The 54649-nt window shown below is 68.9% G+C and carries 55 protein-coding genes; 31 read left to right on the top strand and 24 right to left on the bottom strand.

Annotation, left to right across the window (positions count from 1 at the left end; all coding sequences use genetic code 11):
- Positions 1–703 precede the first annotated feature (703 nt).
- Positions 704–1204 carry a hypothetical protein gene (locus ACFWP0_RS25935; protein WP_377847076.1) on the top strand — a complete coding sequence of 167 codons (501 nt, stop codon included), beginning with the start codon at positions 704–706 and terminating at the stop codon, positions 1202–1204.
- 252 nt (positions 1205–1456) lie between these two features.
- Here ACFWP0_RS25935 and ACFWP0_RS25940 read toward each other — a convergent pair whose 3' ends face one another.
- Complete coding sequence (locus tag ACFWP0_RS25940) at positions 1457–1753, bottom strand: hypothetical protein (RefSeq protein ID WP_377847078.1); 297 nt, start codon at positions 1751–1753, stop codon at positions 1457–1459.
- Complete coding sequence (locus ACFWP0_RS25945; RefSeq protein WP_377847080.1) at positions 1753–2385, bottom strand: LysE family translocator; 633 nt, start codon at positions 2383–2385, stop codon at positions 1753–1755. The genes ACFWP0_RS25940 and ACFWP0_RS25945 overlap by 1 nt, the downstream gene beginning before the upstream one ends.
- Before the next feature lie 155 nt (positions 2386–2540).
- Between ACFWP0_RS25945 and ACFWP0_RS25950 the strand changes: the two genes are divergently transcribed.
- Entirely contained in the window at positions 2541–3368 is an 828-nt protein-coding gene (locus ACFWP0_RS25950; RefSeq protein WP_377847081.1) for a DUF72 domain-containing protein, read from the top strand.
- Positions 3369–3386: 18 nt separating this feature from the next.
- Here the strand turns inward: ACFWP0_RS25950 and gorA are convergent, their stop codons facing one another.
- Complete coding sequence (gorA, locus tag ACFWP0_RS25955) at positions 3387–4745, bottom strand: glutathione-disulfide reductase (protein ID WP_377847083.1); 1359 nt, start codon at positions 4743–4745, stop codon at positions 3387–3389.
- Positions 4746–4918: 173 nt separating this feature from the next.
- Between gorA and ACFWP0_RS25960 the strand changes: the two genes are divergently transcribed.
- Complete coding sequence (locus ACFWP0_RS25960) at positions 4919–5542, top strand: LysE family translocator (protein ID WP_377847085.1); 624 nt, start codon at positions 4919–4921, stop codon at positions 5540–5542.
- A gap of 6 nt (positions 5543–5548) precedes the next feature.
- Here ACFWP0_RS25960 and aceE read toward each other — a convergent pair whose 3' ends face one another.
- The 3 genes from aceE to nirK form a co-directional block, all read right to left on the bottom strand.
- Complete coding sequence (gene aceE / locus ACFWP0_RS25965; RefSeq protein ID WP_377847087.1) at positions 5549–8212, bottom strand: pyruvate dehydrogenase (acetyl-transferring), homodimeric type; 2664 nt, start codon at positions 8210–8212, stop codon at positions 5549–5551.
- 156 nt (positions 8213–8368) lie between these two features.
- Positions 8369–8695: a c-type cytochrome gene (locus ACFWP0_RS25970; protein WP_377847089.1), complete on the bottom strand. Its 327-nt coding sequence runs from the start codon at positions 8693–8695 to the stop codon at positions 8369–8371.
- A gap of 68 nt (positions 8696–8763) precedes the next feature.
- Entirely contained in the window at positions 8764–9846 is a 1083-nt protein-coding gene (gene nirK / locus ACFWP0_RS25975; RefSeq protein WP_377847091.1) for a copper-containing nitrite reductase, read from the bottom strand.
- A 190-nt stretch (positions 9847–10036) separates the two neighbouring features.
- On the opposite strand from nirK, the gene ACFWP0_RS25980 reads away from it, so the two are divergent.
- Complete coding sequence (locus ACFWP0_RS25980; protein ID WP_377847092.1) at positions 10037–10816, top strand: Crp/Fnr family transcriptional regulator; 780 nt, start codon at positions 10037–10039, stop codon at positions 10814–10816.
- Between the two features lie 28 nt (positions 10817–10844).
- On the opposite strand, the gene ACFWP0_RS25985 is transcribed toward ACFWP0_RS25980, so the two are convergent.
- Complete coding sequence (locus ACFWP0_RS25985; protein ID WP_377847094.1) at positions 10845–11699, bottom strand: formylglycine-generating enzyme family protein; 855 nt, start codon at positions 11697–11699, stop codon at positions 10845–10847.
- A 111-nt stretch (positions 11700–11810) separates the two neighbouring features.
- Positions 11811–14096, bottom strand: coding sequence for a nitric-oxide reductase large subunit (locus ACFWP0_RS25990; protein ID WP_377847096.1), 2286 nt, complete (start codon positions 14094–14096; stop codon positions 11811–11813).
- A 240-nt stretch (positions 14097–14336) separates the two neighbouring features.
- Between ACFWP0_RS25990 and ACFWP0_RS25995 the strand changes: the two genes are divergently transcribed.
- A complete protein-coding gene (locus tag ACFWP0_RS25995; RefSeq protein WP_377847098.1) occupies positions 14337–14795 on the top strand; it encodes a MarR family winged helix-turn-helix transcriptional regulator in 459 nt (152 codons plus the stop codon).
- Positions 14792–15496, top strand: coding sequence for an aspartate/glutamate racemase family protein (locus ACFWP0_RS26000; RefSeq protein WP_377847100.1), 705 nt, complete (start codon positions 14792–14794; stop codon positions 15494–15496). The genes ACFWP0_RS25995 and ACFWP0_RS26000 overlap by 4 nt, the downstream gene beginning before the upstream one ends.
- 12 nt (positions 15497–15508) lie before the next feature.
- On the opposite strand, the gene ACFWP0_RS26005 is transcribed toward ACFWP0_RS26000, so the two are convergent.
- Positions 15509–16219 carry a Crp/Fnr family transcriptional regulator gene (locus ACFWP0_RS26005; RefSeq protein ID WP_377847102.1) on the bottom strand — a complete coding sequence of 237 codons (711 nt, stop codon included), beginning with the start codon at positions 16217–16219 and terminating at the stop codon, positions 15509–15511.
- 160 nt (positions 16220–16379) lie between these two features.
- Between ACFWP0_RS26005 and ACFWP0_RS26010 the strand changes: the two genes are divergently transcribed.
- Together ACFWP0_RS26010 and ACFWP0_RS26015 are read left to right on the top strand one after the other, a co-directional pair.
- Complete coding sequence (locus ACFWP0_RS26010; protein ID WP_377847104.1) at positions 16380–18035, top strand: acyl-CoA synthetase; 1656 nt, start codon at positions 16380–16382, stop codon at positions 18033–18035.
- 37 nt (positions 18036–18072) lie between these two features.
- Entirely contained in the window at positions 18073–19842 is a 1770-nt protein-coding gene (locus ACFWP0_RS26015; RefSeq protein ID WP_377847105.1) for an acyl-CoA dehydrogenase, read from the top strand.
- A 42-nt stretch (positions 19843–19884) separates the two neighbouring features.
- Here the strand turns inward: ACFWP0_RS26015 and ACFWP0_RS26020 are convergent, their stop codons facing one another.
- Positions 19885–21081: an MFS transporter gene (locus tag ACFWP0_RS26020; protein ID WP_377847107.1), complete on the bottom strand. Its 1197-nt coding sequence runs from the start codon at positions 21079–21081 to the stop codon at positions 19885–19887.
- Between the two features lie 153 nt (positions 21082–21234).
- Here ACFWP0_RS26020 and ACFWP0_RS26025 point away from each other — a divergent pair, with 153 nt between their 5' ends.
- Positions 21235–21687: a winged helix-turn-helix transcriptional regulator gene (locus ACFWP0_RS26025; protein WP_377847109.1), complete on the top strand. Its 453-nt coding sequence runs from the start codon at positions 21235–21237 to the stop codon at positions 21685–21687.
- On the opposite strand, the gene ACFWP0_RS26030 is transcribed toward ACFWP0_RS26025, so the two are convergent.
- The 4 genes from ACFWP0_RS26030 to ACFWP0_RS26045 form a co-directional block, all read right to left on the bottom strand.
- On the bottom strand, positions 21684–22661 hold the full coding sequence (locus ACFWP0_RS26030) for a pyridoxamine 5'-phosphate oxidase family protein (protein ID WP_377847110.1): 978 nt from the start codon (positions 22659–22661) through the stop codon (positions 21684–21686). The two genes, ACFWP0_RS26025 and ACFWP0_RS26030, sit on opposite strands and share 4 nt — an antisense overlap.
- A gap of 31 nt (positions 22662–22692) precedes the next feature.
- Positions 22693–23322 carry a glutathione S-transferase family protein gene (locus ACFWP0_RS26035; protein ID WP_377847112.1) on the bottom strand — a complete coding sequence of 210 codons (630 nt, stop codon included), beginning with the start codon at positions 23320–23322 and terminating at the stop codon, positions 22693–22695.
- Positions 23323–23427: 105 nt separating this feature from the next.
- Positions 23428–24333, bottom strand: a complete 906-nt coding sequence (locus ACFWP0_RS26040) for a LysR family transcriptional regulator (RefSeq protein WP_377847114.1) — start codon at positions 24331–24333, stop codon at positions 23428–23430.
- Between the two features lie 101 nt (positions 24334–24434).
- The gene (locus ACFWP0_RS26045) at positions 24435–25319 is read right to left on the bottom strand and encodes a LysR substrate-binding domain-containing protein (RefSeq protein ID WP_377847116.1); all 885 of its coding nucleotides are present in this window, start codon (positions 25317–25319) and stop codon (positions 24435–24437) included.
- 124 nt (positions 25320–25443) lie between these two features.
- Between ACFWP0_RS26045 and ACFWP0_RS26050 the strand changes: the two genes are divergently transcribed.
- The gene (locus ACFWP0_RS26050; protein WP_377847118.1) at positions 25444–26118 is read left to right on the top strand and encodes a flavodoxin family protein; all 675 of its coding nucleotides are present in this window, start codon (positions 25444–25446) and stop codon (positions 26116–26118) included.
- Here ACFWP0_RS26050 and ACFWP0_RS26055 read toward each other — a convergent pair.
- From ACFWP0_RS26055 to ACFWP0_RS26085, 7 genes are all read right to left on the bottom strand, one after another.
- Positions 26058–26870 (bottom strand): AraC family transcriptional regulator, encoded by an 813-nt coding sequence (locus ACFWP0_RS26055; RefSeq protein WP_377847120.1) that lies wholly within the window; start codon positions 26868–26870, stop codon positions 26058–26060. The two genes, ACFWP0_RS26050 and ACFWP0_RS26055, sit on opposite strands and share 61 nt — an antisense overlap.
- Positions 26770–27858, bottom strand: coding sequence for a proline dehydrogenase family protein (locus tag ACFWP0_RS26060; RefSeq protein WP_377847121.1), 1089 nt, complete (start codon positions 27856–27858; stop codon positions 26770–26772). Before ACFWP0_RS26060 ends, ACFWP0_RS26055 begins: the two co-directional genes overlap by 101 nt.
- 75 nt (positions 27859–27933) lie before the next feature.
- A complete protein-coding gene (locus ACFWP0_RS26065) occupies positions 27934–28848 on the bottom strand; it encodes a DMT family transporter (protein ID WP_377847123.1) in 915 nt (304 codons plus the stop codon).
- A 154-nt stretch (positions 28849–29002) separates the two neighbouring features.
- A complete protein-coding gene (locus ACFWP0_RS26070; protein WP_377847125.1) occupies positions 29003–30250 on the bottom strand; it encodes a D-amino acid dehydrogenase in 1248 nt (415 codons plus the stop codon).
- Between the two features lie 106 nt (positions 30251–30356).
- Positions 30357–30794: an Rrf2 family transcriptional regulator gene (locus tag ACFWP0_RS26075; protein ID WP_377847127.1), complete on the bottom strand. Its 438-nt coding sequence runs from the start codon at positions 30792–30794 to the stop codon at positions 30357–30359.
- A 58-nt stretch (positions 30795–30852) separates the two neighbouring features.
- Positions 30853–32070 (bottom strand): NO-inducible flavohemoprotein, encoded by a 1218-nt coding sequence (hmpA, locus tag ACFWP0_RS26080; RefSeq protein WP_377847129.1) that lies wholly within the window; start codon positions 32068–32070, stop codon positions 30853–30855.
- 89 nt (positions 32071–32159) lie between these two features.
- Positions 32160–32753, bottom strand: coding sequence for a 4'-phosphopantetheinyl transferase family protein (locus ACFWP0_RS26085; protein WP_377847131.1), 594 nt, complete (start codon positions 32751–32753; stop codon positions 32160–32162).
- A 182-nt stretch (positions 32754–32935) separates the two neighbouring features.
- Here ACFWP0_RS26085 and ACFWP0_RS26090 point away from each other — a divergent pair, with 182 nt between their 5' ends.
- The 19 genes from ACFWP0_RS26090 (at position 32936) to ACFWP0_RS26180 (ending at position 48795) form a co-directional block, all read left to right on the top strand.
- The gene (locus ACFWP0_RS26090; protein ID WP_377847132.1) at positions 32936–33658 is read left to right on the top strand and encodes a beta-ketoacyl synthase chain length factor; all 723 of its coding nucleotides are present in this window, start codon (positions 32936–32938) and stop codon (positions 33656–33658) included.
- Positions 33655–34503 carry a lysophospholipid acyltransferase family protein gene (locus ACFWP0_RS26095; protein ID WP_377847134.1) on the top strand — a complete coding sequence of 283 codons (849 nt, stop codon included), beginning with the start codon at positions 33655–33657 and terminating at the stop codon, positions 34501–34503. The genes ACFWP0_RS26090 and ACFWP0_RS26095 overlap by 4 nt, the downstream gene beginning before the upstream one ends.
- Complete coding sequence (locus tag ACFWP0_RS26100; RefSeq protein ID WP_377847136.1) at positions 34500–34760, top strand: phosphopantetheine-binding protein; 261 nt, start codon at positions 34500–34502, stop codon at positions 34758–34760. Before ACFWP0_RS26095 ends, ACFWP0_RS26100 begins: the two co-directional genes overlap by 4 nt.
- Positions 34761–34776: 16 nt before the next feature.
- A complete protein-coding gene (locus ACFWP0_RS26105; RefSeq protein WP_377847138.1) occupies positions 34777–35031 on the top strand; it encodes an acyl carrier protein in 255 nt (84 codons plus the stop codon).
- The gene (locus ACFWP0_RS26110; protein ID WP_377847140.1) at positions 35028–35576 is read left to right on the top strand and encodes a hypothetical protein; all 549 of its coding nucleotides are present in this window, start codon (positions 35028–35030) and stop codon (positions 35574–35576) included. Before ACFWP0_RS26105 ends, ACFWP0_RS26110 begins: the two co-directional genes overlap by 4 nt.
- A gap of 3 nt (positions 35577–35579) precedes the next feature.
- Positions 35580–37277 (top strand): AMP-binding protein, encoded by a 1698-nt coding sequence (locus ACFWP0_RS26115; protein ID WP_377847142.1) that lies wholly within the window; start codon positions 35580–35582, stop codon positions 37275–37277.
- Positions 37264–38016 carry a glycosyltransferase family 2 protein gene (locus ACFWP0_RS26120; protein ID WP_377847144.1) on the top strand — a complete coding sequence of 251 codons (753 nt, stop codon included), beginning with the start codon at positions 37264–37266 and terminating at the stop codon, positions 38014–38016. The genes ACFWP0_RS26115 and ACFWP0_RS26120 overlap by 14 nt, the downstream gene beginning before the upstream one ends.
- On the top strand, positions 38013–38936 hold the full coding sequence (locus ACFWP0_RS26125) for a glycosyl transferase (RefSeq protein WP_377847145.1): 924 nt from the start codon (positions 38013–38015) through the stop codon (positions 38934–38936). The genes ACFWP0_RS26120 and ACFWP0_RS26125 overlap by 4 nt, the downstream gene beginning before the upstream one ends.
- Positions 38929–39372, top strand: coding sequence for an acyl-CoA thioesterase (locus tag ACFWP0_RS26130; RefSeq protein ID WP_377847147.1), 444 nt, complete (start codon positions 38929–38931; stop codon positions 39370–39372). The genes ACFWP0_RS26125 and ACFWP0_RS26130 overlap by 8 nt, the downstream gene beginning before the upstream one ends.
- Positions 39369–39995: an outer membrane lipoprotein carrier protein LolA gene (locus tag ACFWP0_RS26135; RefSeq protein ID WP_377847149.1), complete on the top strand. Its 627-nt coding sequence runs from the start codon at positions 39369–39371 to the stop codon at positions 39993–39995. Before ACFWP0_RS26130 ends, ACFWP0_RS26135 begins: the two co-directional genes overlap by 4 nt.
- On the top strand, positions 39979–42306 hold the full coding sequence (locus ACFWP0_RS26140; protein ID WP_377847150.1) for an MMPL family transporter: 2328 nt from the start codon (positions 39979–39981) through the stop codon (positions 42304–42306). The genes ACFWP0_RS26135 and ACFWP0_RS26140 overlap by 17 nt, the downstream gene beginning before the upstream one ends.
- A 42-nt stretch (positions 42307–42348) precedes the next feature.
- Entirely contained in the window at positions 42349–43596 is a 1248-nt protein-coding gene (locus tag ACFWP0_RS26145) for an NAD(P)/FAD-dependent oxidoreductase (protein ID WP_377847151.1), read from the top strand.
- Between the two features lie 8 nt (positions 43597–43604).
- Complete coding sequence (locus tag ACFWP0_RS26150) at positions 43605–44162, top strand: DUF3261 domain-containing protein (RefSeq protein ID WP_377847153.1); 558 nt, start codon at positions 43605–43607, stop codon at positions 44160–44162.
- On the top strand, positions 44159–45358 hold the full coding sequence (locus ACFWP0_RS26155; protein ID WP_377847155.1) for a beta-ketoacyl-ACP synthase: 1200 nt from the start codon (positions 44159–44161) through the stop codon (positions 45356–45358). The genes ACFWP0_RS26150 and ACFWP0_RS26155 overlap by 4 nt, the downstream gene beginning before the upstream one ends.
- Positions 45355–45810 (top strand): 3-hydroxylacyl-ACP dehydratase, encoded by a 456-nt coding sequence (locus ACFWP0_RS26160; RefSeq protein WP_377847157.1) that lies wholly within the window; start codon positions 45355–45357, stop codon positions 45808–45810. Before ACFWP0_RS26155 ends, ACFWP0_RS26160 begins: the two co-directional genes overlap by 4 nt.
- A complete protein-coding gene (gene fabG, locus ACFWP0_RS26165; protein ID WP_377847159.1) occupies positions 45807–46538 on the top strand; it encodes a 3-oxoacyl-ACP reductase FabG in 732 nt (243 codons plus the stop codon). The genes ACFWP0_RS26160 and fabG overlap by 4 nt, the downstream gene beginning before the upstream one ends.
- On the top strand, positions 46538–47764 hold the full coding sequence (locus tag ACFWP0_RS26170; protein WP_377847161.1) for a beta-ketoacyl-ACP synthase: 1227 nt from the start codon (positions 46538–46540) through the stop codon (positions 47762–47764). The genes fabG and ACFWP0_RS26170 overlap by 1 nt, the downstream gene beginning before the upstream one ends.
- A gap of 49 nt (positions 47765–47813) precedes the next feature.
- Positions 47814–48254: an excinuclease gene (locus ACFWP0_RS26175; protein ID WP_377847163.1), complete on the top strand. Its 441-nt coding sequence runs from the start codon at positions 47814–47816 to the stop codon at positions 48252–48254.
- Positions 48255–48333: 79 nt separating this feature from the next.
- A complete protein-coding gene (locus ACFWP0_RS26180; RefSeq protein WP_377847165.1) occupies positions 48334–48795 on the top strand; it encodes a GatB/YqeY domain-containing protein in 462 nt (153 codons plus the stop codon).
- Between the two features lie 105 nt (positions 48796–48900).
- Here ACFWP0_RS26180 and dinB read toward each other — a convergent pair whose 3' ends face one another.
- A complete protein-coding gene (gene dinB / locus ACFWP0_RS26185; RefSeq protein WP_377847166.1) occupies positions 48901–49998 on the bottom strand; it encodes a DNA polymerase IV in 1098 nt (365 codons plus the stop codon).
- 75 nt (positions 49999–50073) lie between these two features.
- Here dinB and ACFWP0_RS26190 point away from each other — a divergent pair, with 75 nt between their 5' ends.
- Entirely contained in the window at positions 50074–50496 is a 423-nt protein-coding gene (locus ACFWP0_RS26190) for a PaaI family thioesterase (RefSeq protein ID WP_377847168.1), read from the top strand.
- Positions 50497–50507: 11 nt separating this feature from the next.
- Here ACFWP0_RS26190 and ACFWP0_RS26195 read toward each other — a convergent pair whose 3' ends face one another.
- Positions 50508–50963 carry a BPTD_2524 family lipoprotein gene (locus ACFWP0_RS26195; protein WP_377847170.1) on the bottom strand — a complete coding sequence of 152 codons (456 nt, stop codon included), beginning with the start codon at positions 50961–50963 and terminating at the stop codon, positions 50508–50510.
- 151 nt (positions 50964–51114) lie between these two features.
- Here ACFWP0_RS26195 and ACFWP0_RS26200 point away from each other — a divergent pair, with 151 nt between their 5' ends.
- Positions 51115–53034: a prolyl oligopeptidase family serine peptidase gene (locus tag ACFWP0_RS26200; protein ID WP_377847172.1), complete on the top strand. Its 1920-nt coding sequence runs from the start codon at positions 51115–51117 to the stop codon at positions 53032–53034.
- Here ACFWP0_RS26200 and ACFWP0_RS26205 read toward each other — a convergent pair.
- Positions 53024–54253, bottom strand: coding sequence for a GGDEF domain-containing protein (locus ACFWP0_RS26205; RefSeq protein ID WP_377847173.1), 1230 nt, complete (start codon positions 54251–54253; stop codon positions 53024–53026). The genes ACFWP0_RS26200 and ACFWP0_RS26205 overlap by 11 nt on opposite strands.
- Between the last annotated feature and the right edge of the window lie 396 nt (positions 54254–54649).

Consider the following 54649-nt stretch of genomic DNA (forward strand, 5'->3'; position numbering starts at 1 on the left):
GACTGCCCCCTCGTCATCTTCGTTGTCGCCTTCGGCGACTGCCTTCAGATTCCCTCGGGCGCATGGAGGTTGCTCGCAGCCCCACCGCCCGCGCCGCCGGGCTACGAGTGTCTGGGTTTGCTGCGCTGTTAGACCTGTGGTCAGGGCGGGGAATCCGCGGGGTCGCCGAAATGCAGCCGCGCGGGCGGCAGCATTCGGCATAGGGGCGTTGGGTCGTTGGTGCGGTGGTCGCTTGCGCGAATGCGTCTGTTGGCTTGCTAATGGCGCCGCAGTCCCGGGGGAGGGGCGGTGATGGGCGGCGCGCGGCGGCGAACCGCTTGCGCATGCAGGCCTATACGCGCGCGCCGCCCATCGGGCACTGGGGTTGAAATGGCGATGGGTGCCGCTGGAATTCTCTGCCGCTGTCTGACTCGTGCGGCATGGTCTTCAGAAAGTTGGGCGGATGGATCAGCATTGGCGTCGCCGATGAAAAATCAGACTTATTCGATATCTTCGATGCCGGGAAATGACCAAAATGGCTGGCTAAGTCCAGACGGCATCTGGATACTCCAACCGCCGCGACGGGGGGCGTGAATATCCGCTATGCGCTATCCACCACCCGTTTCCGTTTGCGGCGCAAAACCACCCTTTCGGAGAGAAGATAGGGCTTCGCACGCAGTCGATCTCGTGGCTGCACGTGGCGAGGCGCCTACGCTTTAGAAGCATGGATCAAGATATCGGGTATTTGCAGTATCTGAACAACGGCGCTAAAGATTCGTACCGGCTGTCTTGGACAGCCTACGTCATCCCTACCCTTTTCGTCTTGTTCTGCTGGTCGTTCACCGCCGCGATCTACGATTGGAAGCCCTGGGCGGGGGTCGCTTTCTTCGTGTTCTGGCTGTTCGTATGGATCGGCGGATTTCTCTCACGCCGGGCGGTCAAGCTCTATCTGAATGACCAAGGCATCTGGGTAAGCGTCGGAATCCTCCCGTGGACCAAGGGCACGAACGGCGTGCACTGGCGCGACGTGGACAGCGCCTACTTTCTCCCCGGCTTTTTCGCCTGGGCGTTCAAATCCTATCGTATTTGGGTCGACCATCGCTTCACCAAGACCCGCGAGATCAGCCTAGGTTCAGTCGCGAACGGCAACAGGTTCGTCGAAGCGATCAATCGCCGCTTGATGGAGCGCCAGCGTTCCGAAGCCCCAGACGCCATGGAAAGATAAGCCCACGCACCGGTGTCTGACACCCGCGTGCACCGGTGTCTGACACCCGCGTGAGACACACGTCCACCTGCCCCGGCGCCTCAGGGGTGTCAGACACCCAGACCCCAGACAAGCTTCAGCGCGCGTGCACCGGTGTCTGACACCCGCGTGAGACGCACGTCCACCTGCCCCGGCGCCTCAGGGGTGTCAGACACCCAGACCCCAGACAAGCGTCAGCGCAACGACACAAGACGAAGCACCAGTCCAAGGACATCAATCCACCAACCCGCCCAACACCAACAACGTCATAAGCAACCAAAACAAGAACCCAATCACAGACCGCCGCAGCAACGCTTTAACCGCCGCCCACAGAAACATCAACCCCAGCGCCAGCAAGACAAGATTGAATATCGACGGACTCATCCCCATCGCGCCCGCAAGCCCGGAATAGAAATCCCCCAAGGCGCTCCCCAAGCCGCCCAGCAGCCATTTGATCCCCGCGACAATCGCGCGCAAGCCTTCGCCGAGCATGCCGCCCAGCGAGGCAAAGAAACCGTCCTGGCTCTGCATCAGCGGCGGGTATCCACAAGCATGCGCACCGCCAGGCCGGCCAGCACCGTGCCCATCAGCCAGCGCTGCAGCACCATCCACAGAGGACGGCCCGCCAGGAAGCCGGCGATCGAGCCCGCCATGATGGCGATGAGCGCGTTCACCGACAGGCTGATCACCACCTGCGTCATGCCCAGCGCCAGCGACTGCGTGAACACGCTGCCGTGGTCGGGCTGGATGAACTGCGGCAGCAGCGACACATACATGACGGCGATCTTGGGATTCAGCAGATTGGTCACCAGCCCCATCGTGAACAGTTGGCGCGGGCTGCTCTTGGGCAGGTCGTGCACCTGGAACGGCGAACGGCCGCCGGGACGGATCGCCTGCCACGCCATATACAGCAGGTACAGGGCGCCGCCCACGCGCAGCGCGTCATAGGCGTAGGGAACGGCCATGAGCAGGGCCGTGATGCCGAACGCCGCGCAGGCCACATAGAAAATGAACCCCACCGCCACCCCGCCCAGCGAAATCAGGCCCGCCTGCGGGCCCTGCGAGATGGAGCGCGACACCAGGTAGATCATGTTGGGCCCGGGCGTGAGCACCATGCCCAGCGCAACCAGGGCGAACGTCAGCAAATGAGTCAGGTCGGGCATGATGAGCCGGCGGGCGCCGGAAGGTAGTCGGATTGTGAATGCACACCTTATCCCAAAACTGTACCGGAACAGGGGATTTTTCTTGCCGGGGTTTACCGGCGAGTGGCGCGGGCGATACAGTGGTCCCCTACCCTGGTCTGCCTGGAGGACTCCACATGCCGCAACGCCATCCGTCCCCTGGGGACCGGCCCGCCGCCATCCGGGTCGGCATTGGAGGCTGGACCTACGCGCCCTGGCGCGGCGTCTTCTACCCCGAAGGGCTGGCGCACGCGCGGGAGCTGGAATACGCCAGCCGGCAGCTCACCGCCATCGAGATCAACGGCACCTACTACAGCACCCAGAAGCCGGCCACCTTCGCCAAGTGGCGGGACGAAACGCCCGAGGATTTCGTTTTTTCGCTGAAGGCGTCGCGCTATGCGACCAACCGCCGCGAACTGGCGGGCGCGAAGGACTCGATCGAGCGATTCCTGCACAGCGGCATCGCCGAGCTGGGTCCCAAGCTCGGGCCCATCGTCTGGCAGTTCGCGCCCACCAAGGTCTTCAGCGCCGAAGACTTCGGCGCCTTCCTGGCGCTCTTGCCGGACAAGCTGGACGGCCTGCCGCTGCGGCATGCGCTGGATGTGCGCCATCCCAGTTTCGCCTGCGACGAATACATCGAGCTGGCCCGCCGGCACCGCGCCGCGACCGTCTATACCGATAGCGAAGACTACCCGTCGATCGCCGACAAAACAGCGGACTTCGTCTATGCGCGGCTGATGCGCGCCAGCGCCGCGTTCAAGGCGGGCTATGCGCCCAAGGCGCTGGATGCCTGGGCCGACCGCCTGCGCGCCTGGGCGCGCGGCGCCGATCCGGCCGACCTGCCCCGCGTCGGGCAGCGGACGCCCGCCGCCGCGGCGCGGCCGCAGGACGTCTATGCGTACTTCATCAATGGGGCGAAAGAGCGCGCGCCGGCCGCGGCGCGCGCCATGATCGAACGCCTGTAGCGTCCGATCCCCGGCGCCTTACTGCGCGACGGGCGTGCGCAGCGTCACGAACTCTTCAGCGGCCGTCGGGTGGATGCCGATGGTGTCGTCGAACACCTGCTTGGTCGCGCCGGCCTTCAGCGCCACCGCGATGCCCTGCAGGATCTCGCCCGCGTCCGGACCGACCATGTGCACGCCCAGCACGCGGTCGGTCTTGGCGTCCACGACAAGCTTCATCAGGGTCTTTTCCTGCGACTCGGTCAGCGTCAGCTTCATGGGCCGGAAGCGGCTTTCGAACAGCTTGACCTCGTGGCCGGCCTCGCGCGCCTCTTCGGTCGTCATGCCGACGGTGCCGATGTTCGGCAGGCTGAACACCGCGGTGGGAATCAGCTTGTAGTCCACCTTGCGGTATTCCTCGGGACGGAACAGGCGGCGCGCCACCGCCATGCCTTCGGCCAGCGCGACGGGCGTGAGCGGCACGCGGCCGATCACGTCGCCGATGGCCAGGATGGACGGCTCGGCCGTGCGGTATTCGTCGTCCACCTCGATGAAGCCGTCTTTCTTGAGCTTGACGCCGGTGTTCTCAAGGCCCAGGTTGTCCAGCATCGGACGGCGGCCGGTGGCGTTGAACACGCAGTCGGTCTCGACGATCGAGCCGTCCTGCAGCGTGGCGGCCAGCGAGCCGTCCGGCTGCTTGTCGATGCGGGTGACGACGGTATGGAAACGCAGGTCCATGCCTTTCTTGACCAGCTCGTCGCGCAGGTGTTCGCGCACGCTCTGATCGAAGCCGCGCAGAAACAGCGGGCCGCGATACGACAGGACGGTCTGCGCGCCCATGCCATTGAAGATGGAAGCGAACTCGACGGCGATGTAGCCGCCGCCCACCACCAGCACGCGGCGCGGCAGGGCCTTCAGGAAGAAGGCCTCGTTGGAGGTGATGGCGTGTTCCTTGCCCGGAATGTCCGGCGACTGGGGCCAGCCGCCCGTCGCGACCAGGATGTTGGCGGCGGTGTGGGTCTTGCCGTTGATCTCGACCGTGTGCGGGTCCACGATGCGGGCGTGGCCTTCCAGCAGCGTGACGCCGCTATTGACCAGCAGGTTGCGGTAGATGCCGTTCAGGCGCTCGATCTCGCGGTTCTTGTTGGCGATCAGCGTGGGCCAGTCGAACTTCGGCTGCCCGGCGGTCCAGCCGAAGCCGTGGGCCTGCTCGAAGTCCTCGCTGTAGTGGGCGCCGTAGACCAGCAGTTTCTTGGGCACGCAGCCCACGTTGACGCAGGTGCCGCCCAGGTAGCGGCTTTCCGCCACCGCGACGCGCGCGCCGAAGCCTGCCGCGAAACGGGCCGCGCGCACGCCGCCGGAGCCTGCGCCGATCACAAACAGATCAAAATCGAATGCCATGTTGTTTCCTTCGCGCGGCCCTGCGGCCCCGCGTTCACTGTCCGGGAAGCTGTATTTAACACCACCCGGCGGCGGCCGCCGCACCGCCCTGGTTTGCAGGCGGCGAGGGTTGCGATACAGTGGCCGCAGGCTGGCGGCGACGCGCCGCCGCCCCCTACCCTGGAGTTCGACCCATGTCGCTGGAAACCTGGCTGGCCTTCCTGGGCGCCTCGGCCCTGCTCGTGATGTTGCCCGGCCCCACCATCCTGACCGTCATCAGCTATTCCATCACGCACGGCAAGGGCGCCCGGCTGCCCCTGGTGCTGGCCGTGGCGCTGGGCGACTCCACCGCCCTGGTGCTGTCGCTGCTGGGGCTCGGCGCGCTGCTCGCGGCGTCGGCATTCTGGTTCACGGTGGTCAAGACCGCAGGCGGCCTGTATCTGCTGTACCTGGGCTACAAGCTGCTGCGCGCCGGCGTATCGCCGGCCACCCTGCCCCAGGCGACCGCCGCCGGGTCGCGCTGGAGGCTGTTCGCCAACACCTACCTGGTCACCGCGCTGAACCCCAAGGGCATGATCTTCTTCGTCGCCTTCCTGCCGCAGTTCATCGACCCGGCGGGCGACGTGACGCGGCAGCTCTGGATGCTGTCGGCCACTTTCGTCGCCTGCGCCGGCATCAACGCCACCGCCTACGCGGTGTTCGCGGGCTCGGCCCGGCGCATGCTGGCCTCGCCCCGGGCGCAGCGCGGCTTCAACCTGGGCGGCGGCGCCATGCTGTCCGCCGCCGGGATCTGGGCCATGCTGGCGCGCCGGGTCTAGCGCGGCTCAAGGCAGGGCCGCGGACACCGCCTCCGGGTCGATGCCGTAGCGCCGGATGGCCTCGGCCGCCCGGTCGGACGGGATCAGGCCGTCGTCCGCCAGGGCCTTCAGGGCCGCCAGCGCAATGTGATGGCGGTCCACCTCGAAGAACGCCCGCAGGGTCTGGCGCGTATCCGAACGGCCGAAGCCGTCCGTGCCCAGCGTCACATAGCGCCGCCCCGCCACGAACGGGCGGATCTGCTCAGCCACCGTCTTCATGTAGTCGGTGGCGGCCACGATAGGCCCCGCGCTTGACGCCAGGCGGGTTTCGGCAAAGCCGCGCCGGGCCGGCTCCAGCGGATGCAGCCGGCTCCAGCGCTCGGCCTCCTGGCCGTCGCGGCGCAGCTCCGTATAGCTGGTGACGCTCCAGACATCGGCGCACACGCCGAAGTCCTGCAGCAGCAGGCCGGCCGCCGCCAGCGTCTCGCTCAGGATGGCGCCGCTGCCCAGCAATTGCACCCGCAGCGGGCCGGGCGCGCCTTCCCGCAGGCGATACATGCCGCGGACGATGCCCTCTTCGGCGCCGTCCGGCATGGGCGGATGCGCGGTCTTCTCGTTGATCAGGGTCAGGTAGTAGAAGACGTCTTCTTCGTCCTGGCACATGCGGCGCATGCCGTCCTGCACGATCACCGCGATCTCGTAGGCGTAGGCCGGGTCGTACGCCACGCACGAGGGGATGACGGAGGCCAGCACATGGCTGTGCCCGTCGTCATGCTGTAGGCCTTCGCCTTCCAGCGTGGTGCGCCCCGAGGTCGCGCCCAGCAGGAAACCGCGCGCGCGGATGTCGCCGGCCGCCCAGGCCAGGTCGCCCACGCGCTGAAAGCCGAACATCGAATAGAAGATGTAGAACGGAATGGTGGCCACGCCGTGCGTGCTGTGGGCGGTGGCCGCGGCGATCCACGAGGACATGGCGCCGGACTCGTTGATGCCTTCCTGCATGATCTGGCCCTGCCGGTCTTCGCGGTAGACGCTCAGCTGGTCGGCATCCTGCGGCGTGTAGAGCTGCCCCACGTGCGAATAGATGCCCACCTGCCGGAACATGCCGTCCATGCCGAAGGTGCGCGACTCGTCCGGCACGATGGGCACGACGCGCCGGCCGACGGCCGGGTCCTTCAGCAACTGCGACAGCACCCGCACGAACGCCATGGTGGTGGAGAACTCGCGCCCGTCGCTGCCCCTCAGATGGGCGGCGAAGGCGTCCAGCGGCGGCACGGCCAGCGGGCCGGGGCCGGCAGGACGGCGCGGAAGGTGGCCGCCCGCCCGCGCGATGGCGGCGTCGAAATACGCTTGCTCGGCGCTGCCGGGCGCGGGCTTGATGTAGGGGATCTGCTCCAGCTGCTCGTCCGGCACGGCAATGGCAAAGCGGTCGCGGAAGGCGCGCACCGCCGGGTCGCCCATCTTCTTTTGCTGGTGGTTGGTGTTGGCGGCCTCGCCCGCCGCGCCCATGCCGTAGCCCTTGACCGTCTTGGCCAGGATGACGGTGGGCTGGCCCGCGTGCGACACGGCCGCGGCATAGGCCGCGTAGACCTTGGCCGGATCGTGCCCGCCCCGGTTCAGCGCGCCGATCTCGTCGTCGCTCAGGTGCGCCACGCGCTCCAGCAGCACCGGGTCCGCGCCGAAGAAATGCTCGCGCACATAGGCGCCGCCCCGCGCCTTGTAGACCTGGTACTCGCCGTCCACGCACTGCATCATGCGCCGGCGCAGGCGCCCGTCGTGGTCCCGCGCCAGCAGCGCGTCCCAGCCGGCGCCCCAGATCACCTTGATCACGTTCCAGCCCGCGCCGCGGTACACGCTCTCCAGTTCCTGGATGATCTTGGCGTTGCCGCGCACCGGGCCGTCCAGGCGCTGCAGATTGCAGTTGACCACGAAGATCAGGTTGTCCAGCTTCTCGCGCCCGGCCATCGCCACCGCGGCCAGCGTCTCGGGCTGGTCCTGCTCGCCGTCGCCCAGGAAGCCCCACACCTTGCGGCCTTGCGCGGGGATCAGTTCGCGGTCTTCCAGATAGCGCATGTAGCGCGCCTGATAGGCGGCCATGAGCGGACCCAGCCCCATCGACACCGTGGGGAACTGCCAGAAGCCGGGCATGGTGCGCGGGTGCGGATAGGACGCCAGGCCGCCCCCGCCGATCTCGCGGCGGAAGCGGTCCAGCTCGGCTTCCGAGATGCGGCCTTCCAGATAGGCGCGCGCATAGATGCCCGGCGCCGAATGCCCCTGGATGTAGAGCATGTCGCCCAGGAAACCGGGCGAGGCGGCGCGGAAGAAATGCCGGAAGCCGGTTTCGTACAGCGTCGTGGCCGATGCGTAGGTGGCGATATGCCCGCCCACGCCGGAGGTCTTGCCCGCGCGCAGCACCATGGCCATGGCGTTCCAGCGCAGGTAGGCGTCCAGCCGCAGCTCGATGCCCATGTCGCCGGGGAACGCGCCCTGCGCCGCCGGCCCGATCGTGTTGACGTAGGGCGTGGCGCCCGGGGCGACATAGCGCCCGTTGGCGGCGCGGTCCTGGTTGATCAGCTGGTCCAGCAGGTAGTGCGCGCGCGGCAGGCCGGCGTGGGCCTGCACGGCCTGCATGGCCTCCAGCCACTCCTGGGTTTCCTGCGGGTCGGCGTCGGTCGGGTCGATCGGGGTATCCATGGGCGTCCTCCTTTGGGGTGTGCAGGCGGCGCTCGGGCGATCTGCGTCGGCGCCATCGTTTCACATCGTGAATTGCAATTGCATCATGTGCAATTGCAATCGTATGGAGGATTCTGAACAATTGCAAGTGCAACTATTCAACTTGCCGGGCCCGCGCTACCTGGCCGCGGCCATCATGTATTCCACCGCGGCGCGCAACGTGGCCTCGTCCGCCGCCGAGCCGCCGCGCGGCGGCATGGCGCCCTTGCCTTTGAGCACGGTGGCCATCAGCGCATCCGCGCCCTGCGCCAGGAACGGCGACCAGGCCTGCTTGTCGCCCAGCTTGGGCGCGTTGGCCGCGCCGCTGGCGTGGCACACGACGCAGGCCGACTTGTAGAGTTTTTCCCCGGCGGGATTGACGAAGGCCTGGGTATCCGCCGCGGCTTGCGGAAGAGGCAGGCTGGCCAGGGCGGCGGCAAATGCGATTCGGGCAAGTTTGGGCATGGCGAAGACTCACGGCTACAGGTTGGGGGATAGCGGCAAGGCGCGGACCGCGCCCTGCCCTCAGGCCATCAGCGCGGGATCGGGCCAGGCGCCTTGATCTGCTTCATCAGGTCGTCGTTCCACTTGCCTTCGACCTTGATGTGCCCGGCCGCGCCCAGTTCAAAGGCTTCGATCAGGTTGTGGTTCAGGTAGGCGTACACGCCCGGCTGCTTGAAGGTGTAGAGCGCCGCGCCGGCGGAGCCGCCCCGGATGAACCAGGTTTCCAGGTTCTTCTCGGGCGGGTTGCCGAACTTGCCGGTCTCCCAGACCCAGTCGCCGTGGCCGCCGATCAGGTGCGGACGCGTGTCGCGGTTGGCCTGCGAATGGATCAGCAGCACCGTCTCGCCGACCTTCGCGGTCAGCGCGTTTGCGCCGGTCAGCGCGCCGACCTTGCCGTTGAAGACGATGTGCGAGGGCGTCAGCTTGCGCATGACCTCCACCGTGTCGCCATAGCTTTCGGCCAGGGTCGCGTAGTCCTTGTATTTGCCGTTTGCGTCCTTGGGGATATAGAGGTCGAACTCGCCGATGGTGTAGGCGCGGTCATAGTGCAAAGGCTTGCCCTGCGGGTCCTTCAGGCCATCGCGCGGCAGCACCATCAGCGTGCCGCTCATGCCCGACACCACGTGCCAGGGCACCATGCCTTCGGGCGCACAGTGATAGACGAAGGCGCCGCTGCGGTCCGCCTTGAAGCGCAGCGTGGCCTGTTCGCCCGGGTTCACATTGGTGAGCTTGGCGCCGCCCAGCGCGCCCGTCGCGGCGTGGAAATCCACGTTGTGCGGCATGGCGTTGGACGCGGGATTCACCAGCGTGACCTCCACGTAGTCGCCCTCGTGCACCACCAGCGTCGGGCCGGGCATGGAGCCGTTGAAGGTCATGGCCTGCAGGGTGGTGCCCTTGTCGTCGATCACCATCTTCTTTTCCTCGATGGTCATGACGAACTCGATCACCTTCGGTCCGGACTTGGCCACCTGCTCATGCGGGTGGACCATCGGCGGGGCAACCAGCGTGACCTTGGCGCGCGGCAGCTTGTCGGCATTCTGGGCGAAAGCCTGACCGCCGGCCATCGTGAAAACCAGGGCCGCGGCAAGCAAGGTGGGGCGCAACGCGTTCATGTGCTACTCCTCTTTCGGTTTCTTCAAAGCCGAGTCTGTCGGCAACTCCATTGAAGGACCGCGGCCGCTTGCGTTCTTTGCTGTAGCGCAAACTTCAGACCAGCCTGTGGCGGCGCGCGCATTGCCAGCGCAGGGCGCCGGTGTCACCATCGAGGCGTGGAAAAATCCTCCACGCCCACAGCGGATCGCCATGCCATCGCCTCTATGCCATGCCCTGCTGCGCAGCCTGGACCTGTTCAGGCCCTTGTCCGATGCGCAGCTGGATGCCGCACTACAGGGCGCGACGCCCTGCCGCCTTGAAGCCGGTGAAGCGGCGTATCGCCAGGGCGCCGACGGCGCGCATTTCTTCGTGCTGCTGCACGGCTGCCTGAAGGTGGCCCAGCTGACCTCGGAGGGCGAGCAGGTCGTCGTGCGCTACGTCAATCCGGGCGACATGTTCGGGCTGGCTTGCGCCATGCGGCAGTCCTGTTATCCCGCCACGGTGCTGGCCGTGCAGGAAAGCGTCTGCCTCGCCTGGCCCGCTGCCGCCTGGGAGGGCTTCACCGCCAGCCATCCGCAGCTGGGCGCCATTGCGCTTCAAACCATGGGGCAGCGCCTGCAGGACGCGCATCTGCGCATCCAGGAACTGTCCACCGACGAGGTCGAGCAACGCGTGGCGCGCGCGATTCTGCGCCTGGTCCAGCAATCGGGCCAGCCCACGCAGGAGGGCATCGGCATCAGCTTTCCCATCACCCGCCAGGACATCGCCGAAATGACCGGCACCACGCTGCACACCGTCAGCCGGCTGCTCAGCGACTGGAAGCAGCGCGGCATCGTGAGCAGCGGTCGCAAGCGCATCGTGCTCCGTTCGCCCGCCGCCCTGGCCCGCCTGTCCGAACACGCGCAGCCCGCCATGGATTGCGCCGCCTGCCTGTCCTGCCGGGACGGTTCGCCGGCCGTGGACGCGCCCGCGGAGACGGCCGCCCGCTAGCGCGCGCGGCCCGGGACGTCTTTGACGGCTATCCGTCTTCCAGCACCAGGCGCAGGCCCAGGTTGGCGGGCGGCACGCCGACCGAACATGCGCCGCTCTTGGGGTCGCGGATGAAATCGGGCAGGTACGCGATATGCCGGCCAGCCGCCACGCGTATGCCGCAATTGCGGCCCTGGGCCTCGCTATCCGGCGGCGCGTCCAGCACGCGCCGCGCATGGCAGTCGGAGGTCCAGTCCCACACGCTGCCCGCCATGTCCTTCAGGCCGGCCGCGTTGACGCCGTAGGCGCCGAACGGGCGCACCACGGTATCGGCGGCCTGTCCGCCGCGGCGGCTCTGCTGCTCGTATTCGGCCAGCCACCGCTGCGCCGGGTCGCCGGCCGCCGGGTCGCCGGCCGCCGGATCGCCGGCCGCCGGATCGCCGGTGTCGGGCAAGTCCGCCGGCGTCTCGTCCCGATACGCCTCGCCCGCCGCGTAGACCCATTCCGCATAGGCAGGCAGCCGGAAGCGCCGGCCGGTGGAAGCCGACAGCCATGCCGCATAGGCGGAGGCATCCGTCCAGCTGATGCCGATGGCGGGCAGCTCGGGCGACGTCGCCTGGCGCTGCGCCGCGTCCAGCGGCTTGCAGGCGCCGGCCTTCACGCACGCCGCGTACTCCGCCTGGCTGACCTGCCGCGTCATGATGGACACGCCCTGCGGCAGGCGCGCGGTCATGGGCGCGGGCGTCACGGGATAGCCGTTGCGCAGCGCCTCGCCCGGCGGCTGATAGCTGACGTCTCCAGGGGGCAGGCGCGTGAGGTCCGGCAATGCAGAACGGGCCCGGTCTGCGGGCCCGCAAGCAGTCAACAGCAATGAAATGGCGGCGGCGATCGGCAGGAAGCGCATGCGGAGTTTCTCCGGAGCGCCCGCGCCGGAACGGCGCGGGCTGTGCTTGCATTGGACCGGCCCCGACGCTCCGCCACATTGCGCTGGCGCAAAGTGGCGGACGCCTTGGTGTCAGCCCCGCGCCGCCTTGGGGCTCAGGCGCGGCTCGGCCAGCGAGGGCTTGGCGCTCAAGAGTCCCAGGATCACCTGCATCACCATGGCCAGCGCGCCCAGCAGGAACACCACGTCGCCAAAGGTGCGGCCCCAGCGCAAGGTCTTCAGCAGGTCTTGCTGCATGAAGGCCTCGCTGCGGGCGTACCACATCCCTTCGCTGACGCTGGCGTGGAACTGGATCAGGCCGACCGGCAGCAGGCTGGTGAAGATCATCAGCGCCAGGCCCACGTTCATGCCCCAGAACGCCAGCTTCATCAAGCCGGGGCTAAGCGAATACTGCGGACGGATGTAGCGCAGCACCAGCAGCGTGAAGCCCAGCGCCAGGAAGCCGTACACCCCGAACAGCGCGGCGTGCGCGTGGACAGGCGTGGTGTTCAGGCCCTGGATGTAGTAGAGCGAGATCGGCGGGTTGATCATGAAGCCGAAGACGCCCGCGCCCAGCATGTTCCAGAAGGCCACGGCCACGAAGCACATCAGCGGCCACTTCAGGTCGGCCATCCAAGGCGCGCGGGTCTTGAGGCGCCAGTTTTCCCAGGCCTCGTGTCCCAGCACGATCAGCGGCACCACTTCCAGCGCCGAGAAGCTTGCGCCCACCGCCATCACGGGCGTGGTCGTGCCGGCAAAGTACAGGTGGTGGAACGTGCCGGGTATGCCGCCCAGCATGAACAGCGAGGCCGAGGCCAGGCTGGCGGTGGTCGCCATGCGGCGCGACACCAGGCCAAGCGTCGAAAAAATGAAGGCCAGCGCCGTGGTGGCGAACACTTCGAAGAAGCCTTCGACCCACAGGTGGACGATCCACCAGCGCCAGTACTCCATCACCGTCAGGTGCGTGCGTTCGCCGTAGAAAAAGCCCGCGCCGTAGAACAGGCCGATCGCGCCGACGGAGGCCGTCAGCAGCGCCAGCAGGTTCTTGTCGCCGCCCGGCGTGCGCAGGGCGGGCACGATGCCGCGCAGCATCAGCACCAGCCAGAAGCAGATGCCGGCGAACTTGCCGATCTGCCACAGCCGGCCCAGGTCCACATATTCATAGCCCTGGTGGCCCAGCCAGAAGTTCAGGTCCGGCGGCATGATCTGCGCAATGGCCAGGTAGTTGCCGGTGAACGAGCCGACCACGACAAGCACCAGCGCCCAGAACAGGATGTCTACCCCCGCCTTCTGGAACTTGGGGTCGCGTCCGCCGTTGATCAGCGGCGCGAGGAACAGGCCCGCCGCCAGGAACCCGGTGGCGATCCAGAACAGCGCGCTCTGGATGTGCCAGGTGCGCACCAGCGAATAGGGGAACCACTGCGATACGTCGATGCCATAGAACTTCTGCCCTTCAACGGTGTAGTGCGCCGTGAAGCCGCCCAGCAGCACCTGGAAGCCGAACAGCGCCACGACCAGGAACAGGTACTTGCCCAGGGCGCGCTGCGACGGCGTCAGGGCGAAGGTAGTGAGCGGATCGCGCGCGGGCGCCTGCGGCTCCTCCTCTTCCTTGCCGCGCAGGAACGCCCAGGCCCAGACCAGGAAGCCGATGCCCGCCAGCAGCACCACCACGCTGATGATGGACCACATGACGTTTTCCGCGCTGGGCTGGTTGCCGATCAGCGGTTCATGCGGCCAGTTGTTGGTGTAGGTGACCGGCTTGCCTTCGCGCTCGGTCGCCGCCGCCCAGGCCGTCCAGAAGAAGAACCGCGTGAGCTGCGTGCGGCGCGCGGCGTCGGGCAGCGTGTTTTCCTTCATCGCGAAGTTCTCGCGGCTGCGGTGCAGGGCCGGCGCATCGGAGAACAGCTGGTCGTAGTAGGCCGCGGTCTGCTCGATGGCGAGCGCGCGGCGCGGCGTGATCGTCAACGTGTCCGTGGCGGCGTCGCTGCGATTGCCGCGGTACTCGGCCTTGAGCGCCTCGCGCAGGGCTGCCTGCGCGGGCGCGGGCAACTGCGCATAGGCCTGGCCGTGCTCATCGCGCGCGGCCAGGTCCAGCCAGGCCATCAGTTCGCGGTGCAGCCAGTCCGCCGTCCAGTCCGGCGCCTGGTATGCGCCGTGGCCCCAGACCGAACCCAGCTGCATGCCGCCCACGGACTGCCAGGCGGTTTGGCCGTCCAGGATGTCCTCGCGGCCGAACAGCGCCCGGCCGTCGGTCGTCACGACGTGCCCGGGAATGGGAGGCGCCTGCCGGTAGACCTCGCCGCCGTAGAAGCCCAGCAATGCGAATGTGATCGCCACCACGGCGATCAGCGTGAACCATAATTTCCGATACGGACCCATGATGGGAACGCCCTCCTGTGTTGCGGTTGGTTGGGGTGCAGTTCCCTATGCGAATTCCGTGCCAGAAAAAAGTCCCGTCAAATCAGCGCCTTGAAATCCGCAGGGTTCTTTTGACCGCCCACGGAAAGGGTATAAATCACTGCCGCCGGGTTTTTTTCACCCCGAAGCGCCCGCGCGCTTGCTGCGCCCGGCACTTACAATTGCCGCTGCACATCCCCTTCTTTCAAAGGAATCGAACGCATGGCCACGGGCAAGCCCGATGCGTGGAGCCTCTTCCTGACCGCGCATGCGCTGGTGGTTGAGGAAATCGAAAAGCGCCTGTCGGCCGCGGGACACCCGCCGCTGGCCTGGTACGACGCGCTGTGGGCGCTGGAACGCGCGCCCGAGGGCACGGCGCGCATGTTCGAGATGGCCGAGCGCATGGTGATCGCGCGCTACAACCTCACGCGCCTGATGGACCGCATCGAGGCCGCCGGGCTGGTCGAACGCTTCCGCTGCGACGAAGACCGGCGCGCCGCCTACGCCCGGCTCACGCCCAAGGGGCGGGCGCTGCGGCGGGAAATGTGGAAGGTCTACGGGCCGGCCATCGACGAGCTGTTCCTGTCGCAGTTGCCCCAGGCGCAGCAGGCCGCCATGGCCGAGAGCTTTCGCCGCATCGCCCGCCACGCGCGGGCCTTGAACAAGGAATCCGCCGAATGAACGCCGCGCCGCTGCACATCGGAATCGTCGCCTGCTCCGCCGAAGGCGCGGCGCTTTGCTATCGCACCTTGTGCGCGGAAGGCGCGCAGCGCATGGGGCCGCACGCGCACCCGGAGATATCGCTGCACACGCATTCGCTGGCGGACTATGTGACTTGCCTGGACCGGCGCGACCTGGCCGGGGTGGGCGCGCTGATGCTGTCGTCCGCGGACAAGCTGGCCCGCGCGGGCGCGGATTTCCTGATCTGCCCCGACAACACCATCCATCAGGCGCTGGGCCACGTCCTGCCGCGATCTCCCCTGCCCTGGCTGCACATCGCCGAAGAAGTGGCCGCCGTCGCGGCCGCGCGCGGCTGCCGCCGCATCGGCATCCTGGGCACGCACTGGCTGGTGGACAGCGACGTCTACCCCGCCAAGCTCGCCGAACGCGGCCTGGACTGCTTGCGGCCCGCCGCGGAAGACCGGCAGGAGCTAGGCCGCATCATCATGGAAGAACTGGTCTACGGCGTGTTCAAGCCGGACTCCGTGGCGCGGCTGCAGGGCATCATCGAGCGCCTGCGCGACGCCGGCTGCGACGCCGTGGCGCTGGGCTGCACCGAACTGCCGCTGGTGCTGAACGACGGCAATTCCGCGCTGCCCACGCTGGACTCCACCCGCATCCTGGCGCGGGCGGCGCTGGCCCGCGCATTGCAGGCCGGGTAAGCCCCCCGCCCCTCAGAACTGGTCCAGCCCGTACTGGCGCAGGCGTTCCAGGTCCAGCACCTTGATCTGGTTGTAGGCCAGCGCCAGGATTCCCAGGTCGGCCAGCGCCTGCAGCGCCTGGTTGACGCGCTGGCGCGACAGGCCCGTCAGATAGCCCAGCTCTTCCTGCGAGATCGCCAGGGTCAGGTCGGTGGACGGATACAGCTGCGGGTTGAACAGCTGCGCCAGCGATTGCGCCACCCGCGCATCGGCATCCAGCAAACGGTGGTTCTGGATGGACGCGATGAACTCGCCCATGCGGTCATTCAACTGGCCGATGACAAAATGCGAAAACGGCAGGCTGGCCGACAGCAGCGCATGGAACGTGGCGGACGGCACCAGCATCACCAGCGACGGCTGGATGGCCACCACATCGTATTTGCGCAGCTCGCGCTTGATGACGCTGCCCTCGCCGAACCAGCCGCCCGGCGGCACGCCTGAAAACGTGCAGCTGCGGCCCGACTCGTTGTAGATCGCCAGCTTCAGCAGGCCCTTGTTCACCCCCAGCCAGTAATCCGACGGCGCGTTGCGCCGGGCGATCCAGGCGCCGCTGGCCACGTGTTCGGCGCGCGAGGTGGCCAGCACCAGGTCCTGGTGGCTGGCCTCCAGCGCGGCGAACCAGGCGCAAGCCCGGAACAGGCTGGCCAGCTCCGCCGGGGAAACTATGTTTGAAACATCGGACATGTGCGGAACCGTGTAAAACTTGCGTAAAGCGGGGTCGGCCGGCGGTCTGTCATGCAGGCGACAGACAGTATTTTCCGGCCGCGCCTAAGCTCACGCAAGCGACGGGGATCAAACTCCCCGCAAACAGACAAGAGGCGCCCGCGCCCATTGGAGACACAGCATGAGCAGCATGTTCGATCACGGCCTTGCGCGCCGCGAGGCCAATTACGCGGCCCTGACCCCCGTCGACTTCATCGCCCGGGCAGCGGAAGTCTACGGCCAGCGGCTGGCCATCGTCCACGGCAAGGTGCGCCGGACCTGGGCGCAGGCCTATGAACGCGCCCAGCGCCTGGCGGGCGCCCTGGCGCAAGCCGGCATCAAGCGCGGCGACACCGTCGCCGTGATGCTGCCCAACATTCCCGCCATGGTCGAGGCCCACTTCGGCGTGCCCATGCTGGGCGCCGTGCTCAATACGCTGAACACCCGCCTGGACGCCCCCAGCGTGCTGTTCATGCTGGGCCACGGCGAGGCCCGCGCACTGATCATCGACACCGAATACGCCGAGCTTGCCCAGCGGGCCCGCGCCGAGTTTCCGCACCTGAAGGTCATCTCCGTCCACGACCTGGAGGGCGCCCCCGCCACGCTGGCCGGCGCCACCGACTACGAGGACTTCCTGGCCGCCGCCCCCGCCGCGTACGACTGGAAGCCGCCCGCCGACGAATGGGACGCCATCGCGCTGAACTACACGTCGGGCACCACCGGCGATCCCAAGGGCGTGGTGTACCACTATCGCGGCGCCTACATGAACGCCATCAGCAACATCCTTGAATGGGACATGCCCAAGCACCCGGTCTATCTGTGGACGCTGCCGCTGTTCCACTGCAACGGCTGGTGCTTTGCCTGGACCATCGCGGCGCGCGCGGGCGTGAACGTGTGCCTGCGCAAGTTCGATCCCCAGACCGTGTTCGACCTGATCCGCGACGAAGGCGTCACCCACTACTGCGGGGCGCCCATCGTGCAAAGCGCGCTGGCCAACGCGCCCGCCGAGATGCGCGCCGGCATCTCGCATGCCGTGCGCACCATGGTGGCGGGCGCCGCGCCGGCGCCCGCCGTCATCGCCAAGATGCGCGACATCGGCTTCGAGCTGACCCATGTGTACGGCCTGACCGAAGTCTACGGCCCCGCCGCCGTCTGCGCCCGCCAGGACGCCTGGGACGCGCTGGACGACGAACGGCGCGCGCAGCTCACGGCGCGCCAGGGCGTGCGCTATCACCTGCAGGCCGGCGTGTCCGTGCGCAACCCGGAAACCATGCAAGCCGTGCCGCCCGACGAAGAGACCATCGGCGAAGTCATGTTCCGCGGCAACATCTGCATGAAGGGCTACCTGAAGAACGAACGCGCCACCGAGGAAGCCTTCGCGGGCGGTTGGTTCCATACCGGGGACCTGGGCGTGATGACGGCCGACGGGTATGTCCGCATCAAGGACCGCAGCAAGGACATCATCATCTCGGGCGGCGAGAACATCTCCAGCATCGAGGTGGAGGACGCGCTCTACCGGCACCCCGCCGTGGCGGCGGTGGCGGTGGTGGCCATGCCCGACCCCAAATGGGGCGAGACGCCCTGCGCCTTCGTCGAGCTCAAGCCCGGCTGCGCGGCGACGGCCGAAGAGATCATTGCGCACTGCAAGCTGCTGCTGCCGGGCTTCAAGGTGCCCCGCGCGGTGCGCTTCGGCGAACTGCCCAAGACCTCCACCGGCAAGATCCAGAAATTCGAGCTGCGCGCCGCGGTCGGCGCCGCGTCCGCCATCGACACGGCCGGCCCCGACAAGGCCGCCTGAACCCTCTTCCCCCAAAAAATCCAGGAGCGCATACGCCATGACGTACCAAGCCCCCGTGAAAGACATGCTGTTCGTGCTGAACCATCTGGCCGGCCTGCCGCAAGTGGCCGCCCTGCCCGGTTTCGAGGAGGCCACGCCCGACACCGCCCAGGCGGTGCTGGAAGAATCCGCCCACTTCGCCGCCGAGGTGCTGGCGCCGCTGAACCACCCCGCCGACCGCGAACCCAGCGCCTGGCGCGACGGCGCGGTCGCCACCTCGCCGGGCTTCAAGCAGGCCTTCCGCCAGTACGCCGACGCCGGCTGGCAGGGCATGACGCATCCGGTGGAATACGGCGGCCAGGGGCTGCCCGGCCTGATCGGTTCGCCCTGCGCCGAGATGCTGAACGCCGCCAACCTGTCGTTCGCGCTGTGCCCGCTGCTGACCAACGGCGCCATCGAGGCCCTTTTGACGGCCGGCTCCCCCGAACTGCGCGAACGCTTCATCGGCCCCATGATCTCCGGCCAGTGGACCGGCACCATGAACCTGACCGAACCGCAGGCGGGCTCCGACCTGGCCATGATCCGCACCCGCGCCCAACCCGTGGGCGACGGCGCCTACCGCCTGTCCGGCACCAAGATCTTCATCACCTACGGCGAGCACGACCTGACCGAGAACATCCTGCACCTGGTGCTGGCCCGGCTGCCGGATGCGCCCGAAGGCGTGAAGGGCATTTCGCTGTTCCTGGTGCCCAAGTTCCTGATCAATGACGACGGCACGCTGGGCGCGCGCAACGACGTCGCCTGCGTGTCCATCGAACACAAGCTGGGCATCAAGGCCAGCCCCACCGCCACGCTGCAATTCGGCGACGCGGGCGGCGCGCTCGGCTACCTGGTCGGCCAGGAAAACCGCGGCCTGGACGCCATGTTCATCATGATGAACGCCGCCCGCTACGCGGTGGGCGTGCAAGGCATCGCCATCGCCGACCGCGCCTACCAGCACGCGCTGGCCTATGCCGCCGAGCGCGTGCAGAGCCGGCCGGTGGACGGCTCGTCGCGCGATGCCGTGCCCATCATCCAGCACCCGGACGTGCGCCGCATGCTGGGCACCATGCGCGCGCTGACGGAAGCCGGCCGCGCGCTGGCCTACGTTACCGCCGGCCACGCCGACCTGGCGCACGCCAGCCCCGACGCTGAAGAACGCAAGCGCCAGCTCGCCATCCAGGAATTCCTGGTGCCCATCGTCAAGGGCTGGTGCACCGAGATGTCGATCGACGTCGCCAGCCTGGGCGTGCAGGTCCATGGCGGCATGGGCTTCATCGAAGAGACCGGCGCCGCGCAGTACTACCGCGACGCCCGCATCCTGACCATCTACGAAGGCACGACCGCCATCCAGGCCAACGACCTGGTCGGCCGCAAGACCTTGCGCGACGGCGGCGCGGTGGCGCGCGCGCTGCTGGAAGCGGTCGGCCAGACCGAACGCGACCTGGAAGCCCGCGGCGAACCCGCCGCGAAGCGGATGCTGACGCCGCTGCGCGAGGCCCGCCAGGCGCTGGCCAGCGCGGTCGACTTCATCCTGGCCAATGCCGCCAGCCATCCCAACGCGGTGTTCGGCGCCGCGGTCCCCTACCTGCTGCTGGCGGGCACGACCCTTGCCGGCTGGCAAATGGCGCGCGCGCTGCTGGCCAGCCTGGATCGCCAGGCGGAAGATCCGGCGTTCCACAACGCCAAGATCGCCACGGCGCAGTGCTATGCGCTGCACAAGCTGACGCAGGCGCCGGGCCTGGCGGCGGTGGTGCTGGGATCGCGCGAATACGAGGTCCAGCCGTAGCGGCCTAGGCTCGCTTGCGCTGGAAGCAGCCTCGCAGAGGCCCTATATGCGGGCCTGGCCCGGCGTCCCGCGCAAGCGGGACGCCTTGCGCGGCGCTGTCGCCGCCCAGAACAGCAGCGCGGCCAGGCTGATGCCCGCGCCCAGCGCGCAGACTCCCAGCCAGCCGGCCCGCGCGTACACGGCCGTGGACGCGATCGACCCCAGGCCGCTGCCCACCGCGTAGAACATCATGTAGCCGCCCACCAGGCGGCTGTGCGCCTGCGCGCTGATGCTGAAGATCATCGTCTGGTTGGTTACATGCAGCGCCTGCATCGCCACGTCCAGCACCAGCACGCCCAGCGCCAGCGCCCACAGGCTTTGATCCAGAAAGGCGATCGGTGCCCAGGCCAGGCACAGCAGCGCGAGTCCCGCCGCGGTGGTCTTCTGGCCCTGGCCGCTGTCGGCCAGCCGGCCGGCGCGCGCCGCCATCAGCACCCCCACCACGCCCACCAGCCCGAACGCGCCCACCGCCGTGTGCGACAGCGAATGCGGCGGCGCGCTCAGCGGCAGCACCAGGGCGGTCCAGAATGCGCTGAAGGCCGCGAACATCAGCAGCGCGATCATGCCGCGCACGCGCAGGACGCGTTCGGTCGCAAGCAGGACAAAAACCGAACGCAGCAGCGCGCCGTAGCGCAGCTCGGCCCTGGGCAGTCGGCGCCGTGGCAGCCAGCGGGCCAGCACCAGCGCCAGCACGGCGGACAGGCAGGCGGACACGAGATACACGGCGCGCCAGCCCCACAGGTCCGCCACCGCGCCGGCCAGCGTCCGCGCCAGCAGCAGGCCGATCACCACGCCGCCCTGGGCCGCCCCCACCACGCGGCCGCGCTCGGACGGCGCGGCCAGCGCGGCGGACAGCGCCAGCAGGCCTTGCGTCATCGCCGTGCCCAGCAGGCCCAGGACCACCATGCCCGCCAGCAGCCATGGCGTGTTCGCCGACAAGGCCACCGCGCCCAGGGCCAGCACCAGCAGGCCAAGCTGCGCCAGCATCAGCCGGCGGCGGTCCAGCAGGTCGCCCAGCGGCACCACGAACAGCAGGGCGATCGCGCAACCCAGCTGCGTGGCGGTGACGACGATGCCGATCGCCGCCTCGTCCATGCGGAACTCGCGTCCGATGGCGTCCAGCAAGGGCTGCGCGTAATACACGTTGGCGACGCTCAAGGCGCATGCGGCGGCCAGCAGCATGACCAGGGCGGTGGACATCCGGCCCTCGGGCTCGCAAGCGGGGGGTTGGGGGTGGGCAGCAGGCATCACGATCCTTATGTGGTTTTATAACGAAACTAGAATGCTAGGTCTTCAGGTTTTATAATGCAACCGAAAAATACACACCGTCATTTCCATCCAAAAGGACACGACATGGTCAAACGCACCAGCCTTGAAGGCGCCGCCTGTCCCGTGGCGCGCTCGCTCGACGCCATTGGCGACTGGTGGTCGCTGCTGATCGTGCGCGACGCCTTCGACGGACTGCGCCGCTTCGGCGAATTCCAGAAAAGCCTGGGCGTGGCCAAGAACATCCTCAGCGACCGCCTGCGCACCCTGGTCGCCCACGGCATCCTGGCCGTCGCGCCCGCCTCGGACGGAAGCGCCTACCAGGAATACGTGCTCACGGAAAAGGGCCAGGCGCTGTTCCCCGTGATCGTCGGCCTGCGCCAATGGGGCGAGGCCCATTACTACGGCCCCGCCGAAGCGCACTCGACGCTGGTCGACCGCAAGCGCGGCCAGCCCGTGCGCCGCATGGAGATCCGCGCGCAGGATGGCCGCGTGCTGGGCCCCGACGACGCGGTCGTGCAGAAGACGGCGCAGCCCTAGGCGGCCGCCGGCCAGCGCCCGGTCGCCAGCGCGGTCGGCGAGTAGGAATCGAACCGCCAGCGCAAGGCCAGCGCGCCCGGCCGCCTCACCGCGCGGCGCACATGCACGCGCCACAGGCGTTCCGCCCCCGCGAAGGCGGCGATCTCCGGATCGTCCAGAACCACTTCCGCCCGCCCGCAAAGCTGCAGCAGGTCGCCGCGCTCGAAATCAATGAACAGCAGGCCCGCCACGGGATTGGCGATCAGGTTGCCCAGCGTGTTGAAATAACGGTTGCCCGAGAAATCGGGAATGGTCAGCACATTGCCGTCGACCCGCACAAAGCCCGGCTTGCCGCCTCGATGCGAGACATCCACGCCGCGGCCGCCGGCCTCCTCCTGCCTGTCGACGTAGCTGGCGACGAAGAAGGTGTCGGACGCCGCGATCAGCGCGCGCGCCGCGGCGTCCAGCCCATCGCGTTCGGGCAGGGCCGCGGCAAAGCGCAAGGACGGCGAGCGCGAAAAATAGCCATCGCGCGACTGGATGTACTGCGGACAGTTGCCGAAGGACTGCGCCACCGACACGTCAAAGCGCTTGCCGTCCCAGGCCGCGATGCGGCCGTTCATGCGGTTGCGCCGGCGCGTATGCAGCTCGATTCCCAAGAGGCCGACCGCCTTGCCCGGCCCCAGGCCGGCGCGCAGCGGATCGTCCGCATCGGGCATGGCGGCCACGCGCAGCGTGTGCGGATCGGGCGACACGGCAAAGCCCGGCTCGGCCTCCAGCACGCCCGCCCAGGGATCGCCCTGCCCGTCCACCGCGCCCGCCACCAGAAAGGGCAACTGCGCGAAGAACTCGCGATGCTGGTCGGGCATGTAGTCGCGCAGGACCTTGCGGCCGACCTGTTCCATGCGCGCGGCAACGCCCGCGTGTTCCTGCAGGCGCCGTTCGCCGGCATGCCAGGGCAGCGGCGCGGCGGCGTTCGTTTCGGTGATGGTCATGAGGGTGTCCTTGCGGGCGCGAGGCCCGCCTTCAGGCGGCCAGCAGGCCCACGGGCGACGAGGCCATGGGAACGAAGCGCGGCAGGTTCTCGATGCGGGCAAGCCAGGCCCTGACATGGGGATAGCCGGCAAGCGACACATTGCCCTCGGGCGCATGCGCCACGTAGGCGTAGCAGGCCACGTCCGCGATGGTCGGCGCGTTGCCCGCCAGGAACTCGCGGCTGCCCAGCTCGCCTTCCATGACGGCCAGCAAGGCATGCGCGCGCGCCAGGGTGGCTTGCACGTCGTAGGGCGCGCCGAACAGCGTCACCAGGCGCGCGGCCGCGGGCCCGGCCGCCAGCGGGCCGGCCGCCACCGACAGCCAGCGCTGCACCGCCGCGGAGCCTGCGGGATCGGCGGGCAGCCATGCCTCCCCGCCGTGGCGCTTGGCCAGATAGACAAGGATGGCGTTGGAGTCGGCGATCACGGCGCCGTTGTCGTCGATCACCGGCACCTGGCCGAAGGCGTTGAGCGCCAGGAATCCGGGCCGCTTCTGTTCCCCGCTGCGCAGGTCCACGTTCACGGTTTGATGCGGCACGTCCAGCAGCGACAGCATCAGCGCGACGCGGTGCGCATGGCCGGAATACGGAAAGCTGTAGAACGTGAGGGGGGTGGTCGGCATGAGGGGCTCTCAGGTGGAATCAAGGCTCCATCTTGGTCCCCCGCCCGCCGCAAGGGAACGGCCAGCGCCGGCAAGACACTCTTGCGGCGGATGAAAGAAAGCGGATCAGGCCGGCAGCGCGGCCAGGTCGCGGCGCAGGGCCTCGACGCAGAACTCCACGAAGCTGCGCACCTTGGCCGAGCTTTTGCGGCCTTCCGGAAACACCACATGGACCGGCCGGGGCGGCAGCTCGAAATCGCGCAGCACCACTTGCAGGGCGCCGCTGGCCAGATGCCGGGCCACCTGGTAGGACACCACCTGCGTCAGGCCCCAGCCCTCGCAGGCCGCCATCACCGCCGCCTGGAAGGACGTGACGGTCAGCTGCGATTCCACGTTCAGCCGCCGGGCCTGCCCGTCCTGCAGGAAGCGCCATTGCGGCCCCCTGCCCTCCATCGCCATGGTGATCGTGCAAAAGCGATGCAGCGCCTCGGGGTCCTCGGGCACGCCGTGCTGCCGCAGAAAGCCGGGAGAAGCGCAGACCACGCGTCGCACGTGCCCGACCGGCACCGCGGTCAGCGTGGAGTCCGGCAGGGCGCCGATGCGCACGGCCACGTCGATGCCCTCGTCCAGCAGGTTCACCACGCGGTCCACCAGCAGCGCGCGCACCGAGACCTCGCGGTGTTCCCGCAAGTAGCCCAGCACGGCCGGCATCACGTGCAGTTCGCCGAAGAAGGCGGGCGCGGTGATGCTGAGCGCGCCTCGCGGCGCGGACATTGCTCCCGCGGCGGCATCGTCGGCCTGCTCCACTTCGTCCAGGATCCGCCGGCAATCCGCGGCGTAGCGCTGGCCGGCCTCGGTCAGGCGCAGGCTGCGGGTCGTGCGCACCAGCAGCAAGGCGCCCAGCCGGCGTTCCAGCGCCGCGACGCTGCGCGTGACCGTGGGCGCCGACATCTCCAGGCGCCGGGCGGCCGCGGCGAAGCTCTGGGCCTCGGCCACCGCCAGGAACACCGTCATTTCATGAAATCGATTCACTGCCTGCGGGCTCCGCTGATTTTTCAAAACTATAAAACACAAGTTCCTGATTCACGGTCCGCCAGCGCCAGGCCGCATCCGGCGCCGCGCCTGGACTGGGCTCAAGCCCGGAATTCCTTGCGCAGCCACGCCAGGAACGCCTTGACGGGCGGGTGGCGTTCCCGCCCCGGCGCGCACAGCGCGGTGTAGGCCGAGCCCGCTACGCGAACCTCGGGGCGGTAGGCCGCCAAGGTTCCAGCGCCGACGCTGTCCGACGCCATGACGGAGCTGGCCAGCACCAGCCCCTGTCCGGCAATGGCCGCCTGCAGGGCATAGTGTTCTTCCTCGTAGGCATGTTCGGCCGCCGGCCGGCGCCAGGCGGGCAGCCCGGCCGCCTCGCACCATTCCCGCCAGCCTTCGTCGTACAGCGCGGAGTCGCGCCAGCGCACGGTCACCAGCGCCGGCACGCGCCTGCCCGCCTGCGCCACCTGCGCGGGCGCGCCGTACACGCCGAACCATTCGGGCAACACGCAGGCCGCATGCAGCGCGGGGTAGCGCTGGCGGCTGTAGCGGATGGCCACGTCCACGCTGGCGTCCTGCAGCAGGTCCACGGGCTCGGCGCTGGCGTTCAGGCTCAGCCGGTATTGCGGATAGGCCTGATGGAACCGGCCCAGGCGTGGCACCAGCCACAACGCCGCGAACGAATGCGTGGTGGATACCGTGAGGGTTCCCGCGGCGGGCGCGGGCCGCAAGGCATCCAGCGTCTGCGCCACATCCAGCAACGCGCCATGCACGCCGGCAAACAGCCGCGCGCCCTTGTCGGTCAGGCGCACCCCGCGCGGCACGCGATCGAACAGCGCGCATCCCACGTGCCGCTCCAGCGCCCTGACCTGATGGGAGACCGCCGTGGGCGTGACCGAGAGCTCGGCCGCGGCCAGCTTGAAACTGCGCAGCCTGGCCGCGGCCTCGAACGTGCGCAGCGCGGTGACGGGTAGCGTGGCGAACATGACGAGACCAATCAATGAATTGAATTCATCTTACCCAAGGAATGATCATTTGTCGTCCGGCCTTTATCGACCCAGACTTTGAGCAACCGGATCGAGATCTTCGTTTCTACCCAAGGAGTCAGGCATGAATTCAAATCACCAATCAAACCGGCTGCTCATCCTGGTGGGCAGCCCGCGCCGCGACGGCAACAGCGCGGCGCTGGGCGCGGCCGCGCAACGCGGAGCGACCGCGGCCGGCACGTCCGCCGCCCTGCTGTTCCTGGACGACTACATCCAGGGTTTCCTGCCCGACCTGCGCCACGCGAACGCGCCCGCGGACCGCTATGCCGAGCTGTTCCTGGAACACTTCCTGCCCGCCGACGGCGTGCTGGTCTGCACGCCCGTCTACTGGTATGGCATGTCCGCGCAGACCAAGGCGTTCTTCGACCGCTCGTTCACCCATTACGTGGGCTCGGGACCCGAGCCGGAACGCGTCAAGGCGCGCATGACCGGCAAGCGGCTGGGTCTGGCCGTCGCCTCGGAAGAGACCTATCCCGGCGCGGCGCTGGGCATCGTGCATCAGGTGCAGGAGTACGCGCGCTACACCCATTCGGATTTTGTCGGCTACGTGCACGGCGCCGGCAACCGGCGCGGCGAGGTCGCGAAAGATCCGCGCCAGCCCCTGCTGGCCGCGGAAAAGCTGGGCGCCGGGTTCTTCACCCTGAAATACTCCGATTACCGGATCGAAACGCCCCGCAGTCACAACGTCTGGGAACCGCCCGAGCCCGCCTTGCGCAACACGCCCGGCGTGCTGCCGTAGACCTGCTTGAACACGCGGGTCAGGTGCGCCTGGTCGGCGAAACCCACCGCCTGGGCGGCGTCGGCCAGCGGCAGGCCGCCGCGCAGCAGCGCCCGGGCGCGCGCCACCCGCCAGTTGCGCAGCCAGGCCTGCGGCGGCAGGCCGTAGCGCCGGGCGAACTGCTTGACCAGAGTGGTGCGATGGCGATCCTGCGCCAGCGCCAGGGCCTCCAGGTCCGGCGCGCACGCGGGATCGGACGCCATGCGCTCGCGCAGCAAGGCGCAGACATCGGCCGTCTCGGCGGGCGCGGATTCCTGGGCCTGGGCATGCGCGGCCAGCAGCCCGAACAAGGCGGCGGAAATACGCTCGCGGCGCTCCGCAAGCGGGATCGGGTCCGGCGTCAGCGCCGCCAGCCACAGGCCGCAGAGCGCGGGATCGGCGATGACCGGGCCCGCCAGGCGCGCGCCGCCGGCGTACAGCGCCCGTTCGTGGTCCTGGAACCAGGCGGGATCGATGTACGCCATGCGATACGCCAGCGGCGCGGCGGACGTGCCGCCGGTATGGACCCGCCCCGGGGGGATGGCCACCAGGTCGCCCTCGCCTGCCGTGTGCGCCTGGCCGTGCACCGTGAAATCGCAGCGGCCCCGCGCGATGGCGCCGATGGACCAGGCGTCATGAAAATGCGGCGCATAGCGGTAGGCCCGCAAGTCCGCGATGAGCACGTCGCCGGGCAGGCCCGCGCCGCAATGCCAGATATATTGGGAAACCGCCATGAATGCGCCAGCCGGCCGCGGCTACCCGAAATAGCGCCCGTCCGACGTCAGGGAACGGGCCAGCAGCCACGCGTTGCGAGGATTCTCTCCCACCCGGCGAACGGCGTACGGCGTACGGCCACCAGTCGGCGCCAAACGGGAGATAGACCCTCACGTTATAGCCCAAGCCGCGCAGCGCCAGCTGCCAATCGGGGCGCACGCCGTACAGCATTTCGAATTCAAACGCATCGGCGGACCAGCCGCGCTCCCGCGCGATCGCCATGATGGCGCCGGCCAGCCGGTCGTCGTGCGTGCCGAAAACCGGATAGAAGCCCGATTCCCGCGCCTCGCGCGACAGCATGATGGACGCGGCATCCAGATAGGCCAGGTCGATGCGGGCACGCCCCGCGTGGTCCAGCGCGCGCTCGGGAAACGCGCCCTTGACCAGCCGCAGGCTCGTTCGCTGGCGAATCGCCCAGGCCAGGTCTTCCGGCGTGCGCCGCCGCCGCGCCTGCAGGGTCAGGCCCGCCGGGATGCCCGCGTCCAGCAAGTCCCGGTGCAGGGCGCATGTGCGGTCGAGGATGCCGGCGTCTTCCATGTCCAGCACCATCCAGTCGCGCCCGCTTCCGGCGCCAATGCGCGCCGCCATGCCGATGCGGCGGGCATTGTCCTCGCCCAGCGCGTCGCTGTGCATGTAGCCGATGGCGGTGGGGTCGACGGAGACGTGCGCGTCCAGGCCCGCCCGCGCCAATGCGCGGCACGCGCCGATCGCCTGGTTCACGTTGTGCTCGATGGCCTCGCGCTCCGCCACGTACTCGCCCAGGTAGAACAGGGATGCCCGGATGCCGTGCGCCTCGCGCAGGCGCGCGGCGGTCCGGACCGCAGCGTCCACGTCGGCGCCGCCGACGAAGCGGCGCGCCAGCGGCGACCGGGCCGCCATCGTCCGCATTGCCCGCCCTACGCCCGGGCTGCGCGCCAGGGCGATGGCGGTCCTTTGGAAAATGCTCATGGGCTCCCCCCCGCTTAAAGAGCGCCACTATGCGGCGGGAGCCGGCGCCTGTATTGAACGCCCGTGAACGGACGGCTACGCCTTGCCCGCCGCCAGCGTCCGGCCCCGTGCCGGGCCGAACAGGGGCCGCTGCACGGTCTGCGCCAGCAGCACGCCGCCCAGCGTGACCGCGCCGCCCAGCAGGTGATAGCCGTGCAGTTGCTCGCGCAGCATGACGAAAGCGGCCAGCGCGGTGAACAGCGGCAAGAGGTTGATGAAGATGCTGCAGCGGTTCGGGCCCAGGCGCTGCACGCCTTCTATCCACAGGTACGACAGCAGCACCGACGAGAATATGCCCGCGTAGAGGATGAGCGGAATCGTGTCCGCGTCCAGCGCGGCCTGCGCGGGCGGCACGCGCAGGTACAGCGGCAGCATGTAGAGCAGCGCGAAGATCGACTGCACGAAGGTGGACTGCCAGGCCGGAACCGGCACCTTCCAGTGGCGCAGCAGCACGCCATACAGCGCATAGGACAAGGCCGCCAGCAGCATCAGGCCGTCGCCGGCATGGATGCCGTGCTGGAACACGCTCAGCATGTCGCCCTGGCCCACCAGGTACAGAAGCCCCAGGAACGACAGCACGCCGCCCGCGGCCATGCCCAGCGTCAGTGGATCGCGCAGGATGGCGACGCTGAGCAGCATGCTGAGCAGCGGGATCAGCGCCGTCAGGATGGCCATGTTGGTGGCGGTGGTGGTTTCCGCGGCCCGGTAGGACAGCGCCTGGAACACCGCCGACGACAGGGCGCCGTACAGCGCCAGCTTGGGCCAGTGCCGCAGGATGGCCTTGCGGTTGCGCCAGGCGGGCCGGGCCGTGAACAGGCCCATCAGGAACAGCGCCAGCACCAGGCGGTAGAAGGTGATGGCGGTGGGAGAGATGGCGCTGGCGGCCATCTTGGACACGATGACGTTGCCCGCCCAGAACAGGATGGCGAACAGCGGAAACAGATAGGACATGATGATTTCGCTCGGAGGATGGGATCGGTTCCCGCCGCGCGCGGCGCCCGAAGGCGGCTTGCGCGGGGGATGACCGATATCCTATTGAGCGGCGGTCAGCCCGTCTGCCGACGAAAAGGCAGGGACTATCGCAAAGTGGACATTCCGGTTTTCGTCAGGGCTGGAACGGCGCGGCGTCCAGCGGCAATTCCATGCCGGCCATCTGCGCGGTCAGCAAGGCGGCGCTGCCGCAAGACAGGGTGAAGCCCAGCGCGCCCTGGCCGATGTTCAGCCACAGGTTGTCCGCCGCGTGGCTGCGTCCGATCAGGGGCTTGCCGGTGGGCGTGGCCGGGCGCAATCCGGCCCAGGGGATGGCCTGGCTCAGGTCCAGCGCCGGAAACGCCTCGAGCACCTGGCGCTTAAGCAGGCCGATGCGCGCCGTGTCGATGTCGGCGTTGGCGCTGCCGATATCGACCATGGCCGCAATCCGCAGCACCCCGCCCACCCGGGCGTAGACGATGCGCCGTTCGTAATCCGTCACGCTGATGCGCGGCGCCACCGTATCGTCGTCCGCCAGCGGCACGCTCAGGCTGTAGCCCTTCAAGGGATAAAGCGGCACGTCATGGCCCAGGGGCTTGAGCAAGGCGCGCGTGCCCATGCCGGTGGCCAGCACCACGGCGTCGGCGCCGATATCGCCGTCGCGGGTGTTGACGGCCACGATGCGGCGGCCTTCGCGCTGCAGGCCGGACACCGGATTGGACATGGCGCACTGCACATTGCCCAGCGCCTGCAGGCGGTCGAACAGCGCTTCGGTGAACTGGCGGCAATCGCCCGCCTCTTCGCTGGGCGTGTAGATGGCGCCCGCCAGGCTTGCCCCCATGCCGGCCAGCGCGGGTTCGCGCGCCAGGGTCTGGGCGGCGTCCAGCACCTGTTGTTCGGCGCCGTGCGCGGCCTGATAGGCCACCAGCGCGCGCGCCTTGTCCAGCAGTTCCGCGCTACGGTAGGCGATGAGCTTGCCGTTCTTCAAGTGGCCGAAGTCCAGGTTCTCCTGCTCCAGCAAGGTGTGCATCACATCGCGGCTGAGATAGGACAGGGTCAGCAGCTGGGCGGTGGACGCCTTGGCCACCGATGCGCGGCACGCCAGCACGAACTGCAGGCACCAGCGCCATTGGTGCGGGTCCAGCCGCGGCCGGAAGCGCAGCGGCGAGTCCTGGCGCAGCAGCCAGCCGGGCACGCTGGGCAGCACGCCCGGCCCGGCCAGCGGCGCCACGTAGCTGTAGCTGAGCTGGCCGCCGTTGGCGTAGCTGGAGACTTCCGCGGGACGGGGCTGCCCGTCCACCAGCACCACATCATGACCCTGGCGCGCCAGGAAGTAGGCCGACGTAACGCCCACGACGCCGGCGCCAATCACACACACGCGCATACCATCATCCAAAAAGACTGCTAACGGCGTCTATTCTGTAACGGGCGCGGCCGCGCCGGCAAATGCCAAACGCCGCAGGAACCATAACCAAACATCATGCCCCGCCTCAGGCGGCGCGATGCAGCCTGATGATGGCGGCCGCCGTGGGGTCGCGCACCAGGTCGGCCAGCGTGTAGCCGTTGAGCGCTTCGTAGAATGCCTGCAGCGTCTGCGCCAGCACGCCCGACAGCCGGCACGAGCCGTCCAGCGCGCAGGGCGGCTCGCGGCAATCGATCAGCGGCCCCTGCTGCTCCAGTTCGCGGATCAGGTCGCCCACCCGGTAGTCCGTGGCCGGACGCGCCAGGCTCAGCCCCCCGCCCTTGCCGCGCGACGTGCTGACCCACCCGCGCTGCGCCATGAAATGCACCACCTTCACCAGATGATTGCGCGACACGCTGAAGCGGTCGGCGATCTCCGGGATGGTGACGGCGGCGGGCCGGTCGCGGCATTGCGTCAGGTACATCAGGACGCGCAGGCCGAAGTCGGTGAATCGGGTCAGTTGCATGGCGGGTTGGGGGGCGGCCCCGGGCGGCCGGGAGGATCAGGCCGCCAGGATACACCGCTCAGGCGGGCGCGCCCCCGCTGCCGAACGCCTCGGCATGGATGCGGTCTTCGCCCACGCCCAGGCCTACCAGCGCCTCGCGCTGGGCGCGCATGAAGGCGGCGGGACCGCACAGGTAATAGTCCGCGCCGGGCACGATGGCCTCGTCGCGGATAGCGTGCAGATCCACGCGGCCCTGGTAGTCGTAGTCGCGGCCGGGCTCGTCGCCGTGGCCGATCTCCTCGTAGAACACCGCCTTGCGCACGTTGCCGCGTTCGGCGGCGATGTGGTTGACGTGGTCCTTCATGGCGTGCACCGAACGGTTGCGGCAGCCATGGACGAAGCGGATCTGGCGGTCGTCGTTGGCGCGCACCAGATGATTCAGGATCGACACCATGGGCGTCAGGCCGACGCCGCCGCTGAGCAGCACGACCGGCGCATTGCCGTCTTCGCGCAGGTGGAAATCGCCCTGGGGCGGCGCCACGTCCAGCACGCCGCCCTCTTCCAGGCGGTCATGCAGCGCGTTGGACACGCGGCCGGCCGGGGTCTGGCCGCCGGCCGGTTCGCGCTTGACCGAGATGCGCAGGCGATCCTGGCCCGGCGCGTCCGACAGGCTGTACTGGCGCGGCTGCATCAGGCCCAGCTCGGGCACGTAGACCCGCACCGACACATACTGGCCGGGGCGGTAGGCCGGCACCGTGCCGCCGTCGGCCGGCGCCAGGTAGAAGGATGTGATCTCGGCGCTTTCGGGCTGCTTGCCCACCACCCGGAACGCGCGCCAGCCCGTCCAGCCGCCCGGCTTGTTGGCGGACTCCGCATACAGGCGGGCCTCTTCGGCGATCAGCAGATCCGCAAGCTGGCCGTAGGCCGCGGCCCAGGCGTCCACCAGTTCATCCGTGGCCGCCTCGCCCAGCACTTCGCGGATGGAAGCCAGCAGGTGCTTGCCCACGATGGCGTAGTGCTCCGGCCGGATGCCCAGGCTGACGTGCTTGTGCACGATGCGCGTCACCACCGGCATCAGCACGGAAGGATCGTCGATGTGCTCGGCGTAGGCGGTCACCGCGCCGGCCAGCGCGTGCTGCTGCTGGCCGCCGGCCTGGTGGGCCTGGTTGAAGATGTGCTTGAGCTCGGGATTGTGCTCGAACATGCGCGCATAGAAATGCTTGGTCAGCGCTACGCCATGCGTCTTCAGGACGGGGGCCGTGGCCTTGACCAGCGCGCGGATTTGGGGGCTCAACATCTGCTGCTCCTTGTATTGCGATCGTGTTCGCCTTTAAACATATATTTATAATACATCTTTAAGTGCGCAGCGCGAAACCCCTGGGCTGATCAGATTCCGGCCTGCCACTGCCCCAAAACGGCAAGCGTCGGTAACGGGCAAGCCGCCGCGCCGCGCCATTGGGGCCGGATCGGGCCGGCTGGCCCCGCTGCCGGCTCCAGCCACGCCACGGACGCCATCCAGTCCGCACCCAAGCGGTAAGAACAGGCGCGCCAAGCCCCGGGGGGCGCGCGCAATTGCTGCCCGCCGGGCGCCGACTCCAGCCCCACCGACGCCATGTCCGCCGGAAAATCCAGCCCGGCCGCCTTGATGAAGGCTTCCTTCAAGGTCCATAACATATAGAAGTGATCGAGCCGCGCGGCGCCCTCAAGCTTGGCCAATGCCTCGCGCTCGGACGCCGCGCAAACCCATTGCGCCAACCGCTCGACGTCGCGCGGCCGGATGCGTTCCAGGTCCACCCCCACCTTCCAGCCCGCGGGAGCCGCCGCGCCGACCGCGTGGCCGCCGCTGTGGCTGAGCGATGTCGCGCCCGGCGGGGGAACCGCCGTCCGCATGGCGTGCAGCAAGGCGCGGCTGACCCTCCAGTCGTCCGCCGCCTTCGGGCTGCGGATGGCCGAGGCCCGCCGCGCATCATCGGGCGACAAGTCATTAACACAATAGCGAGCGGCGGCGCTTTGGTCCGCCCACCAGATGAAAAGTTCCTGAACGTTCACGAAATAACGTAACGAATTAATTAAACTATTTGTAACCACATAGCAGAGATGTGTGTGATGAGTAACTCTTTAAAACAAGATTGCCATATACCGACATAGTAGAATCGCGCGCTATGTTGACGTTTTCAATCGCGCAATGGCAAGGTTGGACGCAAGGATTTCAAGACCCGAACAGCTGGCAGGACTGGGCCGAACACCCATATTGCCCCCTCGGAGAGCAGAGCGCTCCCCGCCTCGACTTCCTGCCCCCCATGCAACGCCGCCGCTTGAGCCCCCTGGCTCGCGGGGTGTTCGCCTGCGCGTGGCCGCTGGCCGAGGGCTGCGCGAACATGCCGCTGGTGTTCGCGTCCCGGCACGGGGAAACCAGCCGCAACTTCGGATTGCTGCAATCGCTGGCGGCGGACGAACCGCTGTCGCCCACGGCCTTTGGCCTGTCCGTGCACAACGCCATCGCCGCGCAGTGGTCGATCATACGCCGCGAAACGGCCGAGTCCGTCGCCTTGTCGGTGGAAGACGACGGCCTGGAACACGCTTTCATTGAAGCCGCCATGCTGTTCGACCAGGGCCACGAGAACGTGCTGGTGGTGCTGGCCGAAGAACAGCCGCCCCGCCCCTATGCCCCCTGGACGGACGATGCGCCGTTTTCCTATGCCGCCGCTTTCCGCTTGCGCCCCGGCACGGACTGGACGCTGGCGCCGGGCGCGGCGTCGGGCGCGGACGACGCCCCCCGGCTCTGGCCCAACCCCCTGAACCTGCTGCGCCACCTTGCGCTGCAAACCCCCAGTTGGCGGCACGCGAACCGCTTCCGCCAATGGACCTGGACGCGCACCGCATGACCGGCACCACCCAAACCCGGCAAGACTTCTGGCTCTGGCGCCTGTTCGCCACCGGCATCGCCTTCACCATGTTCGGCCTGGGCGGGGTGCTGCTGCGCGTGATGGTGTTCCCGCCGCAGCGCTTGTTGCCGGGCACCCGGCTGGACCGGCAGCGGCGCGCGCGCTGGGCGCTGAACGGCACCTTCCGGCTGTTCATCCGCTTCATGGTCCGCGTGGGCATCCTGACCGTGGAGTTCAAGGGCGCCGAGCGCCTGGGCAAGCCCGGCCAGATGATCCTGGCCAACCACCCCTCGCTGCTCGACGTCGTATTCCTCGTCGGACACGTAAAGAACGCCAACTGCATCGTCAAGCACGGCCTGGCCACCAATCCGTTCACGCGCGGGCCGATCGCCAATGCCGGCTACATCACCAATGACGAGAGCTTCGACATGTTCGACCGCGCCGCCGAGGTGCTGCGCAACGGCGAAACCCTGATCGTCTTTCCGGAAGGCACGCGCACGCCGCCCGACGCCCTGCCGCAGTTCCATCGCGGCGCCTGCGCCATCGCGCTGCGCGGGGCGCGCGTCGTGACGCCCGTCGTCATCCGCATGAATCCGCGCAGCCTGACCAAGGGCGAGCCGTGGTATCGGATCCCCCCTTGCCGGATGCGCTATGTCATTCAGGTCGGGGAAGACATCGATCCGGCAACCTGGAGCAATGCGCATCCCCTGCCGATCGCCGGCCGCAAGATGAACGCTTACCTGCATGCCTATTTCGAAGCCGAGCTGGCGCGCACCGCGCAAGACGGCGCCTTAATGAACGAACACGTCGCCCATGGCGGTGGAAGTGGAGTCAAAGCTGGATGAATCAACTGGAACTTGAGCTCAAGACGCTCGTCATCGAATCCCTGGGGCTGGAAGACATTACGCCTGACGACATCGACCGCGAAGCCCACCTGTTCGGCGACGGACTGGGCCTGGACTCGGTGGATGCGCTGGAACTGGGCCTGGCGCTGCAAAAACGCTACGGCATCGTCATCGATCCCGAAACGCGCAACATGCGCGAGCATTTCGCCAGCATTGCCAGCCTGGCGGCCTTTGTCACTGCGCAACGCCGCGACTGACGCATACGGAGCCACGATGCATACCCGCGAGGAAATCTTCAATACGCTGCGCGGCGCGCTGGTCGAACTGTTCGAAATCGAACCGGACCGGATCACGCCCGACGCACACTTGTACACCGATCTGGAAATCGACAGCATCGACGCGATCGACCTGATCGACCACGTCCGCCGCCAGACCGGCCGCAAGCTCGACGCCAACGACTTCCGCACGGTGCGCACCGTCGAGGACGTGGTGCAGGCCATGTGGCAAAAGCAGGACCCCGCCGCATGAGGCGTGGCGTCGGGGCCGCCCTGGCCGCCGCCGGCGTGGCCTACCCCTTCATCGCCTATGCGACGCTGGAGCGCGTGAGCGCCGCCTGGCTGGCCTTGCCGCTGGCCCTGCTGTGGCTGGCGCGCGGCCTGACCGCGCGCGCCGCGCAGCCCGGCGACCGGCTGCTGCCGGTCGCGGCGCTCGTCTTCTGCCTGATCCTGGCGATCTCCAATTCGGAAGGCTGGCTGCGCTGGTATCCGGTGCTGGTCAACGGCATGATGCTGGCCGTCTTCGGCATGAGCCTGCGGGCAGGCCGCCCGGTTGTCGAGCGCCTGGCGCGCCTGCGCCATCCCGACCTGCCGCCCGAAGGCGTGCGCTACACCCGCAACGTGACGCGGGCGTGGTGCGTGTTCTTCGCGCTGAACGGCGCGGCCGCCGCCGCGTTGGCGGCCTGGGCTCCCTGGAGCTGGTGGCTGGCCTACAACGGCTGCGCCAGCTATGTGCTGATGGGGCTGCTGATCGGCGGCGAATGGCTGCTGCGCCCCGCCGCCGCAAGGGCCGCTTGAGCCATGGCCTGGACGCCCCTGACCCGCCTGCTGCTGCCCGCGGCCGCGGATACCCCGGTCGCCGACGAACCGCTGATGACGCGCAACGACTTTGCGCAGTCCAGCCTGCGGATCGCGGGCGCGCTGCGCGCACGCTCCGCGTCGCGCGTGGCGCTCTGGTTCGAAGACGCCGCCGCCCTGGCCTGCGCGCTGTTCGCCTGCTGGCGCGCGGAAGTGGTGGCCGTCCTGCCGGGCGACTGCCAGGCGCACACCTGCGCCGGCCTGGACGCCACGGTCGACGCGTGGCTGACCGACGCCGGCCTGCCCGTGCCCGCGCAGCGGCAGTGGCGGCTGGCCGACCTGCAAGACGCCCCCGCGCTGGCGCCGGCCGAACTGGACCCGGCGCTGACCCTGGTGCTGTGCACCTCGGGCTCCAGCGGAACGCCCAAGCACATCGTCAAGCACTGGCGCCAGCTGGCTGAAGAGGTGCACGCCCTGCAAGCGCAATGGCCCGATGCGCGCGCGCCCGTGCTGGGCAGCGTCTCGGCCCAGCACATGTACGGCCTGCCCTTCCGCGTGCTGTGGCCGCTGTGCGCGGGCCGGCAGATCGACCGGCGCCAGCGCCTCTATCCCGAAGACCTGCAGCAGGCCAGCCTGCGCCATGCCTCCTTCGCCTGGATCGCCAGCCCGGCCCTGCTGCGGCGCCTGGGACAGCGGCTCGACTGGGCGCAACTGCGCGGCAGGCTGACCAGCATCCATTCTTCAGGCGGCGCGTTGCCGCCCGAGGTGTCCGACGATATCGAGAGATCGCTGGGCCTGCGTCCCACCGAGATCTACGGCAGTTCCGAAACCGGCGCGGTTGCCTGGCGCAGCGGCGCCGGGGACTGGCAGCCCTTGCCCGGCGTCGCCGTGAGCCTGAACGGCGACGGCGCCTTGCGCGTGCAGTCGCCATGGGTGAGCGCCGCCGAGCAGCAGACCGCGGACGGCGCCGAGATCGCCGCCGGCGGCTTCCGGCTGTTGGGCAGGCTGGACCGCATCGTGAAGATAGAGGAAAAGCGCATCTCGCTGCCCATGCTGGAGCAGGCGCTGGCGCAGCATCCCTATGTGGCGGAAGCGCGCCTGGGCAAGGCCGCGGACGCGGCGCGCCTGGCGGCGCTGGTCGCGCTGTCGGCGCGCGGCCTGCACGCGCTGCGCAACGAGGGGCGCCGGGCTCTGGTGGACGCCCTGCGCGCGCACCTGGGCGCGGGCTTTGAATCGCTGGCGGTCCCGCGCACCTGGCGCTTGTTCCGGCACCTGCCCGGCAACGCGCAGGGCAAGCTGCCGCAATCCGAATTCGAAGCGGCGGCGGGCGCGCGGCCGCTGGAGCCGGTCGCGGTGGCGGCGGACACTCCCGGGCAGCCCGACAACGAACGCCGCTACACCGTCGACATCCCTTATGACCTGGCGTACTTCACCGGCCATTTCCCGGCGGCGCCCGTCGTGCCGGGCGTGGCGCAGATCAGCTGGGCCATGTCGCTGGCGCAACGCGACCTCCATCCCGGGCTGCGCTTTGCGGGCATGGAGGCGCTGAAGTTCCAGCGGCTCCTGCGTCCGGGCGACATCGCGGCCCTGACGCTGAAATGGGAAGCGGCCAGGCAAAAGCTGTATTTCACCTTCACGGTGGACGGCGCCCCCTGCTCGTCGGGCCGCATTCTCCAGGCGGACGGCCATGGCCTTGCATAAGCTCTGCGCCGTCATCCCCGTCTACAACCACGGCGGCACGGTCGCCGCCGTGCACGCGCAGCTGGCGGCGCAAGGCCTGCCCTGCGTCCTGGTGGACGACGGCTCCGCGCCGGATTGCGCCGCGGCGCTGGACGCGCTGGCGGCGCTGCCGGACACGCATCTGGTGCGCCGCGCGGCCAACGGCGGCAAGGGGGCCGCGGTGCAGGACGGCCTGCGCGCGGCCGCCGCGCTGGGCTATACGCACGCCTTGCAGGTGGATGCCGACGGCCAGCATGCGCTGCCGGATGCCGCCGCCTTCGCCGACGCGTCGCGGGCCCGGCCGCTAGCCGTGATCTGCGGCGCGCCCGTCTATGGCGACGATGTGCCGCGCAGCCGCCTCTACGGCCGCTGGCTGACCCGCGTCTGGGTCTGGATCAACACGCTGTCGCTCGACATCCCCGACGCCATGTGCGGCTTTCGCGTGTATCCGCTGGCCCAGGCGCTGCCGCTGATCGACCGCGCCCATGTCGGCCGCCGCATGGATTTCGACATTGCCATCCTGGTGCGCCTGCATTGGCGCGGCGTCGCCATGGCCTGGCTGCCCACGCGCGTGGCCTACCCGGAGGGCGGCATCTCGCACTTCAAGGGCCTGCGCGACAACGTGCTCATCAGCCGCATGCACGCGCGGCTGTTCTTCGGCATGCTGGCCCGCTCGCCCGCGCTCTTGTGGCGCCGGCTGGCGCGGGGCAATCGCCCATGAGCGCCGCGGACGGACACTGGGCCGGACAGGCCGAACGCGGCAGCCCCGCGCTGATGCGCCTGACGGCCTGGGCCGCGCGCACGCTCGGCCGGCGCGCGGTCGCGCCCGTGGTCTGGCTGGTGGTGCTGTATTTCTACGCCTTCGGGGCCCGCGCCCGCCGCGCCATCGCCCAGTACCAGCGACGGCTGGCGCGCTCCGGCGAACTCGCCGCGCCGCTGCCGCGCGCCTTTCCCGTGTACCGCCAGTACCTCGCGTTCGCCGGCGCCATGCTGGACAAGCTGGACGTCTGGCAGGGCAAGATCACCATGGCCAGGCTGGACATGGAAGACCCGGACGGCCTGCACGCGCAGATGGGACGCGGCCGGGGCCAGATCCTGGTGGGCTCGCACCTGGGCAATATCGAAATCTGCCGCGCGCTGGCCGAGCAGTCGGGCGCGCTGCGGTTGAATGTACTGGTCCACAGCAAGCACGCCGTCCACTTCGGCCGCCTGCTCAATGAAGCGGGCGGCGGGCTGCGCATGATCCAGGTCAGCGAACTGGACGCGCCCGTCATGCTGGACCTGGCGCAGCGCCTGGAGCGCGGCGAATGGCTGGCCATCGCCGGCGACCGCGTGCCGCTGCAAGGCGACCGCACGATTCCGGTGGATTTCCTGGGCGCGGCCGCGCTGCTGCCGCAAGGCCCCTGGCTGCTGGCGGGCCTGCTGCGCTGTCCGGTCAACCTGCTGTTCTGCACGCGCCACGGCACGCGCTACCGCGTGTCGATGGAGCGCCTGTCCGACGGCATCGAATGGACGCGCGCCACCCGCCAGGCGCACATCGCCGGCTGGGCGCAGCGCTATGCCGACCGCCTGGCCGCGCACTGCCGCCAGGCGCCGCTGCAATGGTTCAACTTCTACCCTTTCTGGAAAGACGATGCGTAAACGTGGCGCCATCGGCGCTGAAGTCGAAATCCGGGTGCCTTTCTTCGACGTCGATTCGATCAACGTCGTCTGGCATGGCCACTACGTGAAATACCTGGAGCAGGCCCGCTGCGAACTGCTCGACCAGCTTGGCCACAACTACGACGCCATGCGCGCCAGCGGCTACGTCTGGCCGGTGATCGACCTGCATTTGCGCTATGCCCAGCCCGCGCAGTTCGGCCAGCGCCTGGTGGTGCGCGCCGAGCTGGTGGAATGGGAACACCGCCTGAAGATCAACTACCTGATCCTGGACGCCGACAGCGGCCAGCGGCTGACGCGCGCCACGTCCGAACAGGTCGCCGTCTGCCTGGCAAGCCGTGAAATGCAGCTGGCGTCGCCGCCCGCTTTCGTCGCCGCGGTCCAGCGCAAGCTGCAATCCCTGGAGGCCTCCTCATGAAGCGGCTGTTCAATGCCCATCCGTTCGTCAACCGCCTGGCCTGGCTGCTGGCGCTGGCCTTGCTGCCCCTGGGCGCGCGCGCCTTTGACTTGAACGCCCTGGAGGCGCAGTTGCGCGCCACGCCCATCGTGCGGGGCCAGTTCGTGCAGCAGAAGTTCCTGCGCTCGCTGCCCCAGCCGCTGACCAGCCGCGGCGATTTCACGCTGGCCGCCGGCCGCGGCCTGCTGTGGCTGCTGCGCACCCCTATCGCGCAAGATCTGCGCATCAACGCCGACGGCATCTCGCGCCGCGACGAATCCGGCAAGTGGCAGGCGCTGCCGCAGCACACCGGCGCGGGCCGCGAGAACCGGCTGTTCCTGTCGGTGCTGGCCGGCGACACCCGCGGCCTGCAAGAGAACTTCGACCTGGCGCTGACAGGCGAGGCGGACGGCTGGCAACTGGTGCTGACGCCGCGCTCGGCGCTGCTGCGCCAGATCTTCGACAACATCCAGATCAACGGCGGCAAGCTGGTGGACCGCATCGAGCTGCGCGAAACCCAGGGCGACCGCAGCGTGCTGCAGATGACCGGCGCGGCCGCCGCCGACGCCCTGACGCCCGAGGAGCAACGTGCGTTTGCCGATTGAGCGCTGGCTGCCCCGCCTGTTCAAGCTGGGGCTGGCGCTGGTGCTGTGCGCCGGCGCCTGGCAATGCCGCAATGGCTGGCCGGTGTCGGCCAACCTGATGGAACTGGTGCCGCAGGCTGCCGCCGATTCCACGCGCCAGCTGGCCGAAGCCCGCATCCAGGAGCCGCTGTCGCGCCAGCTGGTGGCGCTGGTCGCCGCCCGCCCCGGCGCGGACCCGGCGTTGCCGGCGCGGCAACTGGCCCAGCGCTGGACGGACAGCGGCCTGTTCTCCGTGGTGCAAGTGGAATTGAACGTGGACCTGGCCGCGCTGCGCGCGCAGTTGCTGGCCGGGCGCCTGGCCATGTTGCCGATGGCCGACCGCCAGCAGCTGGCGACGGACCCCGCCGCCTACGCCCAACGCCGCGCCCGTGAATTGTCCGACCCCTTCTCGTCGTCGGGCCTGGTGCCCGTGGATCAGGATTGGCTGGGGCTGACGCGCCGCGCCGAGCAGGCCCTGCGTCCGGGCGGCGCCGTGCAGTACGACATGGGCTCGGGCACCCTGCAGGCCGAACAGGCCGGGCGGCGCTGGGTGCTGGTGCGCGCCGAGACCCGCGGCGACGCCTTCGATGCCGCCGCGCCGCAACGCATCGCGGCGCAGCTCGCCCAGGACCGCCTGGCCCTGGCCGGGGACGGCGCCGACCTGCTGGTGGCGGGCGGCCCCTTGTACGCCGCCGCGGGCAAGGCGCAGGCCGTGGCCGAAGGCGGCTGGATCGGATCGATCGCCACGATCGGCATCGTGCTCGTCCTGCTGCTGGCGCTGCGGCGCTGGCGCGCGCTGCTTGCCTTCGCGCCGGTGGCCGTGGGCCTGTTGACCGGCGCGGTCGCGTGCGTGGCCGTGTTCGGCTCCATCCACGTGCTCACCCTGGTCATCGGCGCCAGCCTGATCGGCGTGGCGGTGGATTTCCCCATGCACTGGCTGGGCAAGAGCTACGGCATGCCCGACTGGCAGGCGTGGCCGGCCCTGCGCCGCGTCCTGCCCGGCCTGACCATCAGCCTGGCCGCCAGCCTGGTGGGCTATGTCGCGCTGGCGTTCACGCCGTTTCCCGCCCTGACCCAGACCGCCGTGTTCTCGGCCGCCGGCCTGCTGGGCGCCTACGCCTGCACCGTGTGCCAGCTTCCGGCCTGGATGAACGGCTGGCGCCCCCGCCCCTGGCAACCCCTGCTGCGCTTTGCCGAGGCCGCGCTGCGGGCGCGCGAGCGGCTTGCGGGCCGCCGCGCCGTGCTGTGGGCCGGCGCGCTCATCCTGACGGCGGCCGCCGCGGGCGGCATCGCCCGCCTGGGCATCCAGGACGACCTGCGGCAATGGCTCAGCCTGCCCGCCCCGCTGATGCAGCAGGCAAGGCAGATCGGCGAAATCACCGGCTTCATGCCGACCAGCCAGTTCTTCCTGGTGCGCGCGCCCGACGCCGACGAATTGCTGCGGCGCCAGGCCCTGGTATCGCGGCAGCTCGACGCGCTGGTCCAGCGCGGCGGACTGGCCGCCTACAACTCGCTGAGCCAGCTCGTGTCGCCCGCCCCCGACCAGCAGGCGCTTGGCCAGCGCCTGGCCGCGCTGGCCGTGCAGCCCGAGGTCTGGAAACCCATCACCGGACTCGGCATCCCCCAAGCCGCCCTGCGGCAGGAACTGCAATCGATGGCTGCGCTGCCCGTGGTCACCATCGAAGGCGCGCTGCAAGGTCCGCAGGCGGAACGCTGGCGCACGCTGTGGCTCGGCGAGCGCAACGGCGAAGCCGCGGGCATGGTCACGCTGCTGGGCCTGCGCGACGCCGCGCCGCTGGAGGCGATTGCCCAGTCCGTGCCGGGCGTCATCCTGGTGGACCGCAGCGGCGAGCTGAACCGCATGTTCGCGGCCACGCGGATCGAAGCCGCGGAACTCAAGCTGCTGTCGTATGTGGCGGCCGCCGCGCTGCTGCTGCTGACCCTGGGCCGCGCGGCAGCCTGGCGCGTCCTCGCCGTGCCGCTCGCGGCCACCGCGTGCAGCCTGGCCGCGCTGGGCTACCTGGGCCAGCCGCTGACGCTCTTCAGCTTGTTCGGCCTGCTGCTGGTGTCGGCCATCGGCGTGGACTACGCCATCTTCATGTATGAGCGGGTCGCGGGCGCCGCGGCCAGCCTCGTCGGCATCCTGCTGGGCGCGCTCACCACCCTGCTGTCGTTCGGCCTGCTCGCCGTCAGCCACACGCCGGCCATCGCCAATTTCGGGCTGGCGGTGGCGCTCGGCGTGGCGTTCTCGCTGCTGTGGGCGCCCTGGATCCGGCCGCCTCGGCGGGCCTGACGCGCAACCCTCTTTCATCAACGCAACATGGAAACATCCGGCATGGAACATCGTGAAGTCGTGGTCATCGGGGCGGGCCCCGCCGGCGCGGTCGCCGCGGCCCTGCTCAAGCGGCAAGGACATGATGTCCTGATGCTGGAGCGCCAGCAGTTCCCGCGCTTCTCCATTGGCGAAAGCCTGCTGGCGCACTGCCTGGAATTCGTGGAAGAGGCCGGCATGATGCCCGCCGTCGAGGCTGCCGGCTTCCAGGTCAAGAACGGCGCCGCCTTCGCCTGCGGCGACGCCTACGCCTATTTCGATTTCCGCGACAAGTTCACGGCCGGCCCCGGCACCACCTTCCAGGTGCAGCGCGCGCGCTTCGACAAGGTGCTGGCCGACGACGCCGCCCGCCAGGGCGTCGAGGTGCGCTACCAGCAGGAAGTGACCGCCGCCGACTTCGGCGATGCCGGCCCCCTCCTGGACGTGCGCCGCGCGGACGGCTCCGCCTACCAGGTCAAGAGCCGTTTCGTGCTGGACGCCAGCGGCTACGGCCGCGTGCTGGCGCGCCTGCTGGACCTGGAGCGCCCGTCCTCGATGCCGCCCCGCAAGGCCATCTTCACCCATATCGAAGACCGCATCGACGACCCCGGCTTCGACCGCGAGAAGATCCTGATCAGCGTGCACCCCGAACAGCGCGGCATCTGGTACTGGCTGATCCCGTTCTCCGATGGACGCTGTTCTTTCGGCGTGGTGGGCGGCGAAGACCTGTTCGGCGGGCCCGCGCAGGACCTGATGACCACCCTGCGCGCCATGGCGGACGAAGCGCCCAATCTGAAGCGCGTCTTGAAGAACGCCGTCTGGGACACGCCGGCCAACACCATCGGCGGCTACTCCGCCAGCGTGACCCGGCTGCACGGCCCGGGCTACGCCCTGCTCGGCAACGCCGCGGAATTCCTGGACCCGGTGTTCTCTTCGGGCGTCACCATTGCGCTGCGCTCGTCCAAGCTGGCCGCCGACGCGCTGCACCGCCAGCTGAGCGGCGCCCCGGTGGACTGGCAGGCCGAGTTCGCCGACCCGCTGATGGTGGGCGTGGAGACCTTCCGCGCTTACGTCCAGGGCTGGTATAGCGGCGAATTCCAGGATGTGGTGTTCTACCAGAACGCGCAGCCGGAGATCCGCCGCATGATCAGCTCCATCCTGGCCGGCTACGCCTGGGACGCCGCCAATCCCTTTGTCGCCAATCCGCAGCGCCGCTTGCGCATGCTGAGCGAGCTGTGCCGCGCCGGCGACAAGCTGGCCCAGCCCGCCTGACGCCTGCCATGACCGCCGTCCGCCTCCCCTTCCTGTCCGCCTGCCGCGCCCTGGCCATGGCGCTGGCGTTCGCCCTGCTGGCTGGCTGCGCGGGCGCGCCGCCCGTGCCCGCGCGCGACGCCGGCTTTACGCTGCCGCGCCAGTTGCATGTCGTCCAGACGGCCGCGGGCCAGCCGTCCCTGGACACGCTGCTGGTGGTCCAGCGCGAAGGCGCGGCGCTGCGCTGGTCGCTGTTCGACCCCATGGGCGTGCCGCAGGCGCGGCAGATGCTGGAACACGGACAATGGCGCACCGACGGCTTTCTGCGGCCCAACGCGCAGGCGCGCGACCTGTTCGCCGCGCTGATGTTCGCCTGGACGCCGGAGGCGGAACTCGACGCCGCCTATGGCGCCGGCTCCTGGCGCGCCGGCCCCGCGGCCGACGGCGCGGCGCAGCGCGAGCTGCGAAGGGACGGCCGCGCGCGCTGGACCGTGCGCTGGCCCCGGGCCTCGCAGGCCGACGTCTTTTCCATTCTGACCGCCGACGGCGTCACTTGGCGGATCACCCCCTTGAAGGAGCAGCCATGACCGCCTGGCTAGGCACGCCCGGCATCGTATGCGCGCTGGGCTCCGGCGTCGATGCCGTGGCGCGGGCCGCCTTCGCCGGCGACACCGCCGGCATGCGCGCCCAGACCGGCTGGGTCGAGGGCCGCGCCCTCACCCTGGGCGCCTGCGCCGGCGCGCTGCCGCCGCTGCCCGCCGGCCTGCCCCTGCATCACCACAGCCGCAACAACCAATTGCTGCTGGCCGCCGCCACGCAGATCGAAACCCATCTGCGCCGGGCGGTCGCCCGCTACGGCGCGGACCGCGTCGCCGTGGTGCTGGGCACCAGCACCTCGGGCGTGAACGACAACGCCCCCGCGTTTCGCCACCTGCGCGCGCAAGGCGCCTGGCCCGACACTTACGACTACCGGCGCCAGGCGCTGTCGTCGCCCGCGTCCTGCTTCGCGGACTGGCTCGGCGCGACCGGGCCGGCCTATACGCTGTCCACCGCCTGCACCTCCAGCGCGCGCGCCCTGCTCTCCGCCCATCGGCTGTTAAAGCTCGGCCTGTGCGACGCCGTGGTCTGCGGCGGCGCGGACACATTGTGCCGGCTGACGATCAACGGCTTCGCCACCCTGGAAGCGGTGGACGAGGCCCTGTGCGTGCCGTTCTCGGCCAACCGCCGCGGCATCAATATCGGCGAAGCCGGCGTGCTGTTCCTGATGGAGCGCTCGCCGGCCGACGCGAACGCCGTCGCGCTGCTGGGCGGCGGCGCCAGTTCCGACGCCTGGCACATGTCCGCGCCGGACCCCACCGGCGCCGGCGCGCGCCAGGCCATGCTGGCCGCCCTGCAATCGGCGGACGTCGACGCCGCCGGCATCGGCTGGCTCAACCTGCACGGCACCGGCACGCCGCACAACGACGCCATGGAAAGCCACGCCACGCATGCCGTGTTCCCGCAAGGCGTGCCCTGCGCCTCGACCAAGCCGCTCACCGGCCACGCCCTGGGCGCGGCGGGCGCGCTGGAAGCCGCCCTGACGTGGATCACGCTGTCCGCGGCGAATGCCGGCGGGCGGCTGCTGCCCCACATCTGGGACGGCCAACCGGACCCGGCGCTGCCCGCGCTGGAATTGAGCACGCCCGCGCACCGCTACGCGCAAGGCCGGCCGCGGCTGGCGATGAGCAACTCGTTCGCCTTCGGCGGCAACAACGCCAGCCTGATTTTCGGAGGGCAGCCATGACGCCGTGGCCCATCGCCAGCCTGCTGCCGCACGCAGGCAATATGATCCTGATCGACGAGGTTCGCGGCTACGACGCCGACAGCCTCACCGCGCGCGCCGTCATCCGGCCCGGCCCCTACTCGCTGCCCGACGGGTCGCTGCCTCCCTGGCTGGGGATGGAGCTCATGGCGCAGGCCGTGGGCGCCTGGGCCGGCTGCCAGGCGCGGCAGGCCGGGGAAGACGTCAAGCTGGGCTTTCTGCTCGGCACGCGGCGCTATGAATGCCACACCGGCGCGCTGCCCGCGGGCGCCGCCGTCACCGTCCATGTCCAGCGCGGCCTGATCGACGCCAGCGGCATGAGCGTCTTCGAATGCGAACTGCGCGACGAGACCCGCCTCCTGGCCCATGCCAGGCTCAATGTCTATCAGCCCAGGGACCCACAAGCTTTTATCCAGGAAGAATCCCCCGTATGAGCGCTGCCCCCATCCTCGTGACCGGTTCGAGCCGCGGCATAGGCCGCGCGATCGCGCTGGCGCTGGCCGACGCCGGCCATGATCTGGTGCTGCACTGCCGCCAGCAGCGCGGGCAGGCCGAGGCCGTGCAGGCCGAAGCGCAGGCCCGCGGCCGCCAGGCGCGCGTCCTGCAGTTCGACGTGGCCGACCGCGCCCAATGCGCCGCCGTCCTGCAGGCCGACATCGACGCCCACGGCGCCTACTACGGCGTCGTCCTCAATGCCGGCCTGACCCGCGACGGCGCCTTTCCCGCGCTGACCGGCGACGACTGGGACCAGGTGCTGCGCACCAATTTGGACGGCTTCTACAACGTGCTCAGCCCGCTGGCCATGCCCATGATCCGGCGCCGCGCCGCGGGCCGCGTGGTCTGCATGGCGTCGGTTTCCGGGCTGATCGGCAACCGCGGGCAGGTGAACTACAGCGCCTCCAAGGCGGGCCTCATCGGCGCCGCCAAGGCGCTGGCGGTCGAGCTGGCCAAGCGCCAGATCACCGTGAACTGCGTGGCGCCGGGGCTGATCGATACCGACATGATCGACGAGCACGTGCCCGTGGAAGAAATCCTCAAGGCCGTGCCGGCGCAGCGCATGGGCCGCCCCGAGGAGGTGGCCGCCACGGTGGCATTCCTGATGTCGCCGGGCGCCGCCTACATCACGCGCCAGGTGATCGCTGTGAACGGAGGACTCTGCTGATGAAACGCGTCGTCATTACCGGCATGGCCGGCATCAGTGCGCTGGGGTCCGAATGGACCGCCATCCAGCAGGCATTTCAAGCGGGCTGCAGCGCCATCCGCGCCATGCCCGACTGGGCGCGCTACGCGGAGCTGAACACCCGCCTGGCGGGGCCCATCGAGGGCTTTCATGCGCCCTCGCACTGGACCCGCAAGCAACTGCGCAGCATGGGGCGCGTGTCGCAATTGGCGGTGCGCGCGGCCGAACTGGCGCTGTCCGACGCCGGACTGCTGGGCGATCCCGCCATCACCGACGGCCGCATGGGCGTGGCCTGCGGATCGTCGGTGGGCAGCACGGCCGAAATCCGGGCGTTCGGCAACATGCTGCAGAACGGCGTCACCGACGACCTGAACGCCAATTCCTACGTGCGCATGATGCCGCACACCACCGCGGCCAACATCGGCATCTTCTTTGAACTGAAGGGCCGCATCATCCCGACCTCCAGCGCCTGCACGTCGGGCAGCCAGGGCATCGGCTACGCCTATGAAGCGATCCGCTACGGCCGCCAGGACCTGATGCTGGCCGGCGGCGCGGAAGAGCTCTGCCCGAGCGAGGCCCTGGTGTTCGACGCGCTGTACGCGACCAGCCAGAAGAACGACACGCCGGAACTCACCCCCCGCCCCTACGACCGCGACCGGGACGGACTGGTCATCGGCGAAGGCGGCGGCATGCTGGTGCTGGAATCGCTGGAGCATGCGCAGGCGCGCGGCGCGCGCATCCACGCCGAAATCGTCGGCTTCGGCAGCAATTCGGACGGCACCCACATCACCCGGCCGGAAGCGAGCACGATGCGCATCGCCATGGAAATGGCGCTGGCCGACGCCCAGCTGGCGCCTGAAGCCATCGGCTACGTGAACGGCCACGGCACCGCGACCGAACAGGGCGACGTGGCGGAAACCCAGGCCACCTCCAGCCTGTTCGGCAGCCGCATGCCCATCAGTTCCCAGAAAAGCTATCTGGGCCACACGCTGGGCGCCTGCGGCGCGCTGGAATCCTGGTTCAGCATCGAAATGCTCAACCGCGACTGGTACGCCCCCACGCTTAACCTGCGCAACGTCGACCCGCTGTGCGGCGACCTCGACTACCTGACCGGCGACGGCAGGCGCATGAGCAATGAATACGTGATGAACAACAACTTCGCCTTCGGCGGCATCAACACCTCGCTGGTCTTCCGGCGCTGGCCCTGATGCCGGCCAGGCTGGCCGCTTTCCCACCCCTCACTCTGGAACGCATGTCATGAACGCCTCTTGCAAGCTGTTTGGAACGCTGGTCCTGTCCCTCGCAGGCGCCGCGCCTGCCCTGGCCGCCGACCGCACCGTGCATCTTCCGATTCAGCCCGCGATCGCGGCCGCCCAGGCGGCCGGCAAGATCGACGGCAGCGTCAAGTTCTACCTGGCCGGCACGGGCCCCAAGGGCAAGGTGCTGGAGGCCGGCGTCGTCACCAACCGCAAGACCAACGCTTTTGCCAAGAAGGACGAGGAAGCCTGCGAATGGGTGGCGCAGTCCGCCGTGATCGCCTTGCACGAAGCCGCCAAGAAGGCCGGCGCCAATGCCGTCACCAATATCGTCAGCTACTACCGCAAAAACGAGTACCGCAGCGCCACCGACTACGAATGCCATGCCGGCGCGGTGGTGGCCGGCGTCGCCCTGCGCGGCGACCTGGCCACGGTGAAGTAAGCCGCGCACGCCCGCCAGCCCGGCCCGCCGCCGGGCGGTTTACACTTCCTGTTTACCGCAACACCACAAAGGTTCACCCATGAGCACTGCTACGCTCAAGACCCGCCTGTCCGACTCCGTCAAGGACGCGATGCGCGCCAAGGCCGCCGCCCGCCTGACCACGCTGCGCTTCCTGCTGGCCGCCGTCAAGCAGAAGGAAGTGGACGAACGCCGCGAGCTGTCCGACGCCGAAATCACCGCCATCATCGAAAAGCAGGTCAAGCAGCGCCGCGAATCGATCGCCGCGTTCGAACAGGCCGGCCGCACGGAAACGGCCGAGCAGGAAAAGGCCGAACTGGTGGTGCTGCAGGAATTCCTGCCGCAGGCCGCCACGCCCGAGGAAGTGTCCGCCGCCATCGACGCCGCCCTGGCCGAAGTGGCCGCGCAAGGCGTGACCGGCGCGCCCGCCATGGGCAAGGTCATGGCGCTCCTCAAGCAAGCCCTGGCCGGCCGCGCCGACATGACGGCGCTGTCGCAGCAAGTGAAGGCCCGCCTGGCCTGAGGGCGCAAATAGCCCGCGGCTCTCGCAGCTCCACAGGTGTCTGACACCCGCCCGCGGCGGTGTCAGACACCCACCCCGGGGCGTCCAGCCGCTGTCCGTCAACAGTCAGAACGCGCCGCCAAACAGGTCCGGCTGGCGCGATTGCTCTTCGGGGTCGGCGAAGTTGCTCATCCCCACGCCGGCCAGCCGGTACAGCGTCTCCGGCGGCAGTTCCACGCGCTCGCACAGCAGCCTGGCCAGCGCCGCCAGTTCCGCCGCGGAAACGGGCGGATTCGCGCTGGTCTGGCTGCGCGTCAGGATGCGGAAGCGGTCGGTCTTCAGCTTGAGCACCACCGTGCGCCCCAGCGCGCCCTTCTTCAGCGCCTGGTCCCATACCTTTTCCGCCATGCGGTCGATCGCCTCGCCCAGCGCGTCCAGCCGGATGTCTTGCGAGAACGTGGTTTCCGCCGACACCTGCTGCAAGGGCTGGTCCGTCTGCACCTCGCGCTCGTCGATGCCGCGCGCCAGTTCATACAGGCGCCTGCCGTAGCGCCCGAAATAGTGTTCCAGTTCCTGGGCGCTGTGCGTCGCCAGGTCGCCCACCGTATGGATGCCCAGCTGCTCCAGGCGGGTTTGCGTCACCTTGCCCACGCCCGGCACCTTGCGCACGGGCAAGGGCTCCAGAAAGGCCAGCACCTTGCCGGGGCGGACCACGAACAGTCCGTCCGGCTTGTTCCAGTCGGACGCGATCTTGGCCAGGAATTTGTTGGGCGCCACGCCGGCCGAGGCCGTCAGGCCGGTTTCCTCGCGGATCTGCTGCCGGATGACCTGGGCCACCTCGGTGGCCGACGGCAGTCCGTACTTGTTGACCGTGACGTCCAGGTAGGCCTCGTCCAGCGACAGGGGCTCGATCAGGTCGGTGTGGCGCGCGAATATCTGGCGGACCTGGCGCGACACGTCGCGATAGCGGTTGAAGTCGGGCGGCACGTAGATGGCGTGCGGGCAAAGCCGCTCGGCCTTGACGGCCGACATCGCCGAATGGATGCCGAAGCGCCGCGCCTCGTACGAGGCCGCGCAGACGACCGAGCGCGCGCCGGTCCACGCCACGACCACCGGCTTGCCGCGCAATTCCGGGTTATCGCGCTGCTCCACGGACGCGTAGAACGCATCCATGTCCACATGCACGATCTTGCGAAAGGACCGCAAGGGCTCCTGCCCGGTCATGGCCTCAACCCCGTGGCAAAAGCATATATTATGACCGGCGACAATCCGCTACCCATTCCCGCCCACAACGGTTCCATGACTGCACCCGCTTCCACCCAAACCGACTACTTCGGCCTGACGATTCCCTTCATGCATTTCATCGGCCTGGTGCCCGAGAGCATCGCGCCGGGCTATGCCCGCACCACGCTGCCCTGGCGCAAGGATCTGACCAACAGCCGCGGCGACGTGCACGGCGGCACGCTGATGAGCGTACTGGACTTCACGCTGAGCGCCGCGGCGCGCGGTTCGGCGGATGCCTCCGAAGGCATGGCCACCATCGACATGAACACCACGTTCCTGTCCCCCGGTTCGGGCGACCTCGTCGTCGAAGCGCGCTGCCTGCGCCGCGGCGCATCCATCGCCTTCTGCGAGGGCGACATCCGGCGCGCCGACGGCGAGCTGGTGGCGCGCGCCACCGCCACCTTCAAGATCATCCGCCGCCGCCCGGGCGGCGACTGATCCTTGGCGCCCTAGTTGGGCAAGTCGCGCTTCGGCCTGACCTCGGGGCGCGGATCCAGCGGCATGTAGGAGCTGCACGAGACCAGTCCATAGTAGATGGCGTCCTGCATGGAGCGCATCGCGGCGGCGTCCCAGGTGCCCTTGCCCCACACCACGATGCGGACGTCCGTGGTCTTGGCGCCGGCCGCCTTCAGGTCGACGCGCGTCATCTCGTTGTCGGAATACGGCGCCAGCACCCGCACCACGCCGGACTGCGCGCTTTCGTTCAGATCGGCCACCACTCGGTAGGCGTTGTCGGCGCTGCGCAGGCAGGCGTTGGACTGCCGGATCACCGTGTCGTAGGCGTCCTTGAAGGCCACCGGCGCCTTGAATTCGCTGTGCGGCGACGAACTGTCCTGCGAGATGCCCAGCGAGCAGCCCGCCAGGCCCAGGGCCAGCACCGATGCCGCGACCAGATTCCTGTACATGTAAATCTCCAGATGAATTGCCGCGATTATCCCGCAAACCGCCCCAGGGCATAAGTGGGAGCAGGTTCGACACCGTCCGCGCGGCTATGGCATTATCGACGAGCCGAGCGCTGCCCATCGCAACGCGGATCGACATCACGGAGGTACTCCCTTGTTCCCATTCCTGACGCGCGCCGTCCTGGCCGCCAGCATCGTCGGCACCGCCCCGGGCGCCAGCGCCACGCAGCCGCCTCCTCCCGCCTATCCCCTGAAAGATTTCTTCCGCAACCCGGAACGCGGCTTTTTCCGCCTGGCCCAGGACGGCCAGACGCTGGCCTTCATGCAGCCCACCAGCGTGGACGGCCACCCGGCCCGCATGAACATCTATGTCCAGCCCCTGCAAGGCAGCACGCTCGTGGGCGAGCCCCGCCAGCTCACCCGGGAAACGGCGCGCGACATCAGCGCCTATTTCTGGAAGGGCGGCGACGTGGTGCTGTACCAGAAGGATTTCGGCGGCGATGAGAACTTCCATGTGCTGGCCGTCAACGCCAGGACCGGCAAGATCACCGACCTGACCCCCTACGAGGGCGCGCGCGCCGGCATCGAGGACGACCTGGAAGACGATCCCGACCACGTCCTGATCAGCCACAACCAGCGCGACCCCGAGGTCTTCGACGTCTACCGCGTCAACGTCCACACCGGCGCGGCCGTGCTGGTGGCGCAGAACCCCGGCAACATCGTCGGCTGGCAGACGGACCATGCGGGCAAGGTGCGCGCCGCCGTCGCCAGCGACGGCCTGGACACCACCCTGCTCTACCGCGACGACGAAGCCTCCGATTTCCGGCCCCTGATCACCACCGATTACCGCACCAGCGTCAGCCCCGCGTTCTTCACCTTCGACGACAGGAAGTTCTACGCCCTGAGCAACCGCGGGCGCGACAAGCTGTCGCTGGTGATCATCGACCCGGCCCGCCCCGACGACGAAGAAGTCATCTTCACGCCCGACACCGTGGACCTGGACGGCGCCGCATTCTCGCGCAAGCGCCGCGTGCTGACGGTGGCCTCCTACCAGACCGACAAGCCGCAGTACCAGTTCTTCGACGCCGAAACCGAGGCCCTGAACAAGACCCTGTCGGACAGGCTGACAGGCTACGACTTCGTTATCCAGGACGCCAACCGCGACGAAAACAAATTCATCGTCGCCGCCTACAACGACCGCACGCCGGGTTCGCGCTACATCTATGACGCCGCCGCCGACACGCTGACCAAGCTGGCCGACCTCAACCCGGCCATCCCCGAAGCCGACATGTCGCGGGTGCGGCCCATCAGCTATCAAAGCCGCGACGGCAGGACCATCCACGGCTACCTGACGCTGCCGGCCGGCCGGGACCCGAAGAACCTGGCCTGCATCGTGAATCCGCACGGCGGCCCCTGGGCGCGCGACGGCTGGGGCTACAACCCCGAAGTGCAGTTCCTGGCCAACCGCGGCTTTTGCGTGCTGCAGGTGAACTTCCGCGGATCCACCGGCTACGGCCGCGACTTCTGGGAAGCCGGCTTCGGGCAATGGGGCCTGAAGATGCAGGACGACATCACGGATGGCGTGCAATGGCTGGCGGGCCAGGGCATCGCCGACCCCAAGCGCATCGGCATCTACGGCGCCAGCTACGGGGGCTATGCCACGCTGGCGGGCGTCGCGTTCACGCCGGATCTGTACGCCGCCGCGGTCGACTACGTGGGCGTGTCCAACCTGTTCACGTTCATGAAGTCCATCCCGCCATACTGGAAGCCGATGCTGGCCAAGATGCAGGACATGGTGGGCGACCCCGAGCGCGACCGCGACCGCCTGGCCGCCACCTCGCCCGCCCTGCACGCGGACAAGATCAGGACGCCGCTGTTCGTGGCGCAAGGCGCCAAGGATCCGCGCGTGAACAAGGACGAGAGCGACCAGATGGTCGCCGCGCTGAAGGCCCGCGGCATCGACGTGGAATACATGGTCAAGGACAACGAAGGCCATGGCTTTCACAACGACGAGAACAAGTTCGAGTTCTACGAGGCCATGGAGAAGTTCCTGACGGAACACCTCAAGCCGTAGTGCCCGCCGCCTCCGGGGCGGGCATCGGCGCGCCGGAGGCCATGGCGCCGCCCGCGCGGCTGGCGCCGCGTCCGCTCCAGGCCATCTCCACGCGGTCGCGGCCCTGCTCCTTGGCCTGGTAGAGCGCCACGTCGGCGCGGGCCAGGATGCCGTCGGCGCTGTCGCCCGACTGGTACGACGCCAGTCCGCCGCTGGTGGTCATCGGCACTTCCAGCCCCTGCAGGTACAGCGGCGTGTCGCGCAGCGCGTCGCACACGCGCTGAGCATGCACCAGCGCGCGCGCCGGATCGCAGTCATACATCAGCAGCACGAATTCCTCGCCGCCCAGCCGGCCGAAGCGGTCGCTGGCGCGCACCGCGTTCTGCACGACCTGCGCGTAGTGGCGCAGCGCCGTGTCGCCCGCGGCGTGGCCGTAGCGGTCGTTGATGGACTTGAAGTGGTCGATGTCCAGCACCAGCACCGCCAGCTTGCCGCCGGCGCGTTCACAGCGCTGCAGCTCGTGCTCCAGCTCATCCAGGATGCTGCGGCGCGAATACGCCTGGGTCAGGCTGTCGAACGTCAGCGCGGCCTGCATTTTTTCGGACTGGCTGGTCTGGATCATGAGCAGCAGCGCGAGGAACAGCCCCGGCACCGTCACCGACCCGCAAACGATGAAGAACAGCCCCCACGCCGACGGCTGCAGCAGGGACACGGGCGCTTCCAGCCCGGCGCCGTAGACGAAAATGCGCAGCGCGTGCAGCGCCGCCAGCCCGAAGACCGCCAGCATCATGTACAGCACCACGCCAGGAGTATGGATCCGCTTGCGCTGCTGGAAGATCACCCGCCCCGTGGCCGACACCAGCACACAGGTATACGCGGAAAACAGCACCATCCGCCCGCCAAGGTTGTCGTTGCGGTACAGCAGGAGCGCGAATGCGAAGGTGCAAAGCGAGCTGAGGACCACCGTGCGCAGCACATGCGGACGCAGCCCGAAGAATTGCCGCACGCCGATATAGACCAGGGCCACCGACCCGACCCACGCCGTGTTCGACACCATCACGTACGCGCTGGGAGGCACGATCGCCGCCGAGGCGTACGCCAGCATGGACAGCACGGCCAGGGCATTGGCCGCCGTGAATGCCGGAACGCCTTCCACCCCGCGGGCATGGAACGGCAGCAGCAACGGCAATGCCAATGCCGTGGCCAGACCCCACATCAGGAAAAACAAGGAAGTCGTCATGGTTTTTGCCGGCTCGCGCCTTCTGGGCCTTCGCCGTCGCTTGGAACTGCTGTTGCACTGGGTTCGCACTAGGTGACGCGTTACACGCAAGCATTTTTGATGCTTTTTGTTACCAGAATGACGAAAAAACGCCCTCATGCATGACGCCCGGCAGGGGCGCCGCATATCTGTCCGTCCTGAACCTCTAACCCGCGCCAAGACGATTGCGCGGTATGTAACGAAGAATACGCCAAGCCCGGTTCCAGGGGATCCCTCTTTGCACTAATTGACAGTTGGTTTCGCCAAAAACCCCTACAGTCCACCCTGTCGACGGCGCCGCCAGAGCGCCTCGATCACGCCCCACGGGCGTGGCGCGTACTAGCCATGCACTCCCTTTAGCGCGAGTGCGAAGGTCCC

The organism is Achromobacter sp. NPDC058515 (assembly GCF_042721735.1).
In the GTDB taxonomy this organism is placed as follows: Bacteria; Pseudomonadota; Gammaproteobacteria; order Burkholderiales; family Burkholderiaceae_B; genus Achromobacter.

Excerpts from the sequence above, each read along its gene's own strand:
- ACFWP0_RS25935 (WP_377847076.1), top strand. The coding sequence starts at position 704 with ATGGATCAAGATATCGGGTATTTGCAGTATCTGAACAACGGCGCTAAA.
- ACFWP0_RS25940 (WP_377847078.1), bottom strand. The coding sequence starts at position 1,753 with ATGCAGAGCCAGGACGGTTTCTTTGCCTCGCTGGGCGGCATGCTCGGC.
- ACFWP0_RS25945 (WP_377847080.1), bottom strand. The coding sequence starts at position 2,385 with ATGCCCGACCTGACTCATTTGCTGACGTTCGCCCTGGTTGCGCTGGGC.
- ACFWP0_RS25950 (WP_377847081.1), top strand. The coding sequence starts at position 2,541 with ATGCCGCAACGCCATCCGTCCCCTGGGGACCGGCCCGCCGCCATCCGG.
- gorA (WP_377847083.1), bottom strand. The coding sequence starts at position 4,745 with ATGGCATTCGATTTTGATCTGTTTGTGATCGGCGCAGGCTCCGGCGGC.
- ACFWP0_RS25960 (WP_377847085.1), top strand. The coding sequence starts at position 4,919 with ATGTCGCTGGAAACCTGGCTGGCCTTCCTGGGCGCCTCGGCCCTGCTC.
- aceE (WP_377847087.1), bottom strand. The coding sequence starts at position 8,212 with ATGGATACCCCGATCGACCCGACCGACGCCGACCCGCAGGAAACCCAG.
- ACFWP0_RS25970 (WP_377847089.1), bottom strand. The coding sequence starts at position 8,695 with ATGCCCAAACTTGCCCGAATCGCATTTGCCGCCGCCCTGGCCAGCCTG.
- nirK (WP_377847091.1), bottom strand. The coding sequence starts at position 9,846 with ATGAACGCGTTGCGCCCCACCTTGCTTGCCGCGGCCCTGGTTTTCACG.
- ACFWP0_RS25980 (WP_377847092.1), top strand. The coding sequence starts at position 10,037 with ATGCCATCGCCTCTATGCCATGCCCTGCTGCGCAGCCTGGACCTGTTC.
- ACFWP0_RS25985 (WP_377847094.1), bottom strand. The coding sequence starts at position 11,699 with ATGCGCTTCCTGCCGATCGCCGCCGCCATTTCATTGCTGTTGACTGCT.
- ACFWP0_RS25990 (WP_377847096.1), bottom strand. The coding sequence starts at position 14,096 with ATGGGTCCGTATCGGAAATTATGGTTCACGCTGATCGCCGTGGTGGCG.
- ACFWP0_RS25995 (WP_377847098.1), top strand. The coding sequence starts at position 14,337 with ATGGCCACGGGCAAGCCCGATGCGTGGAGCCTCTTCCTGACCGCGCAT.
- ACFWP0_RS26000 (WP_377847100.1), top strand. The coding sequence starts at position 14,792 with ATGAACGCCGCGCCGCTGCACATCGGAATCGTCGCCTGCTCCGCCGAA.
- ACFWP0_RS26005 (WP_377847102.1), bottom strand. The coding sequence starts at position 16,219 with ATGTCCGATGTTTCAAACATAGTTTCCCCGGCGGAGCTGGCCAGCCTG.
- ACFWP0_RS26010 (WP_377847104.1), top strand. The coding sequence starts at position 16,380 with ATGAGCAGCATGTTCGATCACGGCCTTGCGCGCCGCGAGGCCAATTAC.
- ACFWP0_RS26015 (WP_377847105.1), top strand. The coding sequence starts at position 18,073 with ATGACGTACCAAGCCCCCGTGAAAGACATGCTGTTCGTGCTGAACCAT.
- ACFWP0_RS26020 (WP_377847107.1), bottom strand. The coding sequence starts at position 21,081 with ATGTCCACCGCCCTGGTCATGCTGCTGGCCGCCGCATGCGCCTTGAGC.
- ACFWP0_RS26025 (WP_377847109.1), top strand. The coding sequence starts at position 21,235 with ATGGTCAAACGCACCAGCCTTGAAGGCGCCGCCTGTCCCGTGGCGCGC.
- ACFWP0_RS26030 (WP_377847110.1), bottom strand. The coding sequence starts at position 22,661 with ATGACCATCACCGAAACGAACGCCGCCGCGCCGCTGCCCTGGCATGCC.
- ACFWP0_RS26035 (WP_377847112.1), bottom strand. The coding sequence starts at position 23,322 with ATGCCGACCACCCCCCTCACGTTCTACAGCTTTCCGTATTCCGGCCAT.
- ACFWP0_RS26045 (WP_377847116.1), bottom strand. The coding sequence starts at position 25,319 with ATGTTCGCCACGCTACCCGTCACCGCGCTGCGCACGTTCGAGGCCGCG.
- ACFWP0_RS26050 (WP_377847118.1), top strand. The coding sequence starts at position 25,444 with ATGAATTCAAATCACCAATCAAACCGGCTGCTCATCCTGGTGGGCAGC.
- ACFWP0_RS26055 (WP_377847120.1), bottom strand. The coding sequence starts at position 26,870 with ATGGCGGTTTCCCAATATATCTGGCATTGCGGCGCGGGCCTGCCCGGC.
- ACFWP0_RS26060 (WP_377847121.1), bottom strand. The coding sequence starts at position 27,858 with ATGAGCATTTTCCAAAGGACCGCCATCGCCCTGGCGCGCAGCCCGGGC.
- ACFWP0_RS26065 (WP_377847123.1), bottom strand. The coding sequence starts at position 28,848 with ATGTCCTATCTGTTTCCGCTGTTCGCCATCCTGTTCTGGGCGGGCAAC.
- ACFWP0_RS26070 (WP_377847125.1), bottom strand. The coding sequence starts at position 30,250 with ATGCGCGTGTGTGTGATTGGCGCCGGCGTCGTGGGCGTTACGTCGGCC.
- ACFWP0_RS26075 (WP_377847127.1), bottom strand. The coding sequence starts at position 30,794 with ATGCAACTGACCCGATTCACCGACTTCGGCCTGCGCGTCCTGATGTAC.
- hmpA (WP_377847129.1), bottom strand. The coding sequence starts at position 32,070 with ATGTTGAGCCCCCAAATCCGCGCGCTGGTCAAGGCCACGGCCCCCGTC.
- ACFWP0_RS26090 (WP_377847132.1), top strand. The coding sequence starts at position 32,936 with ATGTTGACGTTTTCAATCGCGCAATGGCAAGGTTGGACGCAAGGATTT.
- ACFWP0_RS26095 (WP_377847134.1), top strand. The coding sequence starts at position 33,655 with ATGACCGGCACCACCCAAACCCGGCAAGACTTCTGGCTCTGGCGCCTG.
- ACFWP0_RS26100 (WP_377847136.1), top strand. The coding sequence starts at position 34,500 with ATGAATCAACTGGAACTTGAGCTCAAGACGCTCGTCATCGAATCCCTG.
- ACFWP0_RS26105 (WP_377847138.1), top strand. The coding sequence starts at position 34,777 with ATGCATACCCGCGAGGAAATCTTCAATACGCTGCGCGGCGCGCTGGTC.
- ACFWP0_RS26110 (WP_377847140.1), top strand. The coding sequence starts at position 35,028 with ATGAGGCGTGGCGTCGGGGCCGCCCTGGCCGCCGCCGGCGTGGCCTAC.
- ACFWP0_RS26115 (WP_377847142.1), top strand. The coding sequence starts at position 35,580 with ATGGCCTGGACGCCCCTGACCCGCCTGCTGCTGCCCGCGGCCGCGGAT.
- ACFWP0_RS26120 (WP_377847144.1), top strand. The coding sequence starts at position 37,264 with ATGGCCTTGCATAAGCTCTGCGCCGTCATCCCCGTCTACAACCACGGC.
- ACFWP0_RS26125 (WP_377847145.1), top strand. The coding sequence starts at position 38,013 with ATGAGCGCCGCGGACGGACACTGGGCCGGACAGGCCGAACGCGGCAGC.
- ACFWP0_RS26130 (WP_377847147.1), top strand. The coding sequence starts at position 38,929 with ATGCGTAAACGTGGCGCCATCGGCGCTGAAGTCGAAATCCGGGTGCCT.
- ACFWP0_RS26135 (WP_377847149.1), top strand. The coding sequence starts at position 39,369 with ATGAAGCGGCTGTTCAATGCCCATCCGTTCGTCAACCGCCTGGCCTGG.
- ACFWP0_RS26145 (WP_377847151.1), top strand. The coding sequence starts at position 42,349 with ATGGAACATCGTGAAGTCGTGGTCATCGGGGCGGGCCCCGCCGGCGCG.
- ACFWP0_RS26150 (WP_377847153.1), top strand. The coding sequence starts at position 43,605 with ATGACCGCCGTCCGCCTCCCCTTCCTGTCCGCCTGCCGCGCCCTGGCC.
- ACFWP0_RS26155 (WP_377847155.1), top strand. The coding sequence starts at position 44,159 with ATGACCGCCTGGCTAGGCACGCCCGGCATCGTATGCGCGCTGGGCTCC.
- ACFWP0_RS26160 (WP_377847157.1), top strand. The coding sequence starts at position 45,355 with ATGACGCCGTGGCCCATCGCCAGCCTGCTGCCGCACGCAGGCAATATG.
- fabG (WP_377847159.1), top strand. The coding sequence starts at position 45,807 with ATGAGCGCTGCCCCCATCCTCGTGACCGGTTCGAGCCGCGGCATAGGC.
- ACFWP0_RS26170 (WP_377847161.1), top strand. The coding sequence starts at position 46,538 with ATGAAACGCGTCGTCATTACCGGCATGGCCGGCATCAGTGCGCTGGGG.
- ACFWP0_RS26175 (WP_377847163.1), top strand. The coding sequence starts at position 47,814 with ATGAACGCCTCTTGCAAGCTGTTTGGAACGCTGGTCCTGTCCCTCGCA.
- ACFWP0_RS26180 (WP_377847165.1), top strand. The coding sequence starts at position 48,334 with ATGAGCACTGCTACGCTCAAGACCCGCCTGTCCGACTCCGTCAAGGAC.
- dinB (WP_377847166.1), bottom strand. The coding sequence starts at position 49,998 with ATGACCGGGCAGGAGCCCTTGCGGTCCTTTCGCAAGATCGTGCATGTG.
- ACFWP0_RS26190 (WP_377847168.1), top strand. The coding sequence starts at position 50,074 with ATGACTGCACCCGCTTCCACCCAAACCGACTACTTCGGCCTGACGATT.
- ACFWP0_RS26195 (WP_377847170.1), bottom strand. The coding sequence starts at position 50,963 with ATGTACAGGAATCTGGTCGCGGCATCGGTGCTGGCCCTGGGCCTGGCG.
- ACFWP0_RS26205 (WP_377847173.1), bottom strand. The coding sequence starts at position 54,253 with ATGACGACTTCCTTGTTTTTCCTGATGTGGGGTCTGGCCACGGCATTG.